At 67.3% G+C, this 55,940-nt stretch carries 55 protein-coding genes and 3 pseudogenes (1 of these 58 running past the window's edge); 39 read left to right on the plus strand and 19 right to left on the minus strand.

Going from position 1 to position 55,940, the window contains the following annotated elements; translation table 11 throughout:
- Positions 1 to 227 (minus strand): hypothetical protein (locus tag IMZ29_RS08325; protein ID WP_371820172.1); only part of this gene is annotated, 227 nt, incomplete at its 3' end.
- Positions 228 to 376: 149 nt separating this feature from the next.
- Between IMZ29_RS08325 and IMZ29_RS08330 the strand changes: the two genes are divergently transcribed.
- From IMZ29_RS08330 to IMZ29_RS08385, 13 genes are all read left to right on the plus strand, one after another.
- A complete protein-coding gene (locus tag IMZ29_RS08330) occupies positions 377 to 964 on the plus strand; it encodes an NUDIX hydrolase (protein ID WP_216182706.1) in 588 nt (195 codons plus the stop codon).
- A gap of 3 nt (positions 965 to 967) precedes the next feature.
- Positions 968 to 1,702: a leucyl/phenylalanyl-tRNA--protein transferase gene (gene aat / locus IMZ29_RS08335; RefSeq protein ID WP_216182708.1), complete on the plus strand. Its 735-nt coding sequence runs from the start codon at positions 968 to 970 to the stop codon at positions 1,700 to 1,702.
- A 115-nt stretch (positions 1,703 to 1,817) separates the two neighbouring features.
- Positions 1,818 to 2,558 carry an arginyltransferase gene (locus IMZ29_RS08340; protein WP_216182710.1) on the plus strand — a complete coding sequence of 247 codons (741 nt, stop codon included), beginning with the start codon at positions 1,818 to 1,820 and terminating at the stop codon, positions 2,556 to 2,558.
- Positions 2,559 to 2,576: 18 nt separating this feature from the next.
- Positions 2,577 to 3,608: a quinone-dependent dihydroorotate dehydrogenase gene (locus IMZ29_RS08345; protein ID WP_216182712.1), complete on the plus strand. Its 1,032-nt coding sequence runs from the start codon at positions 2,577 to 2,579 to the stop codon at positions 3,606 to 3,608.
- 325 nt (positions 3,609 to 3,933) lie between these two features.
- The gene (locus tag IMZ29_RS08350) at positions 3,934 to 4,437 is read left to right on the plus strand and encodes a sigma-70 family RNA polymerase sigma factor (protein ID WP_216182714.1); all 504 of its coding nucleotides are present in this window, start codon (positions 3,934 to 3,936) and stop codon (positions 4,435 to 4,437) included.
- 67 nt (positions 4,438 to 4,504) lie between these two features.
- Positions 4,505 to 5,479 (plus strand): FecR family protein, encoded by a 975-nt coding sequence (locus IMZ29_RS08355; RefSeq protein ID WP_216182716.1) that lies wholly within the window; start codon positions 4,505 to 4,507, stop codon positions 5,477 to 5,479.
- Positions 5,480 to 5,633: 154 nt separating this feature from the next.
- The gene (locus tag IMZ29_RS22665; protein ID WP_371820173.1) at positions 5,634 to 6,452 is read left to right on the plus strand and encodes a TonB-dependent receptor; all 819 of its coding nucleotides are present in this window, start codon (positions 5,634 to 5,636) and stop codon (positions 6,450 to 6,452) included.
- Between the two features lie 8 nt (positions 6,453 to 6,460).
- Positions 6,461 to 8,077, plus strand: a complete 1,617-nt coding sequence (locus tag IMZ29_RS08360; RefSeq protein WP_371820174.1) for a TonB-dependent siderophore receptor — start codon at positions 6,461 to 6,463, stop codon at positions 8,075 to 8,077.
- Positions 8,078 to 8,079: 2 nt separating this feature from the next.
- Positions 8,080 to 8,886, plus strand: a complete 807-nt coding sequence (locus IMZ29_RS08365) for an ABC transporter ATP-binding protein (protein WP_371820175.1) — start codon at positions 8,080 to 8,082, stop codon at positions 8,884 to 8,886.
- Positions 8,883 to 9,899 carry a FecCD family ABC transporter permease gene (locus tag IMZ29_RS08370; RefSeq protein ID WP_216182720.1) on the plus strand — a complete coding sequence of 339 codons (1,017 nt, stop codon included), beginning with the start codon at positions 8,883 to 8,885 and terminating at the stop codon, positions 9,897 to 9,899. Before IMZ29_RS08365 ends, IMZ29_RS08370 begins: the two co-directional genes overlap by 4 nt.
- Positions 9,896 to 10,891, plus strand: a complete 996-nt coding sequence (locus tag IMZ29_RS08375; RefSeq protein ID WP_216182722.1) for a FecCD family ABC transporter permease — start codon at positions 9,896 to 9,898, stop codon at positions 10,889 to 10,891. Before IMZ29_RS08370 ends, IMZ29_RS08375 begins: the two co-directional genes overlap by 4 nt.
- A gap of 101 nt (positions 10,892 to 10,992) precedes the next feature.
- Positions 10,993 to 11,910, plus strand: a complete 918-nt coding sequence (locus IMZ29_RS08380) for an ABC transporter substrate-binding protein (RefSeq protein WP_216182724.1) — start codon at positions 10,993 to 10,995, stop codon at positions 11,908 to 11,910.
- Positions 11,907 to 13,544, plus strand: coding sequence for a cyclic peptide export ABC transporter (locus IMZ29_RS08385; RefSeq protein WP_216182741.1), 1,638 nt, complete (start codon positions 11,907 to 11,909; stop codon positions 13,542 to 13,544). The genes IMZ29_RS08380 and IMZ29_RS08385 overlap by 4 nt, the downstream gene beginning before the upstream one ends.
- Positions 13,545 to 13,548: 4 nt before the next feature.
- Here IMZ29_RS08385 and fhuF read toward each other — a convergent pair whose 3' ends face one another.
- On the minus strand, positions 13,549 to 14,319 hold the full coding sequence (fhuF, locus tag IMZ29_RS08390) for a siderophore-iron reductase FhuF (protein ID WP_216182743.1): 771 nt from the start codon (positions 14,317 to 14,319) through the stop codon (positions 13,549 to 13,551).
- A 218-nt stretch (positions 14,320 to 14,537) separates the two neighbouring features.
- Here fhuF and IMZ29_RS08395 point away from each other — a divergent pair, with 218 nt between their 5' ends.
- Positions 14,538 to 15,773: a pyridoxal phosphate-dependent aminotransferase gene (locus IMZ29_RS08395; protein WP_216182906.1), complete on the plus strand. Its 1,236-nt coding sequence runs from the start codon at positions 14,538 to 14,540 to the stop codon at positions 15,771 to 15,773.
- Between the two features lie 113 nt (positions 15,774 to 15,886).
- Here IMZ29_RS08395 and IMZ29_RS08400 read toward each other — a convergent pair whose 3' ends face one another.
- Both IMZ29_RS08400 and phaP read right to left on the minus strand, forming a co-directional pair.
- Positions 15,887 to 16,279: a VOC family protein gene (locus tag IMZ29_RS08400; protein ID WP_216182745.1), complete on the minus strand. Its 393-nt coding sequence runs from the start codon at positions 16,277 to 16,279 to the stop codon at positions 15,887 to 15,889.
- 176 nt (positions 16,280 to 16,455) lie between these two features.
- A complete protein-coding gene (gene phaP, locus IMZ29_RS08405) occupies positions 16,456 to 17,028 on the minus strand; it encodes a TIGR01841 family phasin (RefSeq protein ID WP_216182747.1) in 573 nt (190 codons plus the stop codon).
- Positions 17,029 to 17,342: 314 nt separating this feature from the next.
- Here phaP and IMZ29_RS08410 point away from each other — a divergent pair, with 314 nt between their 5' ends.
- Complete coding sequence (locus IMZ29_RS08410) at positions 17,343 to 18,320, plus strand: tripartite tricarboxylate transporter substrate binding protein BugD (RefSeq protein ID WP_216182749.1); 978 nt, start codon at positions 17,343 to 17,345, stop codon at positions 18,318 to 18,320.
- 131 nt (positions 18,321 to 18,451) lie between these two features.
- Here the strand turns inward: IMZ29_RS08410 and IMZ29_RS08415 are convergent, their stop codons facing one another.
- Positions 18,452 to 19,414 carry a LysR substrate-binding domain-containing protein gene (locus IMZ29_RS08415; protein WP_216182752.1) on the minus strand — a complete coding sequence of 321 codons (963 nt, stop codon included), beginning with the start codon at positions 19,412 to 19,414 and terminating at the stop codon, positions 18,452 to 18,454.
- Positions 19,415 to 19,524: 110 nt separating this feature from the next.
- Here IMZ29_RS08415 and IMZ29_RS08420 point away from each other — a divergent pair, with 110 nt between their 5' ends.
- Positions 19,525 to 20,130, plus strand: a complete 606-nt coding sequence (locus tag IMZ29_RS08420; protein WP_216182754.1) for an FMN-dependent NADH-azoreductase — start codon at positions 19,525 to 19,527, stop codon at positions 20,128 to 20,130.
- Here the strand turns inward: IMZ29_RS08420 and IMZ29_RS08425 are convergent.
- From IMZ29_RS08425 to IMZ29_RS08435, 3 genes are read right to left on the minus strand one after another with little or no spacing between them, the layout of a single operon-like run.
- A complete protein-coding gene (locus IMZ29_RS08425) occupies positions 20,075 to 20,941 on the minus strand; it encodes an IclR family transcriptional regulator (RefSeq protein WP_216182756.1) in 867 nt (288 codons plus the stop codon). The two genes, IMZ29_RS08420 and IMZ29_RS08425, sit on opposite strands and share 56 nt — an antisense overlap.
- A gap of 20 nt (positions 20,942 to 20,961) precedes the next feature.
- Entirely contained in the window at positions 20,962 to 21,762 is an 801-nt protein-coding gene (locus IMZ29_RS08430; protein WP_216182758.1) for a competence/damage-inducible protein A, read from the minus strand.
- Positions 21,759 to 22,601: an EI24 domain-containing protein gene (locus IMZ29_RS08435; RefSeq protein WP_216182760.1), complete on the minus strand. Its 843-nt coding sequence runs from the start codon at positions 22,599 to 22,601 to the stop codon at positions 21,759 to 21,761. Before IMZ29_RS08435 ends, IMZ29_RS08430 begins: the two co-directional genes overlap by 4 nt.
- Before the next feature lie 82 nt (positions 22,602 to 22,683).
- Here IMZ29_RS08435 and IMZ29_RS08440 point away from each other — a divergent pair, with 82 nt between their 5' ends.
- Both IMZ29_RS08440 and IMZ29_RS08445 read left to right on the plus strand, forming a co-directional pair.
- Complete coding sequence (locus IMZ29_RS08440) at positions 22,684 to 23,058, plus strand: thioredoxin family protein (protein WP_371820176.1); 375 nt, start codon at positions 22,684 to 22,686, stop codon at positions 23,056 to 23,058.
- The gene (locus tag IMZ29_RS08445) at positions 23,055 to 23,444 is read left to right on the plus strand and encodes an SH3 domain-containing protein (protein WP_216182764.1); all 390 of its coding nucleotides are present in this window, start codon (positions 23,055 to 23,057) and stop codon (positions 23,442 to 23,444) included. The genes IMZ29_RS08440 and IMZ29_RS08445 overlap by 4 nt, the downstream gene beginning before the upstream one ends.
- An 82-nt stretch (positions 23,445 to 23,526) precedes the next feature.
- Here the strand turns inward: IMZ29_RS08445 and pnp are convergent, their stop codons facing one another.
- Entirely contained in the window at positions 23,527 to 25,668 is a 2,142-nt protein-coding gene (gene pnp, locus IMZ29_RS08450; protein WP_216182766.1) for a polyribonucleotide nucleotidyltransferase, read from the minus strand.
- Positions 25,669 to 25,754: 86 nt separating this feature from the next.
- Entirely contained in the window at positions 25,755 to 26,024 is a 270-nt protein-coding gene (gene rpsO / locus IMZ29_RS08455) for a 30S ribosomal protein S15 (protein WP_216182768.1), read from the minus strand.
- A gap of 174 nt (positions 26,025 to 26,198) precedes the next feature.
- Here rpsO and IMZ29_RS08460 point away from each other — a divergent pair, with 174 nt between their 5' ends.
- A complete protein-coding gene (locus IMZ29_RS08460) occupies positions 26,199 to 26,711 on the plus strand; it encodes an outer membrane protein assembly factor BamE (protein ID WP_216182770.1) in 513 nt (170 codons plus the stop codon).
- A 69-nt stretch (positions 26,712 to 26,780) separates the two neighbouring features.
- Here the strand turns inward: IMZ29_RS08460 and pssA are convergent, their stop codons facing one another.
- Both pssA and IMZ29_RS08470 read right to left on the minus strand, forming a co-directional pair.
- Complete coding sequence (gene pssA, locus IMZ29_RS08465; protein ID WP_216182908.1) at positions 26,781 to 27,563, minus strand: CDP-diacylglycerol--serine O-phosphatidyltransferase; 783 nt, start codon at positions 27,561 to 27,563, stop codon at positions 26,781 to 26,783.
- Positions 27,564 to 27,809: 246 nt separating this feature from the next.
- Positions 27,810 to 28,451 (minus strand): annotated as a pseudogene (locus tag IMZ29_RS08470) (phosphatidylserine decarboxylase); the annotation flags it as partial.
- Positions 28,452 to 28,604: 153 nt separating this feature from the next.
- Here IMZ29_RS08470 and IMZ29_RS08475 point away from each other — a divergent pair.
- The 5 genes from IMZ29_RS08475 (at position 28,605) to IMZ29_RS08495 (ending at position 32,300) form a co-directional block, all read left to right on the plus strand.
- Positions 28,605 to 28,796 (plus strand): YqaE/Pmp3 family membrane protein, encoded by a 192-nt coding sequence (locus IMZ29_RS08475; protein ID WP_216182774.1) that lies wholly within the window; start codon positions 28,605 to 28,607, stop codon positions 28,794 to 28,796.
- Between the two features lie 8 nt (positions 28,797 to 28,804).
- Positions 28,805 to 29,476 carry an epoxyqueuosine reductase QueH gene (locus tag IMZ29_RS08480; protein WP_216182776.1) on the plus strand — a complete coding sequence of 224 codons (672 nt, stop codon included), beginning with the start codon at positions 28,805 to 28,807 and terminating at the stop codon, positions 29,474 to 29,476.
- Positions 29,477 to 29,628: 152 nt separating this feature from the next.
- A complete protein-coding gene (locus IMZ29_RS08485) occupies positions 29,629 to 30,663 on the plus strand; it encodes an AI-2E family transporter (RefSeq protein WP_371820177.1) in 1,035 nt (344 codons plus the stop codon).
- A 72-nt stretch (positions 30,664 to 30,735) separates the two neighbouring features.
- On the plus strand, positions 30,736 to 31,242 hold the full coding sequence (locus IMZ29_RS08490) for an acyl-CoA thioesterase (protein ID WP_216182778.1): 507 nt from the start codon (positions 30,736 to 30,738) through the stop codon (positions 31,240 to 31,242).
- A gap of 101 nt (positions 31,243 to 31,343) precedes the next feature.
- A complete protein-coding gene (locus tag IMZ29_RS08495; RefSeq protein WP_216182780.1) occupies positions 31,344 to 32,300 on the plus strand; it encodes a tripartite tricarboxylate transporter substrate-binding protein in 957 nt (318 codons plus the stop codon).
- Between the two features lie 159 nt (positions 32,301 to 32,459).
- Here IMZ29_RS08495 and ilvC read toward each other — a convergent pair whose 3' ends face one another.
- From ilvC to IMZ29_RS08515, 4 genes are all read right to left on the minus strand, one after another.
- On the minus strand, positions 32,460 to 33,476 hold the full coding sequence (gene ilvC, locus IMZ29_RS08500; RefSeq protein WP_216182782.1) for a ketol-acid reductoisomerase: 1,017 nt from the start codon (positions 33,474 to 33,476) through the stop codon (positions 32,460 to 32,462).
- An 86-nt stretch (positions 33,477 to 33,562) separates the two neighbouring features.
- Positions 33,563 to 34,054, minus strand: coding sequence for an acetolactate synthase small subunit (gene ilvN / locus IMZ29_RS08505; RefSeq protein ID WP_216182784.1), 492 nt, complete (start codon positions 34,052 to 34,054; stop codon positions 33,563 to 33,565).
- A 10-nt stretch (positions 34,055 to 34,064) separates the two neighbouring features.
- A complete protein-coding gene (locus IMZ29_RS08510) occupies positions 34,065 to 35,777 on the minus strand; it encodes an acetolactate synthase 3 catalytic subunit (RefSeq protein WP_216182786.1) in 1,713 nt (570 codons plus the stop codon).
- Between the two features lie 405 nt (positions 35,778 to 36,182).
- Positions 36,183 to 36,851, minus strand: coding sequence for a MarR family winged helix-turn-helix transcriptional regulator (locus IMZ29_RS08515; protein WP_216182788.1), 669 nt, complete (start codon positions 36,849 to 36,851; stop codon positions 36,183 to 36,185).
- A gap of 129 nt (positions 36,852 to 36,980) precedes the next feature.
- Between IMZ29_RS08515 and IMZ29_RS08520 the strand changes: the two genes are divergently transcribed.
- The 13 genes and pseudogenes from IMZ29_RS08520 (at position 36,981) to IMZ29_RS08580 (ending at position 51,173) form a co-directional block, all read left to right on the plus strand.
- Positions 36,981 to 37,937 (plus strand): Bug family tripartite tricarboxylate transporter substrate binding protein, encoded by a 957-nt coding sequence (locus tag IMZ29_RS08520; RefSeq protein ID WP_216182790.1) that lies wholly within the window; start codon positions 36,981 to 36,983, stop codon positions 37,935 to 37,937.
- Between the two features lie 11 nt (positions 37,938 to 37,948).
- Positions 37,949 to 39,501 (plus strand): annotated as a pseudogene (locus IMZ29_RS08525) (sulfatase-like hydrolase/transferase).
- A 121-nt stretch (positions 39,502 to 39,622) separates the two neighbouring features.
- A complete protein-coding gene (gene pstS / locus IMZ29_RS08530; protein WP_216182792.1) occupies positions 39,623 to 40,669 on the plus strand; it encodes a phosphate ABC transporter substrate-binding protein PstS in 1,047 nt (348 codons plus the stop codon).
- Between the two features lie 140 nt (positions 40,670 to 40,809).
- Positions 40,810 to 41,852, plus strand: a pseudogene (gene pstS, locus IMZ29_RS08535) (phosphate ABC transporter substrate-binding protein PstS).
- Between the two features lie 89 nt (positions 41,853 to 41,941).
- The gene (pstC, locus tag IMZ29_RS08540; RefSeq protein WP_371820178.1) at positions 41,942 to 42,958 is read left to right on the plus strand and encodes a phosphate ABC transporter permease subunit PstC; all 1,017 of its coding nucleotides are present in this window, start codon (positions 41,942 to 41,944) and stop codon (positions 42,956 to 42,958) included.
- A 97-nt stretch (positions 42,959 to 43,055) separates the two neighbouring features.
- Positions 43,056 to 43,889, plus strand: coding sequence for a phosphate ABC transporter permease PstA (gene pstA / locus IMZ29_RS08545; RefSeq protein WP_216182796.1), 834 nt, complete (start codon positions 43,056 to 43,058; stop codon positions 43,887 to 43,889).
- A gap of 30 nt (positions 43,890 to 43,919) precedes the next feature.
- Complete coding sequence (pstB, locus tag IMZ29_RS08550) at positions 43,920 to 44,690, plus strand: phosphate ABC transporter ATP-binding protein PstB (protein ID WP_216182798.1); 771 nt, start codon at positions 43,920 to 43,922, stop codon at positions 44,688 to 44,690.
- Between the two features lie 237 nt (positions 44,691 to 44,927).
- On the plus strand, positions 44,928 to 45,572 hold the full coding sequence (locus IMZ29_RS08555; RefSeq protein ID WP_216182800.1) for a peroxiredoxin: 645 nt from the start codon (positions 44,928 to 44,930) through the stop codon (positions 45,570 to 45,572).
- 195 nt (positions 45,573 to 45,767) lie between these two features.
- Positions 45,768 to 46,274, plus strand: coding sequence for an RDD family protein (locus IMZ29_RS08560; RefSeq protein WP_216182801.1), 507 nt, complete (start codon positions 45,768 to 45,770; stop codon positions 46,272 to 46,274).
- A 97-nt stretch (positions 46,275 to 46,371) separates the two neighbouring features.
- Positions 46,372 to 48,042, plus strand: a complete 1,671-nt coding sequence (locus IMZ29_RS08565; RefSeq protein ID WP_216182803.1) for an acetate--CoA ligase — start codon at positions 46,372 to 46,374, stop codon at positions 48,040 to 48,042.
- Positions 48,043 to 48,281: 239 nt separating this feature from the next.
- Positions 48,282 to 49,208, plus strand: a complete 927-nt coding sequence (hslO, locus tag IMZ29_RS08570) for an Hsp33 family molecular chaperone HslO (RefSeq protein WP_216182805.1) — start codon at positions 48,282 to 48,284, stop codon at positions 49,206 to 49,208.
- A 138-nt stretch (positions 49,209 to 49,346) separates the two neighbouring features.
- Entirely contained in the window at positions 49,347 to 50,372 is a 1,026-nt protein-coding gene (locus IMZ29_RS08575; RefSeq protein WP_216182807.1) for a TadE/TadG family type IV pilus assembly protein, read from the plus strand.
- Between the two features lie 117 nt (positions 50,373 to 50,489).
- Positions 50,490 to 51,173 (plus strand): cytochrome b/b6 domain-containing protein, encoded by a 684-nt coding sequence (locus IMZ29_RS08580; RefSeq protein ID WP_216182809.1) that lies wholly within the window; start codon positions 50,490 to 50,492, stop codon positions 51,171 to 51,173.
- A 103-nt stretch (positions 51,174 to 51,276) separates the two neighbouring features.
- Here IMZ29_RS08580 and IMZ29_RS08585 read toward each other — a convergent pair whose 3' ends face one another.
- Both IMZ29_RS08585 and purB read right to left on the minus strand, forming a co-directional pair.
- Positions 51,277 to 51,732, minus strand: coding sequence for a c-type cytochrome (locus IMZ29_RS08585; RefSeq protein WP_216182811.1), 456 nt, complete (start codon positions 51,730 to 51,732; stop codon positions 51,277 to 51,279).
- Positions 51,733 to 51,875: 143 nt separating this feature from the next.
- Positions 51,876 to 53,252, minus strand: coding sequence for an adenylosuccinate lyase (gene purB / locus IMZ29_RS08590; RefSeq protein ID WP_216182812.1), 1,377 nt, complete (start codon positions 53,250 to 53,252; stop codon positions 51,876 to 51,878).
- 185 nt (positions 53,253 to 53,437) lie between these two features.
- Here purB and IMZ29_RS08595 point away from each other — a divergent pair, with 185 nt between their 5' ends.
- Complete coding sequence (locus tag IMZ29_RS08595) at positions 53,438 to 54,055, plus strand: glutathione S-transferase N-terminal domain-containing protein (protein ID WP_216182814.1); 618 nt, start codon at positions 53,438 to 53,440, stop codon at positions 54,053 to 54,055.
- 85 nt (positions 54,056 to 54,140) lie between these two features.
- Positions 54,141 to 55,100 (plus strand): DMT family transporter, encoded by a 960-nt coding sequence (locus IMZ29_RS08600; RefSeq protein WP_216182816.1) that lies wholly within the window; start codon positions 54,141 to 54,143, stop codon positions 55,098 to 55,100.
- A 30-nt stretch (positions 55,101 to 55,130) separates the two neighbouring features.
- On the opposite strand, the gene IMZ29_RS08605 is transcribed toward IMZ29_RS08600, so the two are convergent.
- Positions 55,131 to 55,940, minus strand: the 3' portion of a protein-coding gene (locus IMZ29_RS08605) for a LysR family transcriptional regulator (protein ID WP_216182818.1). It continues 108 nt past the right edge of the window; only the last 810 of its 918 coding nucleotides appear in the window; the start codon falls outside the window, past its right edge; the stop codon is at positions 55,131 to 55,133.

Genomic DNA, 55,940 nt, shown 5'->3' on the forward strand with positions numbered 1-55,940 from the left:
GTTCCGGCGGAGCGCTCGGGCGCCGGCGGTGCCTGCACCTGCTGCACCTCCGGCGCGATCTCGACGAACCGCACCTGCACCACCTGCGGCTCCTCCACCGCGGCCGGCTCCGGGCTCGCCCAGAGCAGCGCGGCGATCACCCCGCCATGCGCAGCAAGGACGGCCCCGGCGGCAACCGCACGCAAGCCGGGCGAGGCACTGGAACTCCAGGTCTGGGAAGAAGTCATGAAACCAGGCAACAAATCGGCGCGCGGCGCGGCAGGCCCGGTGGCCAGCCCCGCCTTGGCCGGGGGGAACAACGCAGTCTAACACTAATGCGAATTATTCGCACTTCGGCGCCCCATAGCGCTCGTCAACCCGTTAGAATCGCCGGATCATGCAAGAGCTCGCTCGCACCCTCACCTACTTCCCGGCGCCCCGCACGCAGAAGTTCTGCTCGCAATGCGGCAGCACGCTCACGCGGCGCATCCCGCCGGACGATACGCGGGTGCGCGATCTCTGCGACAACTGCGGTGCGATCCACTATCAGAATCCGCGCATGGTCGTGGGCACGTTGCCCGTCTGGCAAGGCCGGGTGTTGCTGTGCAAGCGAGCCATCGAGCCGCGCCTGGGCTACTGGACCTTGCCCGCGGGCTTCATGGAGCTCGGCGAGACGAGCGCGGCCGGCGCGCAGCGCGAGACCCTCGAGGAAGCCGGCCTGCAGAGCGAACTCGGCGCCCTCTTCAGCGTGATCGACGTGCCGCAGGCCGACCAGGTCCACGTCTTCTTCCTGATCGAAGTCACCGATCCAAGCCTGGCGCCCGGCCAGGAGACCCTGGAAGCCCATTGGGTCGAGGAAGCCGACGTGCCCTGGGACGATCTCGCGTTTCGCACCGTCTCGCTCACCCTCGAGCGCTTCTTCGCCGATCGGCGCGCGGGCCAGTACGGCGTGCACTATCTCGCCCTGCCGCCGCGGCGCGGCTGAGTCGTGCGCCTGACCCTGCTCGGGCCCGATACTCCCTTTCCGCCCGCTGAACGCGCGCTGCGTGAGCCTGACGGCCTGCTGGCCGTGGGCGGCGATCTTTCCGTGGCGCGGCTGCGCGCGGCCTACGCGTCGGGGATCTTCCCCTGGTATTCGGAAGGCCAGCCCATCCTCTGGTGGAGCCCGGATCCTCGCATGCTGCTGCGCACCGCGAATTTCCATCCCGGCCGGCAGCTGCGCAAGAAGCTCAATCGCCTTGCCGCTGGCACCCTGGCGATGGAGGTGCGCGTGGACACGGCCTTTGGCGAGGTCCTCGAGGCGTGTGCGGCACCCCGCGACGGCCAACCCGGCACGTGGATCCTGCCACCCATGCAGCGAGCCTACCGCGCCTGGCATGTCGCCGGCGACGTGCACAGCGTGGAGACCTGGATCGACGGGCGCTTGGCGGGCGGCCTCTACGGTGTCGCGCTGGGCGGGATGTTCTTTGGCGAATCCATGTTCACCCGCGTGGACGATGCGGCCAAGATCGCGCTGGCCTGCCTTGCCCGATTCGTCGAGCGGCATGGCGCGGGCCTCATCGACTGCCAGCAGGACACGCCGCACATGGCGCGCATGGGGGCAGCCCCGGTCGCCCGCACCGCGTTCCTTGCCAGCGTACGCGAGGCGATCGCGCGGCCCGCGATGCCCTGGGCACGCGGTCGGCTCACGGCCGAGGGCGTACTGGTGCCGGCCTCGGCCTGACGGCGCGCTGAGCGCGCCCCATCCGAGGCGCGCGCGCGAGGCTGCTATCATGCAGAAGCCTTTGCCCGGCCGCGCGTCAGCGCCATCGGCCCGGCCCGCCGTTTCCGAGAGACTCATGAACCGCCTGCAAGCGCTTCCCTTCTCGGTCGTCCACTTCTACGCGACCGCACCCTACCCGTGCAGCTACCTGCCGGGTCGCCAGGCGCGATCCCAGGTTGCCACGCCCAGTCACCTCGTCAATGCCGATGCCTACACGGCGCTGGTGGCGGCGGGCTTTCGGCGCAGTGGCACGTTCACCTACCGTCCGCATTGCGACGATTGCCAGGCCTGTATCCCGGTACGCGTGCCGGTGGCACGCTTCACCCCCAACCGCACCCAGCGCAAGATCTGGCGCCGTCATGCCGATCTGCGTCCGCTCGTCGCCAGCCTGGGCTGGTCGAGCGAGCACTACGCCCTCTATCAGCGCTACCAGCGCAGCCGCCATCCCGGCGGTGGCATGGACCAGGACAATCGCGAGCAATATGCGCAATTCCTCCTTGCGAGCAGCGTGAACACCCGGCTCGTCGAATTCCGCGACAGCGCGGACACGCTCGTCATGGTGTCCATCATCGACGTGCTCAACGACGGGCTGTCCTCTGTCTATACCTTCTACGACCCGGATCTGCCGGGCAGCCTGGGCACGTGGAACATCCTCTGGCAGATCGAACAGTGCCGCCAGCTGGAGCAAGCGTGGCTGTATCTGGGCTATTGGATTGCCGAAAGTCCCAAGATGGCGTACAAGACCGCCTTCCGTCCCATCCAGGCTCTGCAGGCCGGCACCTGGCAGGATCTGCCCGCGCCGGCCAGCGCCCCCTGACCCACCCTTGCCCACCTGATGCTATTCAACGCCTATCCGCTCGCCCGGCCGCTGCTGTTCGCGCTGGACGCCGAAGCCGCGCATGACCTCACCCTGCGCAATCTCGCCCGGGCACATCGCCTGGGCATCACGCGCTGCGCCGGGCCGACGCCGCTCGCGCCCACCACCCTGATGGGTCTGCGCCTGAAGAATCCGGTGGGGCTTGCTGCCGGCCTGGACAAGAACGGCGACTACATCGATGCGCTGGGCAGCCTGGGCTTCGGCTTCCTGGAGATCGGCACGGTCACGCCACGCGCGCAGCCGGGCAATCCCAAGCCGCGTCTCTTTCGCCTGCCCGAGGCTGAGGCCCTGATCAATCGCCTGGGCTTCAACAACCAGGGATTGCCGGCTTTCGTGGCCAACGTGCAGAAGAGCCGCTTTCGCCGTGAGGGCGGCATCCTGGGCCTGAACATCGGCAAGAACGCCGACACGCCGCTCGAGAACGCCGCGGACGACTACGTCACGTGCCTGGAAGCGGTCTATCCGCATGCCGATTACGTGACCGTCAACGTGTCCTCGCCCAACACCAAGAATCTGCGCTCCCTGCAGGGCGGCGATGAGCTGGGCCAGTTGCTGGCGCGGATCACCGAGGCACGCGCGCGCCTGGCCGACATCCACGGGCGTCGCGTGCCGCTCGCTGTCAAGATCGCCCCGGACCTGGACGAGGGGCAGATCGACGCGATCGCCGACGTCCTGCCGAGCCTGGGTGTGGACGGCGTGATCGCCACGAACACCACACTCGCGCGCGATGCGGTGGCGCACCTGCGTCATGGCAACGAGACCGGCGGACTCTCGGGCCGTCCGGTGCGTGAGAAGTCGCTCGTCGTGATCGAGCGCCTGCGCCGCCGCGCCGGGCCCGACCTGGCCATCATCGGCGTCGGAGGCATCTTCTCGGCCGAGGACGCGCGCGCCAAGATCGCGGCCGGCGCCAATGCTGTGCAGATCTACACCGGCCTCATCTACCGCGGCCCCGGCCTCGTACGCGACTGCGTGCGCGGGCTGGCAGGCTGAACCTCCCCCTGCGACCTCGCGGCCTGGGCGGCCCATCCCGCCGCCCAGCCCCGCATCGCAGTGCGGGCACGCAGGGCATCGACGACGGCCATGGCGCTGCACACGCCGTCTTCGTGCGCGCCCGGTGCGGCGATGCCGGCTGAGTGAGCTGACGAGACTGCATGGCAACGCATCCTGACCCACGTGTGTGCGTGGGTATATGGTCAGCGTCGCCGGTTGGATGCAGGCGAATCGATTCGGGTCAGCGCCTGGCTGTCACACCGGTTTGCGCCAGGCCAGCACATACCCCATAATGGAATGCTTCCCATTTGCATAGCATCCTGGCATGCCCAGCCACGATTCGACCGACAGAGGCTGGCTTGCCCATTACCGCGAGGTGCTTGGGATGTGGCGGCGCCGCGCCGGCAATCGGGCCGACGCCGAGGATGCTGCACACAATGCCATCGCGCGGTTGCTTCAGACCCCCTCCGCCACGATCCGCGACGGCCGCGCCTACCTGTCCCGCAGCATCGCCAATGAATTGTCGGGGCAGTATCGGCGCGAACGGGAGCGGCCGACGTCCTCGCTGCACGAGCTGGCCGAGGCCGACCACCCCGCAGGCGACGATGCGGAAGCCTCCGCGCGATGCGCCCAGCTGTCCGATGCGCTCACGCGCGCCCTGAGAGACCTGCCACCAGCCTGCCAGCAAGTTTTCGCCTGGCACCGTCTGGAAGGCTGGACCATCCCCGCGATTGCAGCCCACATGGGCCTGTCGGTGAGTTCCGTGGAAAAATACCTGGCCCGTGCCATCCGGCACCTGCAACTGCGCCTGAGAGATTTTTCCCCATGACCCGCGCGCATCCGAGATCCAGCCGGGCGCGGCGACCTGGCAAATGGCTTCTTGCTGGCCTGCTGTCATGACCCACGCCGACCGGGACGACGACGCCATCCACGATGCTGCGGCGCTGTGGTTCGCGCGCGAAAGTGGCGGCACGCTCAGCCCTGACCAGCGGCGGGAGCTGCGCGCATGGCGCCAGGCAGACCCAGCCCATGATGCTGCCTACCGGGCCATGCAGGCTACGTGGCAGGCCAGCGCGGCAATGCGGGCGGCAGATCTCAGGTCGATCGTGCAACCGGCCCGCCCCGTGGCGTCAGGCCGGCGCCGTCTCGTCTGGACCGGATTCGCGCTGACCGCCAGCGCGGCCGGAATCGCCGTGCTGGCACGCCCGGCGTTGCTCGCCCAGCCGGAGTACGTTGCGCGCCACGCGACGGGCACCGGCCAGCGGCAGTCGCTCGCCTTGCCGGACGGCTCCATCCTGGAACTGAACACGCGCACCGCACTTGAGGTGCGCTTCTACGCAGAGCGCCGCGAGGTGATCCTCGAGCATGGAGAAGCCTGGTTCTCGGTGCAGCCCGACACCGCCCGGCCCTTCTACGTCCAGGCGGATCCGGCCGAGGTGCGCGTCGTCGGCACGCGCTTCAGCGTGCGGCGGGAAGGTGAGCACGTCCAGGTCGGTGTCTCCAGCGGCGCGGTGCAGGTGCGTACGGGTCGACTGTGGGATCGACAGTCGCACGCCTTGCGGGCCGGCGACGGGCTGCAGGCCCACCAGGCCGGGGCGGTGCAGTTGCATGCGGTGGATGCGCGCAACGTGGCCGCCTGGCGCCAGGGCAAGGCCATCTTCGACGGCACGCCGCTCGGCGAGGTCGTTGCAGAACTCAATCGCTATCGTGATCTGCCCATCGAGGTACGCGACCCTGCCCTGGCGCAGGCCCGCATCGCCGGGGTCTTCAGCGTCGACGATACCGATGCATTCCTGGACGTGCTGCCGCGGTTGATGCCCGTGCAGGTCCTTCACGTGGCTGGACTCGGGCCACGGATTGTTCGCCTCTGAACGACCGCCGGCAGTTTCAATTAGTTTCAAAACCGACAGCGATTTCTTTACGGGTTTTGCCCCGCTCGACACTCTTGCTTGGGTACTGGCAGCGTCGATGCTGCCTCCGACGGTGCGATCCACCGCGCCGCCACCCCGTCCTGCAGAGTCCTCCGTGCCAACTCATTCTCGCGCTATTGCCCAACGCCCTGCGTATCGCCGCTCCCATGTCGCCTGGGCCGTGGCCTGCCTTACGGCCTCGCTGCTGGCCACCCCTGCACCCGCGCTGGCTCAGGCCGAAACCGCGATGCAGATCGATCTGCCCAGTCAGTCGCTGAACCAGGCCTTGCTGCAGTTCGGCCAGACGTTCGACGTGCAGGTCTTCTTCCTGCCCGAGACCGTGTCCGGGCGCCAGGCGCCCGCGCTGCGTGGCCAGCTCACCCCACGCCAGGCACTCACGCGACTGCTGCAGGGCACGGGCATCCAGGCCGACTGGCAAGGCCGGCGCGTCTCGCTGAGCGCGGCGCCCGCTGCATCGGCACCCGCCGCATCGGCGCCAGGCACTGCCACTCGGCTTGCGCCCGTCACCGTCGTGGGTCAGAGCGAACGCCCTGATGCGCCGCTCGAAGGCTTCGTCGCCCGGCGCGCCAGCACGGCCACCAAGACGGACACGCCGCTCATCGAAACGCCACAGTCTATCTCCGTGGTGACCGCCGACCAGATCCGCGAGCAGAACGCGCAATCGATGCAGGAAGCGCTGGCCTACACGGCGGGCGTGTCGAGCGGCGTCGTTGCCGTGAGCTCGAGCTTCGAAGACACCATGACCATCCGCGGCTTCGAGGCCAATCCCCAGACCGGCAACTATTACCGCGACGGCATGCGCTACATGAACAACCAGTACAACGGCAAGCAGGAGCCGTATGGGCTGGAGCGCATCGAAGTCCTGAAGGGCCCGGCATCGATCTTGTATGGCGCGGCCGCCCCCGGGGGGTGATCAACACCGTGACCAAGCGCCCCACCGCCGAGCCGGTGCGCGAACTGCGGGTGGAAGTGGGCAGTCACGCGCGCCGCCAGATCGCCGCCGATCTGGGCGGGCCCATCGATGCCGATGGCCAGTGGCAGTATCGCCTCGTCGCGCTGGGCCGCAACAGCGACACTGCGCAAGACTTCGGTCGGGACGACCGCCGGTACATCGCCCCGGCGCTGACGTGGACCCCGAACGCCGCGACGTCCGTCACCTTGTTGGCACATTACCAGAAGGACAACTCGTACTATCCGCCCTCCGTGCCGGCTACGGGTTCGTTGCTCGACAACACGAACGGCCAGCTGCCGCGCGACCGTTTCCTGGGCGAGCCCAACCACAACCGATTCGAGGTACGCTCGCGCTCGGTGAGCCTGCTCGCGGACCACGCATTCTCCGATTCGCTGCGTGTGCGCCATTCGATGCGCTACTTCGAATCCGACCTGGACATGCGCTATGTGCTGATGTCTGGCGACGTCGACCGCGCCACCCAACGGCGCGTGGCCCGCTCGGCGCGAGCCTTCGACGATAAGGCACGCATCTTCACGAGCGACACCCACGTGCAGAAGGACCTGACCGTCGGCAACATGCAACACACCGTGCTGGCGGGCGTGGACTACGCGCGCTCGACCTATGACAGCGAGCGCTTTCGGGGCGCCCTGCCCGCCATCGACGCCTACAACCCGGTCTACCAGACGGGGCCGATCGTGACGTCGCCGTGGCAGCAGCGCCACATCGAAGAACAAAAGCTGGGCTTCTACCTGCAAGACCAGATCAAGTTCGACGATCGCTGGGTGGTGCTGCTGGGCGGGCGCTACGATCGCATGCGCACCGAGACCCGTCAGCGTCACGCGCCGGCCAGCGACAACACCGCCAAGGACAACGTCTTCACCGGCCGCGCAGGGCTGGTGTACCTGGCTGACAATGGGCTGGCCCCTTACCTGAGCTACAGTCAGTCGTTCGAGCAGACGAGCGGCCTGGATCGCCTTGCCCGCCCCTTCGAGCCGACCGAGGGCGAGCAGTTCGAGATCGGCATCCGCTACCAACCGCAAGGCAGCCGTGCGCTGGTCAGTGCGAGTCTCTTCGATCTCACGCGCACGAACGTGCTGACGCCGGACCCGGTGTCCACCGATTTCCTTACCCAGACCGGCAAGATACGCTCGCGCGGGCTGGAAATCGAGGCCAAGGCCGAGGTGGGCCGGGATCTGGACATCATCATGGCCTACACCTACACGGATGCGACCGTGCGAGCGAGCAACATCCCGGGTGAAGTGGGCGAGCGCTTCAACGTGCCACGCCACATGGCGTCGGCCTGGGCCGACTGGCGTCTGGCCCGACTCGGTTTGGAAGGCTGGCGTGTCGGCGCCGGCGTGCGCTACGTGTCGAGCCGTGCGAACCGTCCCTCGCAGGACTGGCTAGGCGGGCCTGCCTATACGCTCTTCGATGCCCGCATCGGCTATGAGCGCGGCCCCTGGTCGGCCGCTCTCAATGTGACGAACCTCACGGACAAGACGTTCATTCCCTCCATATGCTACAGCGGGCAATGCCAGTATGGCGAGCCCCGTCGCGTCATGGCGTCGGTAGGCTACCGCTGGTGAGCGTGACAGCGCCCGCACTTCGGGCGCACGGCATCACGGCCCTGCGCGGCACGCGGCGCGTGCTGCACGGGCTGGGTCTGGACGTGCCCGCAGGCCGCTTCACCGTGCTGCTGGGCGGCAACGGCTGCGGCAAGACGACGCTGCTGCACGTGCTGGCGGGGTTGCTCAGGCCGCAGGCCGGCACCGTGCAGGTGGCCGGCCAGCCACAGTCCGCCTACGCTCGCCGCGCATTGGCCCGACAATTGACCTTGCTCCCGCAGGATGCCACCGCACCTGCGCGCATGACCGTGCGCGAGCTCATCCAGCAAGGACGCTACCCCTGGCAGCGGTGGTGGCAGCCCAACTCGACCGAGGACGAACGCGCCATCGACGAGGCGGCGCGCCTGACCGACGTGCACGCCCTGCTGGACGAGCCACTGGCGGACCTCTCCGGCGGCCAGCGCCAGCGCAGCTGGATCGCGATGACGCTGGCGCAGGCCACGCCCATCGTGCTGCTGGACGAACCCACCACCTTCCTCGATGTGGCCCACCAGATCAGCGTGCTCACGCTGCTCGCCCGCCTGAGCGCCCAGGGCCGCACCATCGTCGCCGTCCTGCACGACGTGAACCAGGCGGCCTGGTTCGCCGATCACCTCGTGCTGATGCGCGAAGGCCGCATCCTCGCGCAAGGCACACCCGCGCAGGTGGTCACGCCCGCCTGTCTGCGCGCCACGTTCGATCTGGAGGCGCACGTGGCGCGCGATCCTGCCTCGGGCCTGCTCTTCAGTGTGCCGGCATTGCCCGCGCGGTCGGGACGCGCCACGCCATGAGCCCCGCGCCCTCGCCCCTGTCCCGCCCGAGCCCTCGCGGTCGCGGCCTGACGCTGGCCGGTCTGCTGCTCGCGACGGCCCTGACAGCCGCCGGCCTGCACCTCGCGCTGGGCGCAGTGACGATCTCCCCGGCCGACGTCTGGCAGGCGCTCACCGAGCCTGTGCCCGGCAATCCCGCGCACGACATCGTGCTTTACCATCGACTGCCGCGCCTGCTCGCCGCGCTCGTGGTGGGCGCCGCGCTGGCACTGGCCGGCGGCCTCATGCAGGCGGCCACGGGCAATCCGCTTGCCGATCCTGGCATCCTCGGCATCAACAGCGGCGCGGCGCTCTTCGTGGTGGCCGGGCTGCTTGCCACGCCCAGCGGCGCGAGCGCGCCGGTTCCTTGGCTGGCCGCCGCGGGTGCGCTGGCCGCTGCCGTGGCCGTGCTGGCCCTGGGCGGACGCGGTCAGGATCCCGTGCGGCTCACCCTGGCGGGCGCCATGGTGGCTGCGCTGTGCAGCGCCATGACGGCCCTGCTTCTGCTGCTCGATCAGCAAGGTCTGGAGAGCCTGCGCCGATGGCTGACCGGCGCCTTGGGCAGCACCGCCGGCACCGGGCTCGCGTTGCCCTGGCCCGCGCTCGCCACGGGCGTGCTGCTGGCCGCGGTCACTGCGCGCGCGCTCAATCTCTATCGTCTCGGCCCCTCAGTGGCCGTCACGATGGGTGTGAACGTCGGGCGGCTGCGCGTGGCCAGCCTCGCGGCCGTCGTGCTCCTCGCGGGCAGCGCCGTGGCCATGGCAGGGCCCATCGGCTTCGTGGGGCTCGTCGCGCCGCATGCTGCGCGCCTGCTCGTAGGCGAGGACCATCGTCGGGTGACGCTCGTCGCGCCGCTGCTGGGCGCGCTCCTCCTCGTCCTGGCGGACACGCTCGCGCGCACGCTCATCCGGCCGCTCGAACTCAATACGGGGATCGTCACCGCCCTCGTGGGCGCACCGCTCTTCATCCTCCTCGTGCTGCGCAGGGTGCGATGAGCCGCCGCACGCGAGCCCCCGTCCTCGTCATCGCGGCCCTGGCGCTGAGCGCGCTGACCGTGCTTGCCACCACCCTGGGTACCTATCCGCTGAGCGCTGCGCAGGCCTGGGCCACGCTCACGGCGCCCGCCGAGGACCTGCACAGCTTCGTGCTGTGGGAGCTGCGCCTGCCGCGCGTGGCGCTGGCCCTGCTCGCGGGCGCCGCGCTGGGCGTGGCCGGGCTGCTCATGCAGGCGATCACGCGAAACCCGCTCGCGGCGCCCGGGCTCATCGGTGTGGAAGGCGGCGCGAGTGTCACGCTGCTCGTGGTGCTCGTGGCCGCCCCCGGCCTGCTCGCGCCCGCGGCGTATCCCTTCGCCGCCCTCATCGGCGGGCTCGCCGTCTCGGCCGTCGTCGCGGCACTCGCCTGGCGCGGCGACGTGTCGCCGCTGCGCCTCATCCTGGTGGGCATCGGCATGTCCGCGCTGCTGGGCGCCGTGGCCAATCTGCTCGTCACCTACGGTGACCTCGATCGCGTCGAGTCGGCGCTGCAGTGGCTGGGCGGCAGCCTGCATCGCGCCGACTGGGGACAGGTCCGGCGTCAGGCGATCTGGCTGCTCGTGGTCGGCCTGCCCCTGCTCGCCGCCACCCGCGCGCTCGACGTCTTTCGGCTCGGTCGTGTCACCGCCACGAGTCTGGGCATCTCGGTGCCCGCCACCGCTGGCGCGCTGCTCGTCGCGAGCGCCGTACTGACCGCCGTCTCGGTAGCGCATGTGGGCGCCATGACCTTCGTCGGCCTGCTCGCACCGCATCTGGCACGTCAGATCGGCGGTGATCGGCATGCCGTGCTGCTGCCCCTGTCCGGCCTGTGCGGCGCGGCGCTCGTGCTCGCGGGCGACACCCTGGGCCGCACACTCGCCGCGCCGCTTCAGGTGCCCGCCGGGCTCATGATCGCGCTCGTGGGCGCGCCCTACCTCATCCTGTTGCTCGCGCGCCGGCGCCTCCCCACATGACACCAACCCTGTGCCTCGCCTCGGGTCGCCTCGCGCACAGGCTCCGCCCTGCGCGAGGCGCTACGAAGCGTCGCCGGCCCGCGCTGATCCGGGCCACCTGCATGATGCTGCTCGCGTGGCTGATCGCCGTGCTCGCCATGGCCAAGGCCAGCGCAGCCGAGACGCGCATCTTCGAGAACAGCCTCGGCAGCGCCACCGTGCCGGTCGCGCCGCGGTGCATCGTGTCGCTGCACGACTTCAGCCTCACCACGCAGCTGCTGGAACTGGGCTACACCCCCTGTGGCTCGAGTGGGCGCAAGCGCTTGTTCGCAGCCCCCGTGTTTCGCGGCGCGACGGGCCACTTCGATACGAGCGCCATTCGCTACATCGGCTCGCACCAGGCACCGGATGTGGAAACAATCGCTGCACTCGCGCCCGATCTCATCATCGGCCTGTCCTATCACGCGAGCCTGCGCGAGACGCTGTCACGCATTGCGCCGGTCGTCCTGCTGCCGGCCCAGGAGGCCGGCATCCAGGCCTATGCGGCTGAACTCGCGGATCTGACCGGCACGCGGGCCCGCTATCAGGCCATGCTCGCCGAGTACCGCGCCGTGATCGCCGATCTGCGCGCCCGCGTCCCCGAGCGCGAGCGGATCACCATCACCACTCTGGAGCTCTATGCCGATGGCTTTCAGCTGATCGGTCGAGGCGGCATGGACACGGTCATTGCCGACGCCGGTCTTGCCCGCCTGCCGGCCTATCGGCAGGCCCAGCGCAACATCCCCTACAGCCTGGAGCAACTCGGCGCTTTCGACAGCGACATCCTCGTCGACAGCTATGACGCCAGCCTGGACTCCGAGGCCCAGACCGCAGCGGTGCGGGCTCTGCCGAGCTGGCAGAACCTCTTTGCGATCCGTCACGGGCAGCTCCTCTACGTCGACCGCAGCCGGGCGACCGACACCCTGCAAGGGCTGCTGGGCTCAGCCTACCGGCTGCGTGCGCATCTCACGGCACGCCCCCTCCATCTGCAATCCCCATGAGCCCGCACACACCCGCCCCGCGCCCGGCCGCGACCTTGCTGCGCGAACTGCTCGCCCTGTCACGCACGCGGGTCTGCCTTGCCGGCCTCGCCGCTGCCATCAGCGCCGCGGCCGGCATGGCGCTAATCGCCCTCGTCAACCGCACGCTCGAGCAGGCCGAGGGCGTGCCGACGCACACCACGCTCACCTATGGCACCCTGTTGGCCGTGCTCTTCGTGAGCGGAATCGCCGCGCAGATCCTGCTCGTGCGCATCGGGCACGATCTCGTTCAAGAACTGCGGCTGCGGCTCATGCGGCGCTGGCTGGCCACGCCCCTCGCGCAACAAGAGACGTTGGGCGGCGCGCGTTTGCACACCGCGCTCACCCGGGACGTCACGGCCATCGCCGCTGCCATCAAGCAGTCGCCGGTGCTGCTCAACAACGCGTTGGTCCTGGCCGCGGGGCTCGCCTACCTGGCCTGGCTCGACGTGCGCTTCTTTGGTGTGACGGTGATGGTCGTGGTGGTTGGGGTGGCCATCGACCTGCGCCTGGGCCGCCGCGTGAAGGCGCTGATGCAGCAGGTCCGCTTGCAGGAAGACCTGCTCAGTCAGCACACGGAGGCCGCCATTGCAGGGCGCAGCGAGCTCGCCATGAGCCACGCGCGCCGGCGCTGGCTCCTGGACATGCGGGTGGCTGGCGCCGCGCATGCCGCGCGCACGGCCGCTGTGCGCGCCGACACGCTCTGGGCCGTCAATCTGGCCTGGACCACGGTGCTGATCTTCGTGCTGATCGGCAACCTCGTCTACCTGGGGCTCGTGCACGCCTGGCTGCCGCCGGCCACGGTGCTGGCCTATGCCCTCACCATCGTGTTCCTGCGCACGCCGATCGCGCTCATTCTCGATACCATTCCGGTCTTCCTGCGTGGCTCGGTGGCCTTGCAGAACGTGCAGTCGCTGGGCCTGGGCGAGGCCTTCAGCGACGCGGCGCCCGGGGCCGCCCCGCCTTTCACGTCGCTCACGTTGCACGGCGTGCGCTACCGCCACCCGGGCGCGGCAGGCGAGCCCGGCTTCGGCGTCGGCCCGATCGATCTGCAGGTCTCGCGTGGCGACGTGGTGTTCCTGGTGGGCGGCAACGGCAGTGGCAAATCGACGCTGATGAAGCTCATCGCCGGGCTCTACCCGCCGCAGGCCGGACATCTGTGCGTCAATGGGGCACCGCTCACGCCGGACTCGATGGCCGCCTATCGCGAGCAAGCGGGCATCATCCTGTCGGACTTCCACGTTTTCTCGCAGGTGCTGCAGGCGCCGCAGGCGCGCGAACGCGCGGCGCACGCCCTGCAGCGATTGGGCCTGGCGGACAAGGTCACCCTGGATGCCCAGGGCACCCTGTCCACGACGGCGTTGTCGCAAGGCCAGCGCAAGCGCCTGGCGCTCGTGCTCCTCATGGCCCAGGATCACGATCTCCTGCTGCTCGACGAATGGGCCGCGGATCAGGATCCGGCGTTTCGCGCAGTGTTCTATCGCGAGCTCTTGCCTGCACTCAAGGCAGCGGGCAAGACCGTCATCGCAATCACGCACGACGACCACTACTTCGACGCGGCCGATCGCGTGTATCGGCTGGACGACGGCCGCCTCGCGCCGTGGCAGGCGCCCTGAGCGATCACCCGGCGTGGTGGCGACGCCCGGGTTCGATCGGGCAGCTGCTGCAATAGCCCACGCCCGGCACGCGATAGCGGATGCAACACACGCGACGCACGCGCTGCGGGTTGCCTTCCTCGTCCATCACGTCATCGCGATAGATGACCGGCCGGAACAAGGGATTGCGTGCCCCATCGGGGCGCTCGCGCGCTTGCAGGATGGCCTCGGCAGGCGCGGTGCAATCGGCCACCGCCAGCCGATGCTGCGCGATGCGCGTCGTGGCGAACTCGAACACGTTGCCGGCGTTGCTCCAGAACAGCCGTGGCGAGGCCCCCGACACCTGCGCCAGCGCGTCGACCACCGGGGTCAGGTGGTGGTCGATCAAGGTCGCCAAGCGGACGAACGGCGGTTCGGCGGGGTCGTGCGGCTGGCCTTCGTCGGCCAGGACCAGCCCTAGCGGGCGCCCGTCCTCGGCCAGCACCACGCCGACGTCCTTCAGTGCCACGGGCAGGCGGCGTTGCAAGAGCAGGCTGGCCGCGAGCGTGGGCAGGAGAAAGCTCGCGACGTAGCGCTTGGACCAGATGGAGACGAAGGCCCGGCGATCTGCGATCTGCCGGCTCGCCTGCTGTTCGTCGAAGAAGGCCGTCAACGCGGCGGATGTGAAGAACGTGCTGGCCCCGATGGCGCCGCGCGGCCCCGGGGCCAGATGCAGCGCGCCGGCATGTGCGGCGTCAGGTCCAGAGAGCACAGGAGCCAGAAGCGGAATCATGCCCACATTGTAATCGTCGGGCATCCCCTCACCGTCGTCTTGCGTGACTGACGTGACAGCGCGGCTACGCACGCCGTGCCCGGTGTCATGGTAAGGCATGCCCCGTGTCCGGTCGAAGGACCAGGCCAGTGCCGCGATCTGTCGGGCCAGGCGGCCTGCCACAACGGGCGCACTTATGGTTGAATGAGGGTTTCCCCACCCCCGGCCTGCCGCTGCGCGGCGCGCCGCATCGCTGCCCCGCCATGAAGACCATCCAGAAGTCGAGCAAGCTTGCCCACGTCCTCTACGACATCCGCGGCCCCATCATGGATCGCGCCAAGCAGATGGAGGACGAGGGCCAGAAGATCATCAAGCTCAATATCGGCAACCTGGCGCCCTTTGGTTTCGACGCGCCGGAAGAAGTGCAGCAGGACATGATCCGCAACCTGCCGAACTCGGCCGGCTATTCAGACAGCAAGGGCATCTTCGCCGCGCGCAAGGCGGTGATGCACTACACCCAGCAGCAAGGCATCAAGGCCGTGACGCTGGATGACATCTATCTCGGCAACGGCGCCTCGGACTTGATCGCCATCGCCACCAATGCCCTTCTCGACAACGGCGACGAGCTGCTGGTGCCGATGCCGGACTACCCGCTCTGGACGGCGGTCACCAGCCTGTCCGGCGGATCGCCCGTGCACTACCTGTGCGACGAGAGCCAGGGCTGGATTCCCGACATCGACGACATCCGGTCCAAGATCACCCCGCGCACGAAGGGCATCGTCGTCATCAATCCGAACAACCCGACGGGCGTGCTGTATCCGGACAGCGTGCTGCAGCAGATCGTGGAGCTCGCACGCGAGTTCAATCTCGTCATCTTCGCCGACGAGGTCTATGACAAGGTGCTCTACGATGGCGCCAAGCACACGGCGCTCGCGAGCCTGTCGACAGACGTGCTCACGCTCACCTTCAACTCGTTGTCCAAGAGCTACCGCGCCTGCGGCTATCGCGCGGGCTGGATGATCATTTCGGGCGACAAATCCTGCGCCACGGACTACATCGAAGGCATCAACATGCTCGCCAACATGCGACTGTGTGCCAACGTGCCGGGGCAATGGGCGATCCAGACGGCGCTCGGTGGCTACCAAAGCATCAACGATCTGGTATGCGAAGGTGGCCGCCTGCGCCGCCAGCGGGACATCGCCTACGAGATGCTCACCGCCATCCCGGGAGTGAGCTGCGTGAAGCCGCAGGCGGCACTCTACATGTTCCCGCGCCTGGATCCCGAGGTGTATCCGATCCAGGACGACCGCGTGTTCTTCCTGCAGATGCTCGAGGCCACCCGCGTCATGCTCGTGCAGGGCACGGGCTTCAACTGGCCGCGCCCGGATCATTTCCGCATGGTGTTCCTGCCGCACGAAACCGATCTGCGCGAGGCCATCAACCGCATCGCCACCTTCCTTGAGAGCTACCGCAACAAGCACGCGCGCTCGGTGGCCTGACAGCCAGGACAGCAATCCTCAAAAGCCTGCCGCCTTGCACCCGACGTGGCGTCGGGTGCCGGCGCGCTGCGAGTAGCACGCGCCGCGGGGCGTCGCGCGGGCTACCTCGACATTCAGCTCGGACGATAGAGCGCACAGAGCTTGTTGCCGTCAGGATCCCGTACGTAGGCCAGGTGCATGGCGGCATGCGAATCGCCCCGCGGGCCAGGCGGATCCTCGATCGACACGCCGCCGTGCGCGACAGCCGTATCGTGAAACGCCTTCAATTGCTCTGCCGAGGTGCACTTGAACCCGATGGTCGCGCCGTTGGCGCAGCTGGCCGGCTCCCCATTGATGGGCTGCGTCACCCCGAAGGTGCTGCCGTCGTGCCGGTAGAAGAGCCGCTGGTGGCCCGACCCTGACGTGTTGCGCACGGCTTCGCCAGCGCCGAGCGTGCCGAGAACGGCGTCGTAGAAGCGCTTGGCGCGTTCGATGTCGTTCGTGCCGACCATGACGTGATTGAGCATGCCTGTCTCCCGCCACCGTCGCCTGGGCGCGGCGGCATCATCGATGAAGGAGATGGCATGGTACGCCAACTGCCCGCCGCACGGCAGGCGCGGGGCGCGTACGAAAAAAAACCCTCCGCAAGCGGAGGGTTTCGCGCTGCCAGACGACCCGCAGCGTCACACCTGGGCGTCAAGGCTCAGGCGGCGGTGCGGCGTGCGCGCGACGAGGCAGCGGGCTTGGCGGCTTCAGCGGCTTCGAACGTCGCGTTGGCCGCGGCGGTGATGTTCGACTCGGTGACTTCGGCGGCCTGCTTGGCAGCCTTGGAGAACGAATCGTAGGCCGAGTTGGCGGTGGCCATCGACGACTTCATGAAGGCCACGGCGCTTTCCGAGCCAGCCGGCGCCATCTTGGAGAACTGATCGACGGCTTCGGAGAATTGCTTCTGGCTTTCGGCGATCTGGGCTTCGGTGAGCTTGGCCACGTCAGACTGCACACCCGACATGATGTCGTAGACGTGCTTGCTGTAGGCGACCATCTTCTCGGTGCTGGGCTGGGCCAGTGCAGTGGCGTAGGCCACGGCTTGCTGGGGATCTTCCAGCGCCATCATTTCCTGAGCTTTCTGGGCGGACTCGTCGAACGACGCCTTGACCACGCGCAGGTTCAGGTCGACCAGCTTCTCGAAGCCGGCGAACGCCGTGTTGTGCAGGGCCAGGAAGGTGTCGAAAGTGGCTTTCTGGCTGGCGAAGAATTGGGGCGGGACGGTGGACATGCGTCGGTCTCCTGGTAGAGGCTGCTACGTGGTTGGGAGCCTCGCGACCAGTCGGTCCGGGCTCGGTACGGCGGCTTTGTTGCACCGCACAAATTCAATTTTACCGAAGCAAGATGACATGTCAAGACCGTTCGCGAGGCGTCTTGCATGCAGCGCAACATGTTGCCGCCCGACTTTGGTCTAAATCGCGGCTGAGACAGGGTATTCCCCGTATTGCGAATGCCCTCGCTCCGCTACGCTGGCACCCCGGGCGTCAGTGCCACGCAACTGGCCGTGCGCCGCTCCCGCCCGAGGCTTCAATCGCAGAGGATCTCATGCAACTCAAATCGGTCATTTCGGCAGGCTTGATCAGCCTGGCCGGCATCGCCACCGTCGCTCACGCCGCCGACGCCGCCTACCCCACGCGCGCCGTCAACATGGTGGTCCCCTTCGCCGCCGGCGGCCCGACCGACAGCGTCGCACGCGCACTGGCCGAAGCCATGCGCACCGAGCTCGGCCAGACGGTCGTTGTCGAGAACAAGGGCGGCGCGGGCGGCACCATCGGCGTGAGCCAGGTGGGCCGTGCGGCGCCGGATGGCTACACGATGCTGCTCATGCACATCGGTTTCTCCACCGCGCCCTCGCTCTACAAGAATCCCGGCTACCAGGTGGATAACTTCGCCCCGGTCGGCCTGGTCGTCGACGTGCCGATGACGATCATCGCACGCAGCGACTTCCCGCCCAACAACATCGCCGAGTACGTCGATTACCTGAAGAAGAATGCCGACAAGGTGTCGCTCGCCAACGCTGGCGTGGGTGCCGCCTCGCACCTGTGCGGCACCATGCTGATGGATGCCCTCGGCGTGCAGCTGCTGACGGTGCCCTATGGCGGCACTGCGCCTGCCATCAAGGATCTAGTCGGCAAGCAGGTCGACACGCTGTGCGATCAGACCACCAACACCACGGCGCAGATCACGAGCGGCACGGTGAAGGCCTACGCCGTCACGAGCCTGGAGCGCGTGCCCACGCTGCCGAATCTGCCGACCATGGACGAGTCCGGCTTCAAGGGCTTCCAAGTGGGCATCTGGCACGGTCTGTGGCTGCCGAAGGACACGCCCCAGCCGATCGTCGACAAGGTCAACAAGGCGCTGCAAACGGCGCTGGCCTCCGAACGCTTCCAGAGCCGCATGAAGGATCTTGGCGCGCGCGTGATGACCGAATCGGCCAATCCGCAGGCCCTGAAGCAGCTGGTCGACCAGCAAGTGCCGCAGTGGGCTGAGCTCTTCAAGAAGGCCGGCGTCGAGGCCCAGTAAAGACTTCAGTTCCGCCCGGATCGCAAACGGCGCCATTGGCGCCGTTTGTTTTTGGCGGTGCCGTCACCCGCCGCCGTCTCACTGAGCGCACCGACGCCAGATGCGGCTGCGGCGGGACCCGCTGGACCGGGTCACTCCACCGGACGCGTCCCACGCAGACTCATCCCGCCAGCCGTGTCGATCTGCGGGCATAGCGCATAGCGCGTGGGCAGGCGTTCCATGAGGAAATCCACCAGCGCGCGCACCGCCGGCAGCATGCCACGGCGCGATGGGTACACGAGGTGGAAGATCCCTGGGTCGGACCGCCACTGTGGCAGCACCTGCACCAGCCGCCCCTCGTGCAAGGGCTGCGCAACGGCCATGTCCGGCAGCAGGGCGACGCCGCAGCCCTCGATGGCCGCGTCCGCCAGGCTTGGAAAGTCGTCTGCGCACAGCCGAGGATGCACCGTGATGTCCACGGTGTCGCCCCGCGGGCCGTGCAGTGTCCAGCGATGCGGGGGCGGACTGCCGCCGAACGAGAGCGTCGGCAGCTCGCTGAGTTCATCTGGATGCTGTGGGTGCCCGAGCCGTTGCACGAATGCCGGGCTCGCCACGAGGTACGATGCGCTCTGGCCGAGTTCGCGCATCACCATGTCCGCATCGGTGTCCAGGCGAGACCGTACGCGCAAGGCCAGATCCACCCCTTCGGCCACCAGATCCACACGCCGGTTGGTTGCGAGCACACGCACGTCCACCTTGGGCCAGGCCGTCAGGAACGCGGGCAGCAGGCCCGGCAGCAGGTCGCGCGCGATGGCCACGGGCGCGCTCATGACGACTGCGCCTGCGGGCTCGGCGCGCAACTGACGCATCGCGTCCTCCGCGGCGCGGGCAGATTCCGTGACGGTGCGGCAATACTGCAGGTATCGCTCGCCCGCCGCGGTGAGCCGCAGGCGCCGCGTCGTGCGCTGCAGCAAGCGCATCTCCAGGCGCTCCTCAAGCAGCGCAATCCGGCGCGAGAGGCGTGACTTCGGGATGTCCAGCCGGCGCGCGGCGGCGCTGAACCCGCCGGCCTCGACCACCTGGGCGAAATAGTAGAGATCGTTCAGGTCTTCCATGACCGTATTGTCCCACCAGTGGAACGCCGCGTGTCAAAAAACCGGGTTTATCGCTTCAATCGGAATCGGTAGAGTGTCATCCATTGCCTACCTATCCCTGTGAGCCCCTCATGAACACGCTTGTCCTGCTGTCCTCGATTCTTGGCGACGCTTCACGTTCGAATCACCTGGCCCAGCACGCCATCGCGCGCGTGAAGGCGACCGACCCCACGGGCACGGTGACGATTCGCGATCTGGCCGCCGAGCCGCTGCCCTACTTCGATGCCGCCACGGCCGGTTCGCTCTTCACGCCCGCCGAATCTCGCACCGCTGCGCAACAGGCCGTCGTCGATCTGAGCGACACGCTCGTAGCCGAACTCCAGGCGGCCGATCGCGTCATCATCGCGGTGCCCGTGTACAACTTCGGCATCCCCGCCCAGTTGAAGTCCTATTTCGATCTGGTGGCGCGCGCCGGCATCACGTTTCGCTACACCGCCGAAGGCAAGCCGGAAGGGCTCGTGACCGGCAAGGACGTAATCGTCATCATCGCCCGCGGTGGTGTCGCCCTGGGCACGCCGATGGACACCATCACGCCGTATCTGCAGACGTTCCTGGGCTTTCTCGGCATGACGCAAGTGACCGTCGTGGCTGCCGAAGGCGTGAAGATGGGTGAGGCCGCGCTCAATCAGGCACTGCAAGGCGCGCGCGCAGATCTCGAGCGGCTGCTCGCCGCCTGAGCTCAGCGCCTGCGAAACCCAACGCCCGGGAGATGTCCAGGGCGGTGTCCACGAGATCGTCGATCCAGCTGTCGTCCAGACGGCTGGCAGGCGCGGACAGCGACAGGCCGGCCACGAGCCGGCCGCTTTCGTCCCGAATCCCGGCTGCGATGCACCGCACCCCGACTTCCAGCTCTTCGTTGTCGCGTGCGTAGCCGTGGCGCCGGACCAGTCCCAGCTCGCGCTCGAGCAGCACCAGGTCCGTGAGACTGTTGCGGGTATTGCCGGCCAGGCCCGTGCGCACCGCATACGCCCGAAGATGGCGTTCGTCCACGGCGGCCAGGAAGAGCTTGCCAGTGGACGTGAGATGCAGTGGCGCGCGACCGCCGATGGCGCGCACCACCTGCATGCCCGAGCGCTCGCTGTAGGCGCGATCGATGTAGACGATCTCGTCACCTTGGCGCACGGACAGGTTCACCGTCTGCCCCGTGCGCTCGTGCAGCTCACGCATGGGATTGACGGCCACCTCACGCACGTCCAGCCGCGTCTTGACCAGATGCCCCAGCTCGAGCAGGCGCATGCCAAGGCTGTAATAGCCGTTCTCAGCCCGCTCGATGAGCCGGCCGACGGCCAGGTCGTTGAGGATGCGGTGCGCGGTGGACGGATGCAGATCCGTGGCGAGCGCGAGCTCCTTCAGGCTGACCGGGCCTGAACGCTCGGCCAGCGCATCGAGCAGCCGCATCGCGCGGTCGAGCACCTGGATCGCCACGGGTTGGGCTGACAGGCCAGGGGATTCGACAGCGGCGGGGGCTAAGGCGCGAGGGCGAGGCATGATGGCGGTGGCGTGGCGCGTCAGGCGGCGAACTCGGCGCCCAGGCGCGCGGCTTCTTCGCGAAGGTATTGCAGCGCCTGCTCGGCGGCCTCGGGCTCGCCCTTCACGCCCAACTCGATGTGCGCGCGGCCACCACCGCCCATGTGCGGCAGGCTGAAGCTGCGCACACCTGGCCAGCGCGATTCCACCTCGCGCAGCGCCGGCGTGATGCGCGATTCCGGCAGGCCATAGACGATGAAGCTGAACTCGCCACGCGGTGTGGCATGGTGCAGATGCGCATAACGCGTGTCGAGCACGTGTTCCAGCATCGGCCAGGCCATGACCGGAAAGCCCGGCACGAAGGTATGGTCACGAATCCAGAACCCCGGAATCTGGTTGTACGGATTCGGCACGATCTCGCTGCCTTCCGGGAACTCACCCATCTGCAGACGCTGCTGGTTCTCCGGCGTGGTCATGTCAGCCGAGCCCTGGCCCTTCTCGGCCATGGCCGCGCAACGCTGCGCGATGAGCTCGGCAGCCTCCGGGTGCAACGCCACTGACACACCCAGGGCGGCCGCCGCCGCCTGGCGCGTGCGATCGTCCGGCGTGGCTCCGATGCCACCACACGACAAGACGATGTCGCCCGAAGCGAAGCTGTGCTGATAGGTCTGTACGAGCAGCGCCTCGTCGTCGCCCACCACCTGGGCCCAGGACAGCGCCAACCCGCGCGCACCGAGCAGTTGCACGACCTTGGTGAAGTGTTGGTCCTGACGGCGGCCGGACAGGATTTCATCGCCCACGACGATCAAGCCGAAGCGACGGACAGAAGAGGTGGCAGTCATGGAAGTTGGGCAGGCGGCAAAGGCGTGACGACGGGAGGGTCGAGCGGCGTGGGCGCAGGTGCAGCAGGCGGCAAGGTACGGGCGCGCAGATCGCGCAGTGCGTCCAGGCTGAAGTGCGCGAACAGCAACGACGAGAAGACGGGCAGGAAGAACCAGGCGGGCGGCAGCAGGCTCAGCAGTGCGCAGATGAGGCCCAGCGTCCAGAACTCGGCCATGTGCAGCCCGAGCAGCTGACGCCGCTCGTCGGCAGTGGCGAAGTCGGCCAGCGCATCCAGGCGCAGCATTCGGGTGAACGCAAACGTCCACCACAGGATCGGCAGGATCACGGCGAGCGGTGGCAAGAGCCACAGCGGCATGGTGAAGAGCCAGCCCAGCGCGAAGACGACGAGCACCCAGATCGCGTTCCAGCCGCTCACGATCAGCGCAAGACGGCCCTTCTCTGCCACGTCACCGTAGTGGCTCTGCTTCAGGTGACGCAGCACGAGCGGCATCACGAACACCGCCGCGATGGCCACGCCCAGGATGCCGGAGGCCGGCAGCAGCAGGGCCGCGGCGAGCAGCGGCGCCAGCCAGATCTTGAGCGAGATCAGCCCCAGGGTGACGAGCCACTGGTCGACCTGGGCGACGGCCGGCCAGTTGAACACCGTATTGCTGAGCCAATCCGTCACGGGCTGCCAGAAAGCCCAGATGAGGACGACCGAACCCACGAGCACCACCGCGAACGGCAGCAGCAGCGCCAGCAGCATGCGCGGGTGGAATTGCGAGACCACGGCGCGCCCGAAGGCACGCGAGACAGCGGCGAACTTGCCGGCCGTCGAAGGGGGAGTCGTGCGAGACATGCGCAGAGTGTACTGCCAGCGCGCGGGAAGGGGGGAACGCGCGGTCTACAATGCCTCGTCTTCCCGTGGAGAGCTCACGACCGTGTCCGTGCATCGTCCCGGCGAGCCTGCCCTCGCCTCTCGTCTCACCGCCCCCGATGCGGTACTGGTCGCCTGCCTGTGCGCCGACTGGTGCGGCACCTGCCGCGAGTATTACGAACGCTTCTCGGATCTGGCCACCCGGAGGCCCGAGGCCACCTTCGTCTGGATCGACGTGGAAGACGATGCCGTCGCCATCGACGAAGACATCGAGGACTTCCCCACCCTCTTCGTGCAGGATGGCGCGGGCGTCCTGTTCTACGGCACGATGCTGCCGCACATCGGCCACCTGGAGAAGCTGCTCGACACGGTGCAGCGCTCGCGCCCGCCCGCGCCCGCTGCGGCTCCGGACTTGCTCGCCGCGCTGGTGTGCGCATGACGGTGTCCGACACCTCTTTCCACTATCGGGTAACGGCCGCGCATCGCAGCGAATTCCCGGCGCCCATTGCGCTTGCGGCGGGCGAGACGGTCGCCGTCGGCGAACGCTATGCCGGGCCCGAGGGCTGGGACGAATGGTATTGCTGCACGAACGGCACCGGTGTTTCCGGTTGGGTGCCCGGACAGATCCTCGCGCGTAACGACGAGGATGTTGCCCAGGTGCTCGAGGACTACACGGCGCGCGAACTCGACGTGGACCCGGGCCAGATGCTGTGCGGCAGACGCCACCTGAACGGCTGGTGCTGGTGCGAGCGCGAGGCCGATGGCGCTTCCGGCTGGGTGCCGCTGAGCCATCTGCAGCCGGCTGACGCGGAACACACCGCCTAGAATGCAGAACACCCGCTGGCCTCGCGGCGCAGCGGGTGTTCTGCTCCGCCCGACATGCGCCAGGCGGGATCACACGTGAGACTTACTCGGCAGCGGGGGCGTCCGGCGTGGCGGCAGCCGTCTGGGCTTCCAGACCACCGATGGCCTTGATCGACAGGCGCAGGCGGCCCTTGTCGTCGGCTTCGATGACCTTCACCCGCACCACTTGACCGACCTTCAACACGTCGTTGATGTTGGCGATGCGGTAGTTCGCGATCTCCGAGATGTGCAAGAGGCCGTCGCGGCCCGGCAGCACCTGGACGATGGCGCCGAAGTCCAGCAGACGCAGCACGCTGCCTTCGTAGACCTGGCCCACTTCGACGTCGGCGGTGAGGTCGGCGATGCGGCGCTCGGCTTCGCGAGCCTTGTCCAGATCGGCGCTCGAGATGACGATGGTGCCGTCATCCGAGATGTCGATCATCGTGCCGGTCTCTTCGGTCAGCGCACGGATGGTGGCGCCGCCCTTGCCGATCACGTCACGGATCTTCTCAGGGTTGATCTTCATGGTGAGCATGCGCGGCGCGAAGGCCGAGAGCTCGCCACGCGAACCATCGATGGCTGCGGTCATCTTGTCGAGGATGTGCAGACGGCCTTCGCGGGCCTGGGCCAGCGCGACCTGCATGATTTCCTTCGTGATGCCCTGGATCTTGATGTCCATCTGCAGCGCGGTCACGCCGTTGACGGTACCGGCCACCTTGAAGTCCATGTCGCCCAGGTGATCTTCATCGCCCAGGATGTCCGTCAGCACGGCGAAGCGGCCACCCTCCTTGATGAGGCCCATAGCCACACCGGCGACGTGGTTCTTCACCGGCACGCCGGCGTCCATCATGGCCAGGCTGCCACCGCACACCGAGGCCATCGACGAGGAGCCGTTGGATTCGGTGATTTCCGACACCACGCGGATGGTGTACTGGAAATCCTGGGGCTCGGGCAGCAGCGGCACCAGCGAACGCTTGGCCAGACGGCCGTGGCCGATCTCGCGACGCTTGGTGAAGCCGATGCGGCCGGTCTCGCCCGTGGAGAAGGGAGGGAAGTTGTAGTGGAAGAGGAAGCGGTCACGGTACTCGCCCATGAGCGCGTCGATGATCTGCTCGTCCTGCTTCGTGCCCAGCGTGGCCACGACCAGGGCCTGCGTCTCGCCACGGGTGAACAGCGCGCTGCCGTGGGTGCGCGGCAGCACGCCCAGGCGGATTTCGATCGGGCGCACGGTGCGCGTGTCACGGCCGTCGATACGCGGCTCGCCATTCAGGATCTGGCCGCGGACGATCTCGGCTTCCAGGTCGAAGAGGAGATTGTCGACGAGCACGGAATCCGGCGCACCGGCTTCGCCGGCGTCGGCCGCGAGGCGGGCGTGCACGTCGGCGTAGACTTCACGCAGCTTCAACGTACGCTCTTGCTTGTTGCGCAGCTGGTAGGCGCCCTTCAGGCCGTCGAGGCCGGCGGCGCGCACGGTGGCGATCAGCGCGTCGTTCTTGGGGGCTGCCTGCCAATCCCACTCGGGCTTGCCGGCTTCACGCACCAGGTCGTGAATGGCATTGATGGCGGCTTGCATCTGCTCGTGGCCATAGACCACGGCGCCCAGCATGACTTCTTCGGAGAGCTCGTGGGCTTCCGATTCAACCATCAGCACGGCGGCTTCGGTGCCGGCCACGACCAGATCCAGCTGCGAACCCTTGCGCTGCGTGGAGGTCGGATTGAGCACGTACTGGCCTTCGGCATAGCCCACGCGGGCGGCACCGATGGGGCCGTTGAACGGGATGCCGGAGATCGCGAGCGCGGCGGAGGCGCCGATCATGGCGGCGATGTCCGGATCGACTTCCGGGTTCACCGACAGCGTGTGGATCACCACCTGGACTTCGTTGTAGAAGCCTTCCGGGAACAGCGGACGCAGCGGGCGATCGATCAGGCGCGAGGTGAGCGTTTCCTTCTCGGAGGGCTTGCCTTCGCGCTTGAAGAAGCCACCCGGGATCTTGCCGGCAGCGTACGTCTTCTCGATGTAATCGACCGTCAGGGGGAAGAAATCCTGGCCAGCCTTGGCCTTCTTCGCGCCCACCACGGTTGCCAGGACCACCGTGTCGTCGATCGTCACCATCACGGCACCCGATGCCTGCCGTGCGATCTCGCCAGTTTCCAGGGTCACACTATGCTGACCGTACTGGAACGTTTTGGTCACTTTGTTGAACATGGCAATATTCCTTGCATAAAAAAACCGTGGTCGCGGCGACAGATCGCCACGACCACGGTTGCGTTCGACCTAGGAAGGCCGCCGGATCACTTGCGCAGGCCGAGCTTTTCGATCAGCGAGCGGTAGGAATCGGCGTTGCGACCCTTGAGGTAGTCCAGGAGCTTGCGGCGACGGCTCACCATGCGCAGCAGACCGCGACGCGAGTGGTGATCCTTCTTGTGTTCCTTGAAGTGTTCGGTCAGCTCGTTGATACGAGCCGTGAGCAGAGCGACCTGCACTTCGGGCGAACCGGTGTCGCCCTGGGCACGTTGATATTGCCCAACGATATCAGCCTTGTTGATGTCGGCTACGGACATATTCCTCTCCAGACGTGCGGCAAGGCCGAGGTGCCCTGCCGTGAGATATTGATAAACCGGTCTCGAGCCCCACTGACCCGACGACCCTCCGCCCCCACACGGGAGCTGGACCGGGGATTCTATCCTAAAATCGACGTTGCCGCCCACATCCGTCTGGCGGCGAGGAGAGTCCTCATGCTGCGTCGATGCCTTCTTCCCTGCGCTGCCGGCTTTCTGGCCCTGGCAGCCGGGTGTACCACGCTGGAGCAACGCCTGCCGCCCGGCACCACCGGCGACCAGGTGCAGGCGAGCATGGGTACGCCCAGCGTTGCCTGCCCGTTGCCGGGCGGAGGCCAGCGCCTGGTCTGGTCCGGCCAGCCGTTCCGTCAGGCCTCTTGGGCCACGGATGTCGCACCGGACGGGCGCAGCAGCGGCGTCCAGCAGATCCTCACCGACGCCAACTTCAACCGACTGCGCGAAGGCAGCTGGAGCGCCGAACAGGTGCGCTGCACGTTCGGGCCGCCGGCCATCATCGATGCGGTGGGCGCGCCGGGCCACCCGCAACGGGTCTGGTCCTACGCGTACAAGCAGGACACGGTCTGGAATTCGTTGATGTTCGTGTACTTCGACGACGCGGGGTACGTCGCCCGCGTGCACCCCGGCCCGGATCCGGCCTACGACACGGACTCGCGCTTCGGCTGGATGTAGGCGTCACCGTCGGCGACGCCGCGCCATGAAAGACGGCCCGCATCGCGGGCGTCTTCGTTCAGCAGGCGATCACAGCCCGGCAGCGGGCGGCGGGCCTTCGCGGCGCGCGCGCTGCAGGCGACGGGCGCGCTGCCAGCGCCACACCATCAGCGCCCAGCCCGAGACGCCATAGATGACGAAGAGACCGAAGAGCACGATGGGCGGGTTCGACGACACGAACACGAACACCAGCACCATGACGAGGATCACCCAGAACGGGACACTGCGCCCGACGGTGAACGACTTGCCGCTGTAGAACGGGGCATTCGAGACCATGGTGAGGCCCGCATACACCGTCACGATGAACGCCACGATCGGCAACCAGGCCTCATTGATCGGCAGGCGATTATCGGCTGCGAGCCACACCAGGCCAGCGACGAGCGCCGCCGCCGACGGGCTGGGCAGGCCCTGGAAGAAACGCTTGTCGACGACTGCAATGTTCGTGTTGAAGCGCGCCAGACGCAGCGCGGCACACGACACGTAGATGAAGGCGGCAAGCCAGCCCCAGCGGCCGAGGGTATTGAGCACCCACACATACATCACAAGCGCTGGCGCCACGCCGAAGGACACCATGTCCGACAGCGAATCGAACTGCTCGCCGAAGGCCGACTGGGTGTTGGTGAGACGCGCGACTCGCCCATCCATGCCGTCGAGCACCATGGCCACGAAGATGGCGATGGCAGCGACTTCGAACTGGCTGTTCATCGCCTGCACGATGGCGTAGAAGCCCGCGAAGAGCGCCGCGAGCGTGAAGGCATTCGGCAGGAGGTAGATGCCGCGCCGGCGGCGTTCGAGGGCGTCGGATTCGTTCATGCGGCCTTCACGAGGATCAGGGACAGTCGTCATGGGCAGCAGTTAGCGTTCCTGGGCGGGCGGCGCGGCGTCCGTCGCGTCGTTGCGTGCGGGTGCGGCGGGCGCCGGATCCGCTGCTGCGGCGACAGCCCCGGGCACCAGCTCCGCGACGGCCGCGGACACGGGAACGGCACCCGTCACCACGCTCGGCGCAGGCGTCGCGGCCGCTGCGGCAGACGGGGCGGCCAAGGCGGCACCCACCCGCGCCAGATCGGCAAGGATGGTCGAGGTGGCACTCACCTTGTCGCCGATCACCACGCGCGGCTGGGCATCAAGCGGCAGGTACACATCCACGCGCGAGCCGAAGCGGATGAAGCCGTACCGCTGCCCACGGGCCAGCCGTTCGCCCGGCTTCACATAGCAAAGGATGCGGCGCGCCACCAGGCCCGCCACCTGAACGAACGTGACCGTGACGCCCTGGTCCGTCTCGACCACGAGCGCATTGCGCTCGTTCTCGAGCGAGGCCTTGTCCAGATCGGCATTGACGAACTTGCCGGGGAAATACTCGGCGTGACGAATGCGACCGTCGACGGGGCTGCGATTCGAATGCACGTTGAAGACATTCATGAACACGCTGATCTTGAGCGCATCACGATCGGCATACGGGTCGCGTGCCTTTTCCACCACCACGATCCGCCCATCGGCGGGGCTCAACACGGCATTGGCCTGCTGCGGCACGTGCCGCGGCGGATCGCGGAAGAACTGCACCACGAAGACGGCAGCCAGCCAGAAAATCAGCGACCATGCACCAAACAGCAGGGTGGCCACCAGGGCCAAGGTCAGGGCGATCGCAATGTGCGGCCAGCCTTCGCGAGCCAGAATGGGATGGGGATAGTGGGGTTTTTGCATAGTGGGCCAAGATTAACCGATATCATTGTACGATCGCGCTTTTGCACGCCCTAGGCCTGCGCCTTTTTACAGGCGGGCCGCCTCCAGGCAGAAAGCCCCCCGCGGGGGCAGCGAGCCGGGGGCAAGCGCGGGCCATTTTCTTGAGTTTTCGCCATGCGCCTCATTCTCGCCATCTTCCTGCCCTGGCTGCAGTTCTTCACCATCGGGCGTCCGTTCGCCGGCATCATCTGCCTGATTCTGCAAATCACCCTGATCGGCTGGATTCCTGCCGCGATCTGGTCCGTGTATTCGCTGAGTCAGTACAAGACGGATCAGAAGATCGAACGCGCCCTGCGCGGCCGCTGAGCCCGGCCATGACCACCACACAACGCCAACCTCTCAAGCTCCCTGGCGAAGGCGGACGGCTGCTGCTGCATTCGTGCTGCGCGCCCTGTTCCGGCGAGCCCATGGAAGCCCTGCTCGCCTCGGGCATCGATTACGCGATCTATTTCTACAACCCGAACATTCATCCCGAGCGCGAATACCTCATCCGCAAGGACGAGAACATCCGCTTCGCGCAAAAGCACGGCATCGAATTCATCGACGCGGACTACGATACCGAGCCCTGGTTCGAGCGCGTCAAAGGCCTGGAGAATGCGCCCGAGCGCGGCGAACGCTGCACGGTGTGCTTCGACATGCGCTTCGAGCGCACCGCGCTGCATGCCCACGAGCATGGCTTTGACGTCATCACGAGCTCGCTCGGGATTTCGCGCTGGAAGAACATGCAGCAGATCAATGGCTGTGGCGAGCGCGCAGCGGCGCGCTACCCAGGCATGACGTACTGGACGCACAATTGGCGCAAGGGTGGCGGCAGCGCGCGCATGATCGAGATCAGCAAGGACGAATCGTTCTACCAGCAGGAATACTGCGGCTGCATCTATTCGCTGCGCGACACCAACCGCTGGCGCCGCCAGACCGGGCGCGAGGCGATCCGCATCGGCGAGAAGTACTACAGCCACGACAGCGACGACAACGGCAGCGTCTGATGCCATCGGCCTGTGCGGCAGACGACCCCGCCGCCGTGCGGCCCGCGCCATGGCCGGGATCCCCACGCGGCCTTGACGAGCCCACCGACGGAGGCTGCCGGCGCCGACAGCCAGCCCGCGTCGTATCGCCCCCTGACGAGCCCGAGCTTCCCGTGACGCCCCCCGCCGCCCTGCCGCCTGTCGTCCCTTCGCGTCTGCCCACGCTGCTCATCATCGGCTGGGCCGCCGCCGCCCTGGGCCTTTGGTTCGTCCTGGAGTACCACCTGCTGCTGGCCCTACTATCGGGGCTGCTGGTGCACCAGCTCATCCACCTGCTCGCGCCGCACCTGGCCGGCCGCTTCTCGGGACGCGGCCATGCCGTGGCGCTGGCGCTGCTCGTGGCTGCCGTCATCGGGCTCGTTACGCCGCTCGTGCTCGCCAGCATCACCTGGCTCACCCGGGCCGGTCAGCACCTGCCGCATCTGGAGCTCAAGGTGCAGATGGTGATCGAGCATGCGCACACGCAGTTGCCGGACATCCTGCGTCAGTACCTGCCACGCGACGTGGCCCAGATGCAGTCCAGCGTGGCCGCCTGGATCAGCGAGCACCTGGGCGAGCTCCAGATCGCCGGCAAGACCGCCGTGAGCGCCGTGGTGCACGTGATCATCGGCATGGTGCTGGGCGGGTTGGTCGCCTTCGAGGCGCAGCGAGCCCCGGACAGCCTGCGCCCGCTCGCGCGCACGCTCACGCAACGCGCATCGCTGCTCGCGGGCGCCTTTCGGCAGATCGTATTCGCGCAGGTGCGCATTTCCGCGCTCAACACCGCGTTCACCGCGCTCTTTCTGCTCGTCGTCCTGCCCGCCTTCGGGGTTCATGTGCCGCTCGTGAAGACGCTCATCCTGGTGACGTTCGTCGCCGGGCTGCTGCCGGTCATCGGCAACCTCATTTCCAATACCGCCATCGTCCTGGTCGGCCTGTCCGTGTCGATCGGCGTGGCGTTCGCCGCCCTCGCCTTTCTCGTCATCATCCATAAGCTCGAATACTTCCTCAATGCCCGCATCGTTGGCTCGCGCATCCATGCACGCGCCTGGGAACTGCTCGCGGCCATGCTGGTGATGGAGGCGGCCTTTGGTATCGCAGGTCTCGTTGCCGCGCCGATCTACTACGCCTACGTGAAGCGTGAGCTGAGCGACGCCGGCCTGATATAAGCATTGAACGCCGGGTGATGAGCCTTCGCCCGGAATCGTCGTAGCATTCGCCCACGCCTCTTGTCGCACGCCATGAACGAGTCCAGCCACCAGACCTCGATGACCATCCTGATGACCCCGGACATGGCGAATTTCGCCGGCAATGTCCACGGGGGCACCATCCTCAAGTACCTCGACCAGGTCGCCTACGCGTGCGCCAGCCGCTACGCCGGCGCGTACGTGGTCACCTTGTCGGTGGACCAGGTGGTGTTTCGCCAGCCGATCCACGTGGGCGAACTGGTCACGTTCTATGCCGCGGTCAACTATACCGGCCGCACCTCGATGGAGATCGGCATCAAGGTGGTCACGGAAGACATCCGGCAAAAGCTCGAACGCCATACCAACAGCTGCTACTTCACCATGGTCGCCGTGGACGACGATGGCAAGCCGGTCACGGTGCCGCCGCTGCAGCCACGCACGGCCGAGGAGCGCCACCGCTTCGAGGCGGCCAAGCTGCGCCGCGAGTTGCGTGAGGAAATGGAGCGCCGTCACCAGACCATCAAGGCGACGCTGCAATCCCAACCCGATACGCCTGCCTGACACTCGAACCGCGCTCGCACTGCCTTGGGCATCGAGCGTCCACTTGTCTACCAGTCTCTCAATCCGCGCGCTGTCTGCGCCCTCTTGCCGGAACCTTCGCCATGAAGCCCTGGACCCCTGTGCTGGCCCTCACCCTGTCGCTCGCTGCCATCTCGGCAGCTTCGGCGCAGACGCCGCTGAACCTCATCGTCGGCTACCCGCCCGGCGGCAGCTCGGACCGCGTCGCGCGGCTCGTGAGCGAGCGCCTGGGCAAGGAGCTCGGTGTACCCGTCGTGATCGAGAACCGCACGGGGGCGGGCGGGCGGATCGCCGCGCAGTACGTGGCGCGCGCCTCGGCCAAGGACAACGTGCTGATGCTGGGCAACCCGGCCGTGATGGTGGTGGCGCCCCTCGTCTATGACGACGTGGGCTACGACGCCGCCAAGGACTTCCAGACGGTGGCGCTGGTGGCCGGCTATCGCTTCGGCTTTGCTGTCCCGGCTGATTCGCCGGTCAAGGATGTCGCTGGCCTGCGCCAGACGCTCGCCGCCAACCCTGGCCAGTTCAACCTGGGCGTGCCGGCCACGGGCAGCCTGCCGCACTTCTTCGGGCTCATGCTCGGCAAGGCGCTCGGCGAGAACCCCGAAGTGGTGGGTTACCGCGGCTCGGGGCCGCTCGTGACCGAGCTCATCGGCGGCCACCTCAAGTATGGTCTGGACACCTTCGACGCCCTCGAGCCCCAGCACGCCGGCGGCAAGCTGCGCATCCTGGCCGTATCCGGCGAGCAGCGCGAGGCCACCTTGCCTGAGGTGCCCACCTTCAAGGAAGCGGGCATCGACGTGGTGGCCACGGCGTGGAACGGCATCTTTGCCCCGGCGGCCATGCCCGCGGCAGACGTCGAGCGCTACGGCGCTGCGATCAAGAAGATCGCCCAGGACCCGGCCTTCGCGCAGATCATCCGCGACACCCGCATGGAGCCCATTGCGGCCGATGCCAAGGAGAGCCAGAAGCTGCTGGATGAATACCGGGCGCAATGGGCGCCGGTGGTGAAAGCCTCGGGCTTTCGCGCGGCACCCTGAGGGCCACGCCGCAGCCTAGGCGCACCGCTTCGCGCCGGTGCACGGCTCTGGCTTCCACAGAGCCCGCCCATCGCGTCAACAACGACAAAGGCCCCATCCTCACGGATGGGGCCTTTGTCGTGTCTGAGCCTGCTGCCGCCCTCGCGGGCGGCACCGACATCAGTTCTTGCTCTGGTCGACCAGCTTGTTCTTGGCGATCCAGGGCATCATCGGGCGCAGTTGGCCGCCGACGACTTCGATCTGGTGCTCGGCGTTCAGGCGGCGACGCGATTGCAGCGTCGGGGCACCGGCCTTGTTCTCCAGAATGAAGCTCTTGGCGTATTCGCCGGTCTGGATGTCCTTCAGGACCGCACGCATCGCGTTCTTGGTCTCTTCGGTCACGATACGCGGGCCGGTGACGTACTCACCGTACTCGGCGTTGTTCGAGATCGAGTAGTTCATGTTGGCGATGCCGCCTTCGTAGATCAGGTCCACGATGAGCTTCAACTCATGCAGGCACTCGAAGTAGGCCATTTCCGGCGCGTAGCCCGCTTCCACCAGGGTTTCGAAGCCGGCCTTGATGAGTTCGACGGCACCGCCGCAGAGCACGGCCTGTTCGCCGAACAGGTCGGTTTCCGTTTCTTCGCGGAAGTTCGTTTCGATGATGCCGGCACGGCCGCCGCCGTTGGCGCTGGCGTACGACAGGGCGATGTCACGGGCAGCGCCGGACTTGTCCTGGTACACGGCCACGAGGTGGGGCACGCCGCCACCCTGGCTGTAGGTGCCACGCACGGTGTGGCCCGGAGCCTTGGGGGCAACCATGATGACGTCGATGTCGTCACGCGGCACGACCTGGCCGTAGTGCACGTTGAAGCCGTGCGCGAAGGCGAGCGCAGCGCCCGGCTTGATGTTGGCGGCGACCTGGTTGTTGTAGACCTCGGCGATGTTCTCGTCGGGCAACAGGATCATGACGACGTCGGCTTGCTTGACGGCGTCGGCCACTTCGGCCACTTGCAGACCGGCGTTGGCGGCCTTGTTCCAGGACGCGCCACCCTTGCGCAGGCCAACCACGACCTTCACGCCCGAATCGTTCAGGTTCTGGGCGTGGGCATGGCCTTGCGAGCCATAGCCGATGATGGCAACCGTCTTGCCCTTGATGAGCGACAGATCGCAATCCTTGTCGTAGAACACCTTCATGACATTTCTCCAGTTTTTCTTGGGGTGGGCGGGCGCGCTCAGGCTGCCCTGCCCTGGTGCTGCGTTTATTGGGGGTTGAGTAGGCGTCAGGCCTTGAGGATGCGCTCGCCGCGACCGACGCCGCAGCTGCCGGTGCGTACCGTCTCGAGCACCGCCGTGCGGTCCAGCGCGTCGATGAAGGCGTCGAGCTTGCTCTGGTCGCCCGTGAGTTCGACCGTGTAGCTCTTGTCCGTCACGTCGATGATCCGCCCGCGGAAGATATCCGCCATGCGTTTCATCTCTTCGCGCTCCTTGCCGACCGCGCGCACCTTGATGAGCATCAGCTCACGTTCCAGGTGCGGGCCTTCGGTCAGGTCGACGACCTTCACGACTTCGACCAGCCGGTTCAGGTGCTTGGTGATCTGCTCGATCACGTCGTCCGAGCCGTGCGTGGCGATGGTCATGCGCGAGAGCGTCGCGTCCTCGGTGGGCGCCACCGTCAGGGTTTCGATGTTGTAGCCGCGTGCCGAGAAGAGGCCGACCACGCGCGAGAGCGCGCCCGGTTCGTTCTCCAGAAGCACGGAAATGACGTGTCTCATGCGTGCCTCCTCACAGATCTTCGGAACCGAGCATCATCTCGGTCAGGCCCTTGCCCGCCTTGACCATCGGCCAGACGTTCTCGGATTGATCGGTGATGAAGTCCAGGAAGACCAGACGCTTCTTGTACTTGCCGAAGGCTTCACGGATCGCCGGCTCCACGTCCGCCGGGCGCTCGATGCGCAGGCCGACGTGACCATAGGCTTCGACGAGCTTCACGAAATCCGGCAGCGCATCCATGTACGACTCGGAATAGCGCGAACCGTAATCGATCTGCTGCCACTGACGCACCATGCCGAGATACCGATTGTTCAGGCACAGCACCTTGGGCGACAGGTGATACTGGAAGCAGGTGGAGAGCTCCTGGATGTTCATCTGGATCGAACCCTCGCCCGTGATCACGGCCACGTCCGAATCCGGGTTCGCCATCTGCACACCCATGGCGTAGGGCAGGCCCACGCCCATCGTGCCCAGGCCACCGGAGTTGATCCAGCGGCGCGGCTTGTTGAAGCCGTAGTACTGCGCGGCCCACATCTGGTGCTGGCCCACGTCGGAGGTCACGAAAGCGTCGCCACCGGTGACTTCCCACAGCGTCTGCACGACCTTCTGCGGCTTGATGAGCTCGTCGGACAGCGCGAACTTCATGCAGTCGCGCGCACGCCAGGCCTCGACCTGCTCCCACCAGGGGGCGATCGCGGCGTGATCCGTGCCGCCGGCCGCATCGAGCTGGGCGATGAGATCCTGCAGCACGTCGCGCACGTCGCCCACGATCGGCACGTCCACCTTGACCCGCTTGGAGATCGAGGAAGGATCGATGTCGATATGGATGATCTTGCGCGCGTTCTGCGCGAAGTGCTTGGGATTGCCGATCACGCGATCGTCGAAGCGCGCACCGATGGCGATCAGCACGTCGCAGTGCTGCATGGCCATGTTGGCTTCGTAGGTGCCGTGCATGCCGGGCATGCCCACGAAGAGGCGATCGTTGGCCGGGTAGGCGCCCAGGCCCATCAGCGTATTGGTGACGGGCGCACCAAGGCGGCGGACCAGCGTGTTGAGCTCGTCCGAGGCATTGGCGAGGATGACCCCGCCACCCGTGTAGATCATCGGGCGTTCGGCGCTCTTGAGCAGCTGCACGGCCTTCTTGATCTGACCCTGGTGTCCCTTGGTCACCGGCGCGTACGAGCGCATCGTCACCGGGGCGGTGGCGGGCGTGTACTTGCAGCGCGCGATGGTGATGTCCTTGGGCACGTCCACCAGCACCGGACCCGGGCGGCCCGTGCGCGCGATGTAGAACGCGCGGCGCACGGTCTCGGCCAGATCCTTGACGTCCTTGACCAGGAAGTTGTGCTTCACGCAGGGGCGCGTGATGCCGATGGTGTCGCATTCCTGGAAGGCATCCTCGCCGATCACCGCCGTCGGCACCTGGCCGCTGATGATGACCATCGGAATGGAGTCCATGTACGCGGTCGCGATCCCCGTGACGGCATTCGTCGCCCCGGGACCACTGGTCACCAGGCAGACGCCGGTCTTTTGCGAGGAGCGGGAGTAGGCATCGGCTGCATGGACAGCAGCTTGCTCATGACGAACCAGGATGTGCTGGAAGCGATCCTGCTTGTAGATTTCGTCGTAGATGTACAGCACGGCGCCGCCAGGGTAGCCAAAGACGTGTTCCACGCCTTCATCGGCCAGGCAGCGCACGAGGATTTCGGCGCCATTGAGTTCCATGATGTTCCCTTCAAACCGATGTGTGACGCCCCGAGCATCGCCCTTTCACAAGGGACGAACCGGACTTGCAGCTGGACTCGACGGCACGCTTGGCGCTTCATGGTTCACAGAACCACTCGGCCCGAACGCCCCGACGTCCCAGTACACGTCCTATCGGAACGGACACCGGACATTGAATGAAAGCCCGCTGCCGCGCTTGTGGCACGAGAGCCAGGCATAGTGTTCGACTTGCGGCGCGAAGGGCGTTTGGCGGGTGGGCCAAGGCCGTTGCGAAGTTGGCTATTCACGGATCGTGAAAAGCCGAAGCGAAGGAGGATACCGTGTGCCGAGGCACTCCGCAAGCACTCGCGCGAAACGAAGACGCACCGCGACGCCCGAGCCCGGACGATCGCGCAGGCGCGTTCCTCAGTCGTCCTCGGACCCGCTCGGTCGCCACGCCATGTGCAACGGGTCCGGCCAACCTTCCGGCGCGCCGGAAGGCTCGGTGCGCTCCGCTCGCCAGAACTGCCGTGCCCGTTCGGCAAGCCGCGGCAGGACGGCCTCGAGCATCTCGGCCTCCTCGGCGCTGAGACACGCGGCGAGCCGGGTGTTGTAGCGCGTGGTAGCCACACGGGCCGCGGCATGGCGGTCCTCGCCGCGTGTCGTCAGGCGCAGCACCACGGCGCGCCCGTCCTGAACGTCGCGCGTGCGTGCAACGAGCCCGCGATCGACGAGCGAGGCCACCAGGCGGCTGGCCACGACCTTGTCGAGACCCGCACTCGCGGCCAGTGCGGTAAGGCCCTGCCCTTGCGGCGACTCGGCCAGAAACGCCAGCACGCGCCAATCACGCCGACTGATCCCGACCGTGCGCCGCAGATGGACGTCGATGCCCGCCGTCGCGGCCCGCGTGCTCGCGTGCAGGTGAAAGATCAGATACTCGTCCAGACGCGCGGGCTGCCGAAAGCCGCTCGGTGCCGCATCGTCGCGGGCAGACATGCCGCGCGCGCCCCCGGGCCGGCGCGACGCCTGCGGCGCCTCGTCGGCAGAGGGGATATCCGCTGCGCGTTCCTGCGGGAGCCGTGGGGCGCCGCTCATGCCTGTCTCTCCGTGCGAGCCTGGCTCGGCCCGTCGATTCGTTGACTTGGTCAATTATCGACCGCTTTGCTAGCGTGCGGGTTTCCCTATGCGGCGGGACCCGACCCGCCCACTCGTCGGAGACACCTCATGCCCGTCCTGCGTCCTTCGCTCGCCACTGCGCTGCTCTGTGCCGCCTTCTCCGCCCAGGCCGCCTGGCCCGAGCAACCCATCCGCCTGCTGGTCGGCTCGCCCCCCGGTGCACCTTCCGACATTGTGGCCCGCTCGCTCGCCGACCAGATCGGCGAGCAGCTCGGCCAACCGCTCGTCGTGGAGAACAAGCCGGGCGCAGGGCTGAACCTCGCCGCCGGGCAGGTGGCGGGTGCCAAGCCGGACGGCCATACGTTTCTCGTGACCTCGGACACCGTCATCACCGTCAATCCCGAGGTCTACAGCAACCTCGCCTTCGACGCCCGTAAGGATCTGGTGCCCGTGACCGTGCTCGCGAGCTTCACGCAGATGCTCGTGTGCAACAGCGCGCTGGGCATCGCCACCGTGGCTGATCTGCGCGAGAAGGCCAAGGGCACCAACCTCACGTATGCCTCCGGCGGCGCGGGCGTGCCAGGCCACCTCGCGGCCGAGATGCTCCTCGCCGAGACGGGCATTACGATGACGCACATCCCCTATCGCGGCCCCGGCCCCGCCATCACGGACGTGGTGGGCGGCCAGGTGGACTGCGGCTTTCTCACGACGCCGCAACTGCTGCCCCACGTGCAGTCCGGCCGGCTGAAGGCGCTGGCCGTGTCGTCCGCCCAGCGCTCGGCGATGGCCCCGGAGGTGCCGACGGCGGCCGAAGCCGGCGTGACGGGCATGGACGCCACATTCTTCCAGGTGTTGATGGCTCCTGCCGGCACGCCGCCCGAGATCCTGGAGCGCCTGCAGCAGGCGGCCGTCCAGGCGATCGCCACTGACGCAAGCCAGCAGCGCCTGACGAATCTGGACATGGCGGCCGTGGGCTCCTCGCGCAGTGAAGCCGCCGAGCGCCTGGCCGCCGATACCCAGCGCTGGCGCGCGATCGTGCAGAAGATCGGCCTGAAGGTCGACTGAGGCAGACGACGATGACCGCCAGGAACGTCCTCTTCATCATGTGCGACCAGCTGCGCCATGATCACCTGGGCTGCACGGATCACCCCTACCTGCGCACGCCCAACATCGACGCGCTTGCCCGGCGCGGCGTGCGCTTTTCCCAGGCCTTCGTGACCAGTGGCGTCTGCGGCCCGTCGCGGATGAGCTACTACACGGGGCGCTACGCCGCGAGCCACGGCGCCACCTGGAACCGCGTGCCCCTGGGCGTGGGCGAGATGACGCTGGGCGAGTACCTGAGCGACGCCGGTCTCGCGCTGACCCTGGCCGGCAAAACGCACATGATGCCGGACAACGCCAACATCGCCCGGCTCGGGATCGGCGAGCCGATCGCCGCGCGCCTTCGCGCCGGCTACTTTGCGGAGCTCGACCGCCACGACGGCCACCATGCCGAGCCGCACAGCGCCTACGCAAACTATCTGCGCGCGCAGGGCTACGACAGTGCCGACCCGTGGTCCGACTACGTCATCAGCGCGCAGACGCCGGATGGCCAGATCGTCTCGGGCTGGCACATGCGCAACGTGCACCTGCCTGCCCGCGTGGCCGAGCCACATTCGGAGACGGCTTACACCACCCAGCAGGCGATCGACTTCATCGGCCGCGCGGGCGACGATCCGTGGGTGCTGCACCTGTCGCTCGTCAAGCCCCACTGGCCGTATCTGCGCCGGCGCCCTATCACCAGCGCTACACGCAGGACCAGTGTCTGCCGCTACACCGGCACGCGCGCGAACTCGACCACCCCCATCCGGCGGTCGCGGCCTATCGCACGCAGGAAGAATGCGCGAATTTCATGCGCGAGGACGTCGCCCGGCACGTGCGGCCCGCGTATCAGGGTCTCATCGAACAGATCGACGATCATCTCGGGCGGCTGTGGGAAACGCTAGAGCGCACCGGACGCTGGCAGGACACGCTCGTCGTCTTCACCGCCGATCACGGCGACTTCCTGGGCGATCACTGGCTGGGCGAGAAGGAGCTCTTCTACGACACCGTTCAGCGCGTGCCGCTGATCGTGGTCGATCCGAGCCGCGACGCGGACACGACGCGCGGGACGGTGGACGAGCGCCTGGTGAGTGGCGTGGACGTCGTGCCCACCGTGCTGGCGGCGCTGGGCCTATCGGCCCATGCCCATCGCGTCGAAGGACGCTCCCTGCTCGCGGCCACTCGCGGCGCGGCCTCCGACGACTGGCGCACCGCGGTCGTCTCCGAGCTGGATTATGCGTTTCGCCAGGCCAGGCTCGTGCTGGGCCGCCAGCCGGGCGAATGCCGTGCCTGGATGGTGCGCACCGCGCGCTGGAAGTACGTGCACTGGCAGGGGTTGCCGCCGCAGCTCTTCGATCTGGAGAAAGATCCGGACGAGTTCGACGACCTGGGCACGGACGCCGGCCACGACGCCATTCGCACCACGATGCGCGGCCATCTGCTGGACTGGTTCAGCCAGTTGAAGCCGCGCACCACGCTGGATGACGCCACCGTGGCGGCCAAGACCAACACCGCCAAGGCGGCCGGGGTGTTCTTCGGCGTGTGGTGACATGAGGCCTTGGCGGTCGTGTCATGAAACTGTCATCAAATCGGGCTATGCTGCGCGGCTGTCGAGGCCGCTACCCTATCCCGGTAGATGGCCTTTCTTGCATGCCAGACCGGGGAGGCCTATGCGCAAACGACGCGGAACACATTGGATGACGGGATGGGCCTTGGCCCTCGCTCTCGCTGCGCCCGTGGGCGCCACGGACATCACGGGTGCCGGTGCCTCGTTTCCGTTTCCGCTCTATGCGCAATGGGCCTCGACCTACCTCGCCCAGACGGGCGAGGCGGTCAATTACCAGTCCATCGGTTCGGGCGGCGGGATCGCCCAGATCAGCAAGCCCACCGTGGACTTCGGCGCCACCGATGCCCCCCTGTCCGCCGAGGAATTGAAGGCGCGGGGCCTGGTGCAGTTTCCGGCCGTCATGGGCGGCACCGTGCCGGTGGTGAATATTCCCGGCGTGAGCGCCGGTGAGCTCAAGCTCACCGGCAGCGAACTCGCCGACATCTTTCTCGGCAAGATCCGCCGCTGGAACGACCCGGTGCTGGTCGCGCGCAATCCGGATCTGAAGCTGCCCGATGCGGACATCCTTGTCGTGCACCGCTCCGACGGCTCGGGCACCACCTATGGCTGGACGCACTATCTCGCCCAGGTGTCTCCTGCCTGGCAGGAGACGGTCGGCGTCGGCAAGGCCGTGAAGTGGCCCGCCGGCCAGGGTGGCAAGGGCAACGAGGGCGTGGCCAACTACGTGCGCCAGTTGCGTCACACGATCGGCTACGTCGAATACGGCTACGCCCGTGAGAACAACCTCACCTACATTCAACTGCAGAACCAGGCCGGTGCCTTCGTGAGCCCCACGCCTGCCTCGTTCGCGGCCGCGGCCGCCAGTGCCGACTGGGCCGGTACGCCAGGCATGGGCGTCATGTTGACGAACCAGCCGGGCGAGGCTTCCTGGCCGCTCGCGGCCGCCACCTTCATCCTGGTGCCCGAAGTGAGCCGCCGCCCCGAGAGCACCCGCTCCGCGCTGCGCTTCTTCGATTGGGCCTTTAAGAACGGCGATCAGGCCGCGGACGACATGCATTACGTCGCCCTGCCCGACACCGTCACCGACCTGGTCCGTGACCGCTGGGCGCAGCAGCTGCGCACGGCGGACGGGCGCACCCTCTGGCCTTGATGACAGTCGCGCCCCCTCAGCCGGGCGCGTTGTCATATTTCTGTCACGTCCCTGTCATGTCCCGGTCATCGCCTCTCGATATTCTGCTCGCGCCAGGCAGGAATCGACCTGCCATCCCCGGGACCACACAGGAATCCTTCATGTTCAAAAGCGTCTTCCGCCAAGTCACCCTCGCGCTGGCCCTCGGTTCGGCCACCATGGTCGCTCATGCCGACATCACCGGCGCCGTGCCTCCTTCCCCTACCCGATCTACGCGCGCTGGGCGGCTGACTATCGCGCCGAGACCGGCAACACCGTGAACTACCAGTCGATCGGCTCGGGCGGCGGCGTCAAGCAGATCATCGCCAAGACCGTGGACTTCGGCGCGACCGACGATCCGATGCCGGGCGAAGACCTCGACAAGAACGGTCTGATGCAATTCCCCGCCGTGATCGGCGGCACCGTGGCCGTGGTCAACCTGGCCGGCGTGGCCCCGGGCCAGTTGAAGCTCACGGGTGACCTGCTCGCCAACATCTACCTGGGCAAGATCAAGAAGTGGAACGATCCCGCCCTGGTCGCCGCCAACCCGGACGTGAAGCTGCCCGACGCCGACATCGTCGTCGTGCACCGTTCGGATGGTTCGGGCACGACCTTCGGCTGGACGAACTACCTGTCCAAGGTCTCGGCCGACTGGAAGAGCACCGTGGGCGAAGGCAAGGCCGTGAAGTGGCCGGTCGGTCAGGGCGGCAAGGGCAACGAAGGCGTGGCCAACTACGTCAAGCAGCTCGCCAACTCGATCGGCTACGTGGAATACGCCTACGCCAAGCAGAACGGCCTCGCGCACACTGCCCTGCAGAATGCCGCCGGCCAGTTCGTGCAACCTGAGTACGAAAGCTTCGCAGCCGCCGCCGCTGGCGCCGACTGGAAGAGCGCCCCGGGCATGGGCGTGGTCCTGACCAACCAGCCGGGTGCGCAATCCTGGCCGGTGACCAGCGCCACGTTCATCCTGGTGCACAAGACCGCCGACAACCCCGCCAAGACGAAGGAAGTCTTCGACTTCTTCAACTGGGCCTTCGCCAAGGGCACCGACTCGGCCCGCGCACTCGACTACGTCGCGCTGCCCGCCGAAGTGACGCAAGCGATCGCCGCCCAGTGGAAGACCGACGTCAAGAGCGCCGACGGCAAGGCCGTGTGGCAGCAGTAATCCTGGTTCACGAGGCTGGGAAGTAGTCAGGGGATGGCGCCTCGAACGGGGCCCATCCCTTGTGTTTGCCAACGGGGAGAATCGGCAAGATGAGTGCAGTCCTTGATACTATGTCCGCGCGTTCGCGACCGGTTACCGAATCCGCGAAGCTTCCCCAATTGGACCCGATGAAGCACAACCGCAATTTTCTGATGGATGCCGCGTTCAAGAACGTCACGCGGCTCTTCGCCTTTCTCGTCTTCGCCCTGCTCGCGGCCATCCTGGCCTCGCTCGTCTGGGGCAGCCGCGACAGCCTGGCCGAATTCGGCTTCGGCTTTCTCTGGTCGGCGGAATGGGATCCGGTCAACGACCAGTACGGCGCGCTCGTGCCGATCTACGGCACGCTGCTCACCTCGGCGATCGCGCTGCTCATCGCCGTGCCGGTCTCCTTCGGCATCGCGCTCTTTCTGACCGAACTCTCGCCGCGCTGGCTGCGTCGCCCGCTCGGCACCGCCATCGAGATGCTGGCGGCCATTCCCTCGATCATCTACGGCATGTGGGGCCTGTTCGTCTTCGTGCCGCTCTTTCAGCGCACGCTGCAACCCTTCATGATCGACACGCTGGGCGCGATCCCCGGCCTGGGTCTGATGTTCCAGGGTCCGCCCTTCGGCATCGGCATCTTCACCGCCGGCATCATCCTCGCCATCATGGTGATCCCGTTCATCACCGCCGTGATGCGCGACGTGTTCGAACTCGTGCCGCCGCTCCTGAAGGAATCGGCCTACGGCCTGGGCGCCACCACCTGGGAAGTCTCGCGCAAGGTCGTGCTGCCCTTCACCCGTGCGGGTGTGGTGGGCGGCATCATGCTCGGCCTAGGCCGCGCCCTGGGCGAGACGATGGCCGTCACCTTCGTGATCGGCAATGCCTACCGCATGAACGGTTCGCTCTTCTCGCCGGGCAACTCGATCGCCTCCTCGCTCGCCAACGAGTTCAACGAGGCGAGCGGGATGCAGATCTCCGCGCTGATCAACCTCGGCCTGATCCTGTTCCTCATCACGACCGTCGTGCTCGCCCTGTCCAAGCTCATGCTGATGCGCCTGGCCCGCAGCGAAGGCGCCAAGTCCTGATCGTCTCCTGGCGCGGTGCCCCAGCCGGGGCGCCGCCGCGTTCGCGCCGCCCTTGCGGCGCCCTCTAGCCAAGATTGCCGCCATGTCGCAAATCCACATGCAAAACCCGATTTACCGGAGACGGCGCATCACCAATCGGGTGATGCTGACGCTGTCCTCGGGCGCCCTGCTGTTCGGGTTGTTCTGGCTGTTCTGGATCATCGCCACCCTGCTCATCAAGGGTGCCGGCTCCCTCTCGCTCACCCTCTTCACCGAGATCACCCCGCCCCCGGGGCAGGCCGGCGGCTTGCTCAACGCGATCGTCGGCAGCGTCATGATGGCGGGCATGGGCGTGATCATCGGCACGCCCATCGGCGTGCTCGCAGGCACCTACCTGGCCGAGTATGGCTCGCGCGGCTGGCTCGCCCCCGCCACGCGCTTCATCAACGACGTGCTGCTCTCGGCACCGTCGATCGTGATTGGTCTCTTCATCTACACCGTGTACGTGGCCCAGGTCGGTCACTATTCCGGCTGGGCGGGCTCGATCGCGCTGTCGATCATCGTGATCCCGGTGGTGGTGCGCACCACCGACGACATGTTGAAGCTCGTGCCCAACAGCCTGCGCGAGGCCACCGCCGCGCTGGGCTGCCCCAAGTACAAGATGATCACCATGGTGTGCTATCGCGCCGCCATGTCCGGCATCATCACCGGCGTGCTGCTCGCCGTGGCGCGCATCGCGGGCGAGACCGCCCCGCTCATGTTCACGGCGCTGTCCAATCAGTTCATGTCCACCAACATGAACCAGCCGCTCGCCAACCTGCCCATGGTGATCTTCCAGTACGCCGCGAGCCCCTTCCCCGACTGGCAGACGCTGGCCTGGGCGGGTGCTGCCCTCATCACGCTGTTCGTGCTGGCGATCAACATCACCGCCCGCACCCTGTTCCGCAAGTAAATCGCGTCCGGCATCGAACCAGGAAACGCCATGCAAAGCACTGACATCCAGAACAAGCTCGAGATCCGCGACCTGAACTTCTACTACGGCAAGTTCCACGCGCTGCGCAACGTGAACATGTCGATCCGCGAAAAGCACGTCACCGCCTTCATCGGCCCGTCGGGCTGCGGCAAGTCGACGCTGCTGCGCACCTTCAATCGCATGTTCGAGCTCTACCCCGGCCAGCGCGCCGAAGGCGAGATCCGCATGGACGGCGAGAATCTGCTCACCTCCAAGCGCGACATCTCGCTCATCCGTGCCCAGGTCGGCATGGTGTTCCAGAAGCCGACCCCCTTCCCCATGAGCATCTACGACAACATCGCCTTCGGGGTGCGTCTCTTCGAAAAGCTCGGCAAGGTCGACATGGACGAGCGCGTCGAGTGGGCGCTCACCAAGGCGGCGCTCTGGAACGAAGTGAAGGACAAGTTGCACCAGAACGGCAATTCGCTCTCGGGCGGCCAGCAGCAGCGCCTGTGCATCGCGCGCGGCGTGGCCATCAAGCCGCAGGTGCTGCTGCTCGACGAGCCCTGCTCGGCGCTCGACCCGATCTCCACGGCCAAGGTCGAGGAGCTCATCGCCGAGCTGAAGAACGACTACACCGTCGTCATCGTGACCCACAACATGCAACAGGCCGCCCGCTGCTCGGATTTCACGGCCTACATGTACCTGGGTGAACTCATCGAGTTCGGTGAGACCGACCAGATCTTCGTCAAGCCCAAGAACAAGGCGACGGAAGACTACATCACCGGTCGCTTCGGCTGATCGCGCGCGCCATGCGATGATGCACACGGGGCCCTCTGGGGCCCCGTGGCGCATTCCAGGATGACTTCGACGGCGCGTTCGTGGTGCGTACGGGATGGAACCGCATCCACACTGCCACCCATGAGCTAATAACAGGAAGTTATATGGTTTTGCTTCAACCCTGGCAGTAGCGCATAATGGCTCGTCATGCCGCGTCCGACATTCCGCACGCGGCCCCTTAACCCACTGGAGGACGACATGGCAACGCTGCGTCTGGGCGATACCGCCCCTGATTTCGAGCAGGATTCCTCGCAAGGCAAGATCCGCTTCCACGACTACCTGGGCAACAGCTGGGGCGTGCTCTTCTCGCACCCCGCGGATTTCACCCCGGTCTGCACGACGGAGCTCGGCTACACGGCCAAGCTCGCCGACGAGTTCGCCAAGCGCAATGTGAAGGTGCTGGCGCTGTCGGTCGATCCGGTGGATTCGCACCAGAAGTGGATCGGCGACATCGACGAGACCCAGAACACCCGCGTGAACTTCCCGATCCTGGCCGACGCCGATCGCAAGGTGGCCGATCTCTACGACATGATCCACCCCAACGCCAGCGCCACGGCCACGGTGCGCTCGGTGTTCGTGATCGATCCTGCCAAGAAGGTCCGGCTCACGCTCACCTACCCGGCCAGCACGGGGCGCAACTTCAACGAGCTCCTGCGCGTGATCGATTCGCTGCAGCTCACCGACAGCCATAGCGTGGCCACGCCGGCCAACTGGGAAGACGGCCAGGACGTGATCATCGTTCCTTCGCTGAAGGATCCGGAAGAGCTCAAGCGCAAGTTCCCCAAGGGCTACACCGAGGTCAAGCCCTACCTGCGCGTGACGCCCCAGCCCAACAAGCCGTGAGCCTGGCGGCCTGAGCGCCGCCTGCACCACGCCAACGCGGCCCGGACACCCCTGCGGTGTACGGGCCGCGTCGCCTCGTGGGTGACGTGCTGACGCCTCCACGCGCATCACAGCTGCCCAGTGAGGGGCTATGCTGGCTTTCCCTGAGTCATTGGCCCCCCTCGTCCCCCCACGCATGGGTTATGGTTACCCCCCATGCAAACACCCGTAGCTCCCGCTTCCCCGGCCCCGCTCGTCAGCCGCCGCCGTCGCTTCGCCTGCATGCTCTACGAGGCAGTGCTGCTCTTCGCTGTGGTGTTCCTGGCCGACTATCTCTTCGATACGCTCACGCAGAGCACCCACGCGCTCATGTTCCGCCCCGGGCGCCAGGCGTGGCTCTTCCTCGCCATCGGCGCGTACTTCGTGATCTCGTGGCGCTACGGGCAGACCTTGCCCATGAAGACCTGGCACATCCGTCTGGTCGACAAGGCAGGCGCCATCCCGACGGTCGGGGTGCGCATGGCGCGCTACGCTCTCGCGTGGCTGCCCGTGCTGGCCGGCGCCGCCCTCGTCTGGGCCGGTCGCCAGGTGACGGGCTGGCCCGCCGTCTTCTCGCTGATCGTCTTCGCCCCCATGGCTGTGTTCGTCTGGTCCTGGTTCGATCGTGACGGCCTCTTCCTGCACGACCGCCTGCTCGGCACCCGCCTCGTGTCGACGCGCTGAAACGGCGCTCACACCCGGTTGCGGGTGGGCCGTTGCAGGGTATTGCGATTCCTCGCGCGCTAGGCAATGATGGTGGCTTGTACGGCGGGAAGCAACAATGAAGAACCTCTCCCAGTACCAGGCGTTGTACAGCGAGTACCGCTGGCTCGTGCCGACGCGATTCAACGTGGCCGACGTCTGCTGCAGACGCTGGGCCACCAGCGCTGCGGATACCCGCCGCATCGCCATCTATACCGAAGACGCCCAGGGCGCGCGCGACATCTGGACCTTCGAGCGGCTGTTCCAGACAGCCAACCGGCTCTCGCACGGCCTGGCCCGCATGGGCGTAAGGCCCGGCGATCGTGTCGCCGTCCTGCTCGGGCCGGGCGGCGAAGCTGCCGCGGCGCACATGGGCATCTATCAGCTCGGTGCCGTCTGCGTGCCCTTGTCGCCCTCGCTGGCGCCGGAGGCGCTGGAGTGGCGGCTTCGCGATTGCGAAGCCCGGGTGGCCATCCTGGGCGAAGCCGCCCAGCCGAGCCTCGCGGCCATTCTGCATCGCTGCCCGGCGCTCACCCAGCTCATTGGCGTGGGATTTGCCGATGAGCGCACGCTGGCCTGGCGCAGCCTGCTCGCCCGGCAGGAAGACGAGTTCACGCCGGTCGACACACTCGCCACCGATCCTGCGCTGTTACTCTATACCGGCGGCACCACCGGTGCGCCCAAGGGCGTCCTGCATGCCCATGCCAGCCTGATCGGCGCGCTGCCCGGCTTCGTCGCCGCGCACGACTGGTTCCCCCATGCCGGCGACTCGATCTGGACGCCAGCGGACTGGTCCTGGAGCCCGGGGCTCTTCGGCGCGCTGCTGCCCGCCCTGTATTTCGCGCGTCCCGTCCTGGCCGTGCAGGGCCGCATCGGCGCCGAGCGGGCCTTCGACGTTCTCGCCCGATACCGCATCACCAACGCGCTCATCGCGCCCGCCCTGTTGCGCGCCATGATGCGGGTGGATCCGCCGCCCGCACCGCCCCCCGTGCTGCGCAGCCTGGTCACGACCGGCGAGCCGCTGGATCCTGCCGTGCTCGCCTGGGCGGAGTCCCGCCTGGGCGTGCTGCCCAACGAAGTCTATGGCCAGAGCGAAGCCCATCTGCTCATCGGCAACAGCCGCCACAAGTGGCCGGTGCGGCCCGGCAGCATGGGCCTGGCGTTCCCCGGGCACCAGGTCGCGGTGATCGACGAGGCAGGGCAATGCCTCCCACCCGGAGAGATCGGCGAGCTCGCCGTGCATCGCCGGGATGTGGAAGGCGACGACGACCCGGCGCTCATGCTCGGCTATTGGCGCGGCGAAGCCGCCACGGCGGCGCGTTTCACCCAGGACTGGTGGCGCACGGGCGATCTCGCGCGTCAGGACGAAGAAGGGTACTTCTGGTACGAAGGCCGCGCGGACGACGTGTTTCGCGTGGGCGAGCACCGAATCGGGCCCGGCTCCATCGAAAGCTGGTTGCGTCGCCACCCGGCCGTGGCCAACGCCGTGATCGTACCCAAGCCAGACGTTTCCGCCGGGGCGATCGTCAAGGCCTATGTCGTGCTGACCGAACCCTACATCGGCCAGGCACCCAGCTACCTGCTCGAAACCCTGCAGACCCATGCGCGCGAACGGCTCGCGCCCTACGAGCACCCGGGCGAGATCGAATTCGTCGACAACCTGCCGATGACCTCGGCCGGCACCGTGCAGCGCAATGTGCTGCGCCAGCGTGAGCGCGACCGGGCGGCGCGGCGACGCGCCCGCCCCTGAGGCCGGACGTTTCCGGCGGCACTGCGTCCCACGCAGTCCCCCCACGGGGCATGGCAGCACCAGCAGGTAGAATGACCTGTGAATCCGTGGCCGCCGGGGCAAGAACATGGCCCGCGCGGCGCTTTCCGGTTGCGGCCTCTGGCCCCGGAAGCCATCTTGTCGTGCGGCCACCCGCCCCCATCTAGACCGTATTGCCGTCTTGCCGCCGCTTTTGCACGGCCGGCACACTTCTATCCGACATGTCAGACCAACTCACCAAATACCTGTTCGCCGATCGCTCGGTGCGTCTGCAAACCGTCGAGCTCGACACTGCCTGGCAAGCCATGCAGCAGGGCCACGACTATCCGCCCGCCATCGGCCGCCTCCTCGGCGAGTTGGTCGCTGCCAGCCTGCTGCTGTCGGCCAATCTGAAATTCGACGGCACGCTCGCGCTCCAGCTCCAGGGCGACGGCGATGCTCGCCTGATCGTGGTCGAGTGCCGCTCGAACCTCGACGTGCGCGCCACCGTCAAGCTGCGTGAGGATGCCGTCGTGGCTGACGATGCCGGCCTGCAGGCGCTCGTCAATCCCGGTGGCACCGGCCGCTTCACCGTTGTGCTCGACCCCCAGCACCGCCAGCCAAGCCAGGTGCCCTACCAGGGCATCGTGCCGCTGGTGGGCGAGACGGTGGCGGAGGTGCTTGAACACTACATGGCGAGCTCCGAGCAGTTGCAGACGCGCCTCTGGCTGGCCGCCGATCTCGAGCGCAGCACGGGACTGCTGCTGCAGCGCCTGCCAAATGACGGCGGCAAGGAAAAGACGGCCGAGGACGACCCGGACGAGACCTGGAATCGCACGCTGCATCTGGCCGAGACGCTCAAGCGCGAGGAAATGCTCGAGAACGCAGCCCCAACGCTGGTGCATCGTCTCTTCTGGCAAGAGGAGCTGACGGCCTTCGAGCCCATGCCTGCGCGCTTTCACTGCCCCTGCAGCCGCGAGAAGGTCGCCAACGTGCTGCGCGTGCTGGGTCAGCCGGAAGTCGAAGAGATCCTGGCCGAATCCGGCGAGGTGAAAGTCAAGTGCGACTATTGCCTCACGGCGTATCGGTTCGATCCGGTGGACTGTGCCGAGGTGTTCGCCAGCAACGATCCGGTGTCGGTACGACACAAGAGTGGCAACACGCACTGACATTTTTTCATCACCAGAGGCGCGGCCTTGCTCCATGCGGGCTCGCGCAAGGTGTCCGCAGGTAGTCCCCAGCGTTATGCACAGGTTGCGGGGATAACTTTCTGGATGCTTCTAGCCGCCACGTACGTGGCGGCTCGCATGGCAGAGACCGCCCATCTGCGCCAGACTGCAGGCCTTTCCCTGCCATCGTCGCGCATCGTGTCCAGATTCCATCGCCACCGCGGCGCGGCCGCGACCGAGACGCTGCTCATCGCCGTGCCCCTCTTTCTGACGGGTCTGGGTACCGTCGAGGCGGCCCGTTGGTGGGGCGTGCGCCAGGCCGTGGGGCTGGCCGTGATGGAAGCCGCGCGCGAGGGGAGCACGTCCGGCGCCGATAGCGCCGCCATCGGCTCGGCCATGGCCCGTGCCCTCCTGCCCCTCGTTGCCAGGGACGCGTCCCCCGTAGGACTCGCCGAAGGCGAGGCCCGACAACGCGACACGGCAGCCCGGCTGTCCGTAGTCGGGCTGTCCGAATGGGAGATCCGCGTCATCAGCCCACGGCGGGCACACTTCGAGGATTTTGGCCGCGCGGCCGCCGGAGGCCGCGAATTGCCCGACACCTACCAGGCGGAACGCCACCGGGGTGAGTTAGGTCATGGCACACGTCGTGGCGCTGGTGCGGCTTCGGGCGACACGATCTTCGCCGCCAATACCTTGGTGCTGGAGGCCACCTACCTGCATGCGCCGCTCGTGCCCGGCGTGAGCGCCTTGCTACGCGGCCTCGGTCAGGCCGCGCCCGCGGGCCTTGCCGGCGACGGCATGCGGCGCGCGGGCTTCCTGCCCATGACGATGCGCGTGAGTCTGCCCATGCAGACACCCGCCCGCGAGGCCGCGGCGGGTGCTGTCATCCGGCCGGCAGCATTGGCGTCGCCATCGCCGGTGCCCGTACCGGTGGCCGGCACCGGGGCCTGCGCCGGTCTGTGGTGCCCTCCGTCAGGTGGCACCCTGCCGCCATCTCCACCCACGGGTGCTCCTCCGCCAGCAAGCGCCACCCCCACCCTGCCCTGGGAGCCCCCCGTCTCGGGTGGGGCTTCGCCCGGCACGCCGCCCGCCCCACTACCGGGCGCTGAGGACGGCTGCGGCGTGGTCCTGTGCTGCCCTGGCGGCGCGACCCTACCGGCCTGAGCCGCGTTCGTTAGGCGGGTATCACCGCGTCGTGCGGCCCCGGCCATGGCACGAGGCTCACGTCTGCTATCGTCTGCACCGACACTCTGCCGTCGATATCGTCTTCTGGAGATGCCCGTGTCCGTGACCAAGACCACCGTGCGGGTGTGGGATCTGCCCACCCGCCTCTTTCACTGGCTGCTCGCCCTCTGTTTCGTCGGCTCGTTCGTCACCGTGAAGACGGGCGGGTTCTGGATGGATTACCACCTGTGGTTCGGCTATGCGACGCTCGCGTTGCTGCTGTTCCGACTGGTGTGGGGTGTGGTGGGGCCCGAGCATGCGCGCTTTCACCGCTTCCTGCGCGGGCCGGCGGCCGTCGTGGACTATGTTCGAGGACGTCAGCCAGGCGGTGCGGGCCATTCGCCGCTAGGCGCCCTGTCTGTCGTCGCGATGCTCCTTGCCTTGTCGGTGCAGGCTGTCTCCGGGCTTTTCGCCGACGACGGCATCTTCACCGCAGGGCCGCTCGCAACGACGGTGAGCGCCGCGGCGTCGGACACGCTCACCGCCATCCACCAGACCGGAGAGCCTATCCTTCTCGTGCTCATCGGTCTGCACCTGCTCGCCATCGTCTGGTATACCGTCGTGCGTCGTCGCAGCATCGTCAAGGCCATGGTGACGGGTGACAAGCCCGCCGCGCAGGTGCCTGAGCGCACGCCGCCCACGCCGGACGACGCCAGTGTGCGCGCACGGGCCTTGATCGTGGCGGCCATGGCGGCCGGCCTCGTCTATCTCATCGTTCGCCAGGGAGGAGGCTTCGCGTAGGCGGCACGCCGGCTACACGGCATCGTTCGAGGGAACGCGCTACGCGACGATCGCACGTAGCACAGGATGCCGCCGACGCCATCGAGGCGCCGGGGCGCCAACATCAGCGGCGCTGACGGTAGCTGTCGTGACAGGCCTTGCAGCTGTTGGCGACGTCGCTGTAGGCCGCGCGGATGGAGTCGAAATCCGCACTGCCCGAGACCTGCACCAGGCGGCCCATGCTGGCCTCCAGATCCTTGGCGGCCTGCTGGAACTTGGCCGAATCCTTCCAGACTTCCGGGCGGGCGTTGCCACCCTCAGTGCCCTCGCCAAAGCCCTTCCAGGGCAAGGCGGACAAGGTGCGCAGCACGGCGATCTCCTGCTGCGCCTGCTCGGCATTGAACGGTACGCGGCCGCGCATCATGGGGGCGAGACCACCGAAATGCGCGCCCAGCAGCTTCAGGGCCGACTGCCGATAGGCAATGGCGTCTTCGGGTTTCTCGAACTGCGGTTGCGCGAGCGCGGCCGTACAGGGCAGGGCCAGCGCAAAGCACGCCAGGGCCTTGGCGAATCGGGTCATGCGGTTCTCCTGGTCTCGGAACGATGGAGTGTCGGCAACAGGGGCAGGACACTACGGCCCCCGGGGAAAGTTACAGGGTTTGCCGGATACCAGCAATGCGAAAGACGCGTGCGGCCCAGGGCCAGGCACGCGCCCTTCGTCGCTCAGCGCGCCCGTGCGAGCTTGACGGCCAGTCCGAGATAGCTGCGCGGCGTCATGTCGAGAAGACGCTGGCGGGCATCCGCCGGCAGGTCCAGGCCCGTGATGAATTCGCGCAGGGCCTCCTGCGTGATGCCCTTGCCGCGCGTGAGCGCCTTGAGTTGCTCGTAAGGTTGCGGCAGACCATAGCGGCGCATCACGGTCTGCACCGGCTCGGCCAGCACTTCCCAGCAGTTGTCCAGGTCCGCGTCGATGGCTTGTGCGTTGAGCTCAAGCTTGCCCAGGCCGCGCTGGCACGCATCGTAGGCCACCAGGCAGTAGCCCAAGGCCACGCCGAGGTTGCGCAGCACCGTGGAATCGGTGAGGTCGCGTTGCCAGCGCGAGATCGGCAGCTTGTCCGACAGGTGACGCAGGGTGGCGTTGGCCAGGCCCAGGTTGCCTTCGGAGTTCTCGAAGTCGATCGGGTTGACCTTGTGTGGCATGGTCGAGGAGCCGACCTCGCCTTCCTTCAGACGCTGCTTGAAGTAGCCCATCGCGATGTAGCCCCACACATCGCGGTTCAGGTCCAGCAGGATGACGTTGGCGCGTGCCACGGCATCGAAGAGCTCGGCCATCCAGTCATGCGGCTCGATCTGGATGGTGTGGCGGTTCTGCGTGAGGCCCAGGCTCTTCAGCACGCCGTCCGACAGCGCTTCCCAATCGATCTCGGGATAGGCCGACAGGTGGGCGTTGAAGTTGCCCGTCGCACCGTTCATCTTGGCGAGCGGCGTGACACCAGCGATGACATCGATCGCGCGCTTCAGACGCACGGCCACGTTGGCGAATTCCTTGCCCATCGTGGAGGGCGTGGCCGGCTGGCCATGCGTGCGCGAGAGCAGCGGCTGCTCGGCGAAGGCGTCGGCGAGCTCTTCCAGGCGGGCGTGCAGGGCGCGCAGGGCGGGCAGCACGACCTCGTCGCGCGCAGCACCCAGCATCAGCGCATGCGAGGTGTTGTTGATGTCTTCCGAGGTGCAGGCGAAGTGGATGAACTCGGCCGCCGCGGCGAGCTCGGCGTGGCCTGCCACGCGCTCCTTCATCCAGTACTCCACGGCCTTGACGTCGTGGTTGGTGACCCGCTCGATATCCTTGATGCGGGCGGCATCGTCTTCCGAGAAGCCGTCGACCAGGGCGTCCAGCGCGGCCACGGCGTCGGCGCTGAAGGCCGGGAGCTCGGGCAGGCCGGCAGCGGCCAGGCCCTTGAGCCAGGCTGCCTCGACGATGACACGGTGATGCATGAAGCCCGCCTCCGAGAGCAGCGGGCGCAGGGCCTGCCCGCGGCCGGCATAACGCCCGTCCAGCGGTGACAAGGCATTCAGGGTGGTCGGCTGGGACGAGATCTGCATGGCGTAAGGGCTGGTAAATAAAGAAAAAATTTTAGCACTGCGACGGCCGGTGGAGCCCCCTGCCCGGTGCTATACTCCGTGCGCCCTGCCGTGCCGCCGAGCGGGGGCCCGCCTGCCCTGCCTTTTCCGGCCGCCGCCTGGCGGCTCCGCGGCGCGCCCCGTACGCTTCCCTGGTCTCCGTTGTCATGAAACTGATCGGCTCGCTCTCCAGCCCCTACGTGCGCAAGGCACGCATCGTCCTGGCCGAAAAGAAGCTCGAGTGCGAGCTCGTGCTGGAGAACGTCTGGGCGGCTGACAGCACGATCCAGGCGTCCAATCCGCTCGGCAAGGTGCCCTGTCTCGTCATGGACGACGGCAACTGCCTCTTCGATTCGCGCGTCATCGTCGAGTATCTCGACACGCTGTCGCCGGTGAGCCGCCTGCTGCCCGCCGCCGGGCGCGAACGCCTGGACGTGAAGTGGTGGGAAGCGCTCGCCGACGGCGTGCTCGACGCCTGCGTCCTCATGCGCCTGGAAGACACGCAGCGCACGCCCGAGCAGCGCAGCCAAGCGTGGGTGGATCGCCAGCGCGGCAAGATCGAGGCTGCCCTGCCGCTCATGGAGCGCACCCTGGGCGAGCGCAACTTCTGCGTCGGCCAGCACACCAGCAACTACACCCTTGCCGACGTGGCGGTGGGCTGTGCCCTGGGCTACCTGGATTTCCGCTTCCCGGACATCGTCTGGCGCGACGCCAATCCCCAGCTCACGCGGCTCTACGACAAGCTGATGCAGCGCGCGTCGTTCGCCGACACCGTGCCGGCCTGATCCGAAGCCTGGGCGGTCCTTGCGCCCGCCCTCACGGGCAATCACGCATTGATTCTTCGGCCCACCTGGGCCGATAGTACGGACCATGACGCTGACCCGATATTCCACGCACGCCGGCCTGATCGGCATGGCTGCGCTATGGGGTGCCTCGTGGCCCTGGGGCCGTACCGTGGCGCAATCGATGCCCCCACTCACCGCCGCGTGCGTGCGCTTTCTGATGGCCAGCGTCGTGCTGCTGCTCTGGCTCTGGCAACGCCAGGGCCTGGGTTCGCTGCGCCGGCTCACGCCCCGGCAGTGGGTGGGCCTGAGCGGCGCCGCGTTCGCCGGGGTGCTGGGCTACTCCACGTGCTTTCTGCTCGCGCTGCAGACCCTGCCGGCCGGCAAGGCCGTGATCGTCGTGGCACTCAACCCGGTGGTCACGCTGGCCTTCGCCGTGCTGCTCTTCCGTGAGCGGATCAACGGGATCATGGGCATCGGCGTGGTCATGGCGGTGGCGGGCGCCACGTACACACTGAGCGGGGGCTCCCTGGCGGCACTGCTGCCGGGCGGGGCCGGCATGGGCGAGCTCCTCGTGCTGGGTTGCGTGCTCTGCTGGGTGCTGTACACGCTCATCGGGCGTGTGGTGCTGACCTCGCTGGATTCGCTCACCACCACCACGCTGACCGCCATCCTGGGCGCGGGCTTTCTGCTGGTGGCAAGCCTGATGTTCGAAGGCATCTCGGCGTGGACAGGCCTCGTACACGCGCCCGCCAATGCGTGGTACAGCGTCGCTGCGCTCGCCTTTGGCGGCACCACCCTTGCCTATGCCTGGTACCTGCACGGCGTCAAAGTCCTGGGTGCGGGCTCGGCCGCCGCGTACATCGCCCTCGTGCCGGTCTTCGGCGTGCTCAGTTCGAACCTGTGGCTGAACGAGCCGCTCAGCGCCGCTCTGGTGGTGGGGGGACTTCTCGCCATTGGTGGCATGGCCGTGATGCACTGGGGACGACAGGCCCTCGAGGGATCGGCAGGCGTGTCGACGGCGTCAGCTCCCGGACGTCGACACTGACGCACTGCCGATCGCGCCTGCGCAGCGGCCTCACGGCGCGAACGCCGGCGCCACGCGCGAGGTGCGCACCATCAGCTCGCGCAGCCACCGATTCACCGGATCCGTCTCTGCGCGCGCACTCCAGTGCATCGACACCAGGAAATCCTGGTGCGGCAGACGCGGCTCCAGCATCGCGAAATCGCCCTGCGCGGCAAACCCGCGGGCAATGTTGCGCGGCATCAGCACGGCGAGATCCGAGGTGCGCACGAGTGAGGGCGTGACGAGAAAGTGCTCGGTCACGAGCCGGATCCGCTGCTCCAGGCGCAGCAACGCGAGGATCCGGGTGGATTCGGAATGCCCACGCACCACCACGTACTCCAGGCGTGCCATCAGCCGCGGCGCCGCCCGGCCCGCCACCGCGCCCTGCGCGAGCGGGTGTCCCGCGCGCAGCACCACCACATAGCGGTCCTCGAAGAGCGGCTGCGAGCGCGTGCCGGTCACACCGGGCAGAAATCCCATCGCCAGGTCGAGCCGGCCGGCGTCGAGCGCATCGGCGATCTGACCGGGATCGAGCTGAAACGTCTCCAGCCGCATGCCAGGGGCGACCCGACTCAGCTCGGCCATCAGCGGCGGCAGAAAGGAGCCCTCCCCGATGTCGCTCATGTGAAAGCGCAATGTTCGCTGCGACTTGGCGGGATCGAACACCTGGGCGGCGGTGAGCACACGCTCGAGCTGGGCGAGCGCCTCGCGCACCACCGGCGCGAGCTCATCGGCCCGCGGCGTGGGCTGCACCCCGCCCGGCGCCCGCACGAAGAGCGCGTCGCGCACCAACAGGCGCAAGCGCGTGAGAGCGTGGCTGGC

This window comes from Verticiella alkaliphila (assembly GCF_018904615.1).
GTDB lineage: Bacteria > Pseudomonadota > Gammaproteobacteria > Burkholderiales > Burkholderiaceae_B > Verticiella > Verticiella alkaliphila.

Coding starts and splice junctions, on each gene's coding strand:
- IMZ29_RS08330 (WP_216182706.1), top strand. CDS start 377: ATGCAAGAGCTCGCTCGCACCCTCACCTACTTCCCGGCGCCCCGCACG.
- IMZ29_RS08340 (WP_216182710.1), top strand. CDS start 1,818: ATGAACCGCCTGCAAGCGCTTCCCTTCTCGGTCGTCCACTTCTACGCG.
- IMZ29_RS08345 (WP_216182712.1), top strand. CDS start 2,577: ATGCTATTCAACGCCTATCCGCTCGCCCGGCCGCTGCTGTTCGCGCTG.
- IMZ29_RS08350 (WP_216182714.1), top strand. CDS start 3,934: ATGCCCAGCCACGATTCGACCGACAGAGGCTGGCTTGCCCATTACCGC.
- IMZ29_RS08355 (WP_216182716.1), top strand. CDS start 4,505: ATGACCCACGCCGACCGGGACGACGACGCCATCCACGATGCTGCGGCG.
- IMZ29_RS08370 (WP_216182720.1), top strand. CDS start 8,883: ATGAGCCCCGCGCCCTCGCCCCTGTCCCGCCCGAGCCCTCGCGGTCGC.
- IMZ29_RS08375 (WP_216182722.1), top strand. CDS start 9,896: ATGAGCCGCCGCACGCGAGCCCCCGTCCTCGTCATCGCGGCCCTGGCG.
- IMZ29_RS08380 (WP_216182724.1), top strand. CDS start 10,993: ATGATGCTGCTCGCGTGGCTGATCGCCGTGCTCGCCATGGCCAAGGCC.
- IMZ29_RS08385 (WP_216182741.1), top strand. CDS start 11,907: ATGAGCCCGCACACACCCGCCCCGCGCCCGGCCGCGACCTTGCTGCGC.
- fhuF (WP_216182743.1), bottom strand. CDS start 14,319: ATGCCCGACGATTACAATGTGGGCATGATTCCGCTTCTGGCTCCTGTG.
- IMZ29_RS08395 (WP_216182906.1), top strand. CDS start 14,538: ATGAAGACCATCCAGAAGTCGAGCAAGCTTGCCCACGTCCTCTACGAC.
- IMZ29_RS08400 (WP_216182745.1), bottom strand. CDS start 16,279: ATGCTCAATCACGTCATGGTCGGCACGAACGACATCGAACGCGCCAAG.
- phaP (WP_216182747.1), bottom strand. CDS start 17,028: ATGTCCACCGTCCCGCCCCAATTCTTCGCCAGCCAGAAAGCCACTTTC.
- IMZ29_RS08410 (WP_216182749.1), top strand. CDS start 17,343: ATGCAACTCAAATCGGTCATTTCGGCAGGCTTGATCAGCCTGGCCGGC.
- IMZ29_RS08415 (WP_216182752.1), bottom strand. CDS start 19,414: ATGGAAGACCTGAACGATCTCTACTATTTCGCCCAGGTGGTCGAGGCC.
- IMZ29_RS08420 (WP_216182754.1), top strand. CDS start 19,525: ATGAACACGCTTGTCCTGCTGTCCTCGATTCTTGGCGACGCTTCACGT.
- IMZ29_RS08425 (WP_216182756.1), bottom strand. CDS start 20,941: ATGCCTCGCCCTCGCGCCTTAGCCCCCGCCGCTGTCGAATCCCCTGGC.
- IMZ29_RS08430 (WP_216182758.1), bottom strand. CDS start 21,762: ATGACTGCCACCTCTTCTGTCCGTCGCTTCGGCTTGATCGTCGTGGGC.
- IMZ29_RS08435 (WP_216182760.1), bottom strand. CDS start 22,601: ATGTCTCGCACGACTCCCCCTTCGACGGCCGGCAAGTTCGCCGCTGTC.
- IMZ29_RS08445 (WP_216182764.1), top strand. CDS start 23,055: ATGACGGTGTCCGACACCTCTTTCCACTATCGGGTAACGGCCGCGCAT.
- pnp (WP_216182766.1), bottom strand. CDS start 25,668: ATGTTCAACAAAGTGACCAAAACGTTCCAGTACGGTCAGCATAGTGTG.
- rpsO (WP_216182768.1), bottom strand. CDS start 26,024: ATGTCCGTAGCCGACATCAACAAGGCTGATATCGTTGGGCAATATCAA.
- IMZ29_RS08460 (WP_216182770.1), top strand. CDS start 26,199: ATGCTGCGTCGATGCCTTCTTCCCTGCGCTGCCGGCTTTCTGGCCCTG.
- pssA (WP_216182908.1), bottom strand. CDS start 27,563: ATGAACGAATCCGACGCCCTCGAACGCCGCCGGCGCGGCATCTACCTC.
- IMZ29_RS08475 (WP_216182774.1), top strand. CDS start 28,605: ATGCGCCTCATTCTCGCCATCTTCCTGCCCTGGCTGCAGTTCTTCACC.
- IMZ29_RS08480 (WP_216182776.1), top strand. CDS start 28,805: ATGACCACCACACAACGCCAACCTCTCAAGCTCCCTGGCGAAGGCGGA.
- IMZ29_RS08490 (WP_216182778.1), top strand. CDS start 30,736: ATGAACGAGTCCAGCCACCAGACCTCGATGACCATCCTGATGACCCCG.
- IMZ29_RS08495 (WP_216182780.1), top strand. CDS start 31,344: ATGAAGCCCTGGACCCCTGTGCTGGCCCTCACCCTGTCGCTCGCTGCC.
- ilvC (WP_216182782.1), bottom strand. CDS start 33,476: ATGAAGGTGTTCTACGACAAGGATTGCGATCTGTCGCTCATCAAGGGC.
- ilvN (WP_216182784.1), bottom strand. CDS start 34,054: ATGAGACACGTCATTTCCGTGCTTCTGGAGAACGAACCGGGCGCGCTC.
- IMZ29_RS08510 (WP_216182786.1), bottom strand. CDS start 35,777: ATGGAACTCAATGGCGCCGAAATCCTCGTGCGCTGCCTGGCCGATGAA.
- IMZ29_RS08515 (WP_216182788.1), bottom strand. CDS start 36,851: ATGAGCGGCGCCCCACGGCTCCCGCAGGAACGCGCAGCGGATATCCCC.
- IMZ29_RS08520 (WP_216182790.1), top strand. CDS start 36,981: ATGCCCGTCCTGCGTCCTTCGCTCGCCACTGCGCTGCTCTGTGCCGCC.
- pstS (WP_216182792.1), top strand. CDS start 39,623: ATGCGCAAACGACGCGGAACACATTGGATGACGGGATGGGCCTTGGCC.
- pstC (WP_371820178.1), top strand. CDS start 41,942: ATGAGTGCAGTCCTTGATACTATGTCCGCGCGTTCGCGACCGGTTACC.
- pstA (WP_216182796.1), top strand. CDS start 43,056: ATGCAAAACCCGATTTACCGGAGACGGCGCATCACCAATCGGGTGATG.
- pstB (WP_216182798.1), top strand. CDS start 43,920: ATGCAAAGCACTGACATCCAGAACAAGCTCGAGATCCGCGACCTGAAC.
- IMZ29_RS08555 (WP_216182800.1), top strand. CDS start 44,928: ATGGCAACGCTGCGTCTGGGCGATACCGCCCCTGATTTCGAGCAGGAT.
- IMZ29_RS08560 (WP_216182801.1), top strand. CDS start 45,768: ATGCAAACACCCGTAGCTCCCGCTTCCCCGGCCCCGCTCGTCAGCCGC.
- IMZ29_RS08565 (WP_216182803.1), top strand. CDS start 46,372: ATGAAGAACCTCTCCCAGTACCAGGCGTTGTACAGCGAGTACCGCTGG.
- hslO (WP_216182805.1), top strand. CDS start 48,282: ATGTCAGACCAACTCACCAAATACCTGTTCGCCGATCGCTCGGTGCGT.
- IMZ29_RS08575 (WP_216182807.1), top strand. CDS start 49,347: ATGGCAGAGACCGCCCATCTGCGCCAGACTGCAGGCCTTTCCCTGCCA.
- IMZ29_RS08585 (WP_216182811.1), bottom strand. CDS start 51,732: ATGACCCGATTCGCCAAGGCCCTGGCGTGCTTTGCGCTGGCCCTGCCC.
- purB (WP_216182812.1), bottom strand. CDS start 53,252: ATGCAGATCTCGTCCCAGCCGACCACCCTGAATGCCTTGTCACCGCTG.
- IMZ29_RS08595 (WP_216182814.1), top strand. CDS start 53,438: ATGAAACTGATCGGCTCGCTCTCCAGCCCCTACGTGCGCAAGGCACGC.
- IMZ29_RS08600 (WP_216182816.1), top strand. CDS start 54,141: ATGACGCTGACCCGATATTCCACGCACGCCGGCCTGATCGGCATGGCT.